Annotated in this window: 51 protein-coding genes (2 of these 51 only partly in view); 28 read left to right on the top strand and 23 right to left on the bottom strand. The window is 62.4% G+C overall.

Going from position 1 to position 57,417, the window contains the following annotated elements; all coding sequences use genetic code 11:
- The 4 genes in view from IEV82_RS01730 to IEV82_RS01715 are tightly spaced (at most 24 nt apart) and all read left to right on the top strand, a layout consistent with a single transcriptional unit that may run on beyond the window.
- A protein-coding gene (locus tag IEV82_RS01730) for a peptidylprolyl isomerase (RefSeq protein WP_188480222.1) crosses the window boundary here: on the top strand, positions 1 to 494 show its 3' portion. Its footprint begins 358 nt before the window's first position; only the last 494 of its 852 coding nucleotides appear in the window; its start codon lies off the left edge, out of view; its stop codon occupies positions 492 to 494.
- A 3-nt stretch (positions 495 to 497) separates the two neighbouring features.
- Entirely contained in the window at positions 498 to 1,727 is a 1,230-nt protein-coding gene (gene argJ / locus IEV82_RS01725) for a bifunctional glutamate N-acetyltransferase/amino-acid acetyltransferase ArgJ (RefSeq protein ID WP_188480221.1), read from the top strand.
- Between the two features lies 1 nt (position 1,728).
- The gene (gene mutT / locus IEV82_RS01720) at positions 1,729 to 2,127 is read left to right on the top strand and encodes an 8-oxo-dGTP diphosphatase MutT (protein WP_188480220.1); all 399 of its coding nucleotides are present in this window, start codon (positions 1,729 to 1,731) and stop codon (positions 2,125 to 2,127) included.
- A 24-nt stretch (positions 2,128 to 2,151) separates the two neighbouring features.
- Positions 2,152 to 2,370, top strand: coding sequence for a hypothetical protein (locus IEV82_RS01715; protein WP_188480818.1), 219 nt, complete (start codon positions 2,152 to 2,154; stop codon positions 2,368 to 2,370).
- Positions 2,371 to 2,442: 72 nt separating this feature from the next.
- Here IEV82_RS01715 and infB read toward each other — a convergent pair whose 3' ends face one another.
- The 7 genes from infB to IEV82_RS01680 all read right to left on the bottom strand — a co-directional run bounded on the left by infB (position 2,443) and on the right by IEV82_RS01680 (position 14,628).
- Positions 2,443 to 4,929, bottom strand: a complete 2,487-nt coding sequence (gene infB, locus IEV82_RS01710; protein WP_188480219.1) for a translation initiation factor IF-2 — start codon at positions 4,927 to 4,929, stop codon at positions 2,443 to 2,445.
- Positions 4,926 to 5,573 (bottom strand): RNA-binding protein, encoded by a 648-nt coding sequence (locus IEV82_RS01705; RefSeq protein WP_188480218.1) that lies wholly within the window; start codon positions 5,571 to 5,573, stop codon positions 4,926 to 4,928. Before IEV82_RS01705 ends, infB begins: the two co-directional genes overlap by 4 nt.
- Positions 5,574 to 5,602: 29 nt before the next feature.
- A complete protein-coding gene (gene nusA, locus IEV82_RS01700; protein WP_188480217.1) occupies positions 5,603 to 7,291 on the bottom strand; it encodes a transcription termination factor NusA in 1,689 nt (562 codons plus the stop codon).
- A 5-nt stretch (positions 7,292 to 7,296) separates the two neighbouring features.
- Positions 7,297 to 7,881 (bottom strand): ribosome maturation factor RimP, encoded by a 585-nt coding sequence (gene rimP, locus IEV82_RS01695; protein ID WP_188480216.1) that lies wholly within the window; start codon positions 7,879 to 7,881, stop codon positions 7,297 to 7,299.
- Between the two features lie 179 nt (positions 7,882 to 8,060).
- Positions 8,061 to 12,143 carry a translocation/assembly module TamB domain-containing protein gene (locus IEV82_RS01690; protein WP_188480215.1) on the bottom strand — a complete coding sequence of 1,361 codons (4,083 nt, stop codon included), beginning with the start codon at positions 12,141 to 12,143 and terminating at the stop codon, positions 8,061 to 8,063.
- Position 12,144: 1 nt separating this feature from the next.
- Positions 12,145 to 13,935, bottom strand: a complete 1,791-nt coding sequence (locus IEV82_RS01685) for an autotransporter assembly complex protein TamA (protein ID WP_188480214.1) — start codon at positions 13,933 to 13,935, stop codon at positions 12,145 to 12,147.
- Between the two features lie 192 nt (positions 13,936 to 14,127).
- A complete protein-coding gene (locus IEV82_RS01680) occupies positions 14,128 to 14,628 on the bottom strand; it encodes a hypothetical protein (RefSeq protein ID WP_188480213.1) in 501 nt (166 codons plus the stop codon).
- A 182-nt stretch (positions 14,629 to 14,810) separates the two neighbouring features.
- Between IEV82_RS01680 and IEV82_RS01675 the strand changes: the two genes are divergently transcribed.
- A complete protein-coding gene (locus tag IEV82_RS01675) occupies positions 14,811 to 15,095 on the top strand; it encodes a hypothetical protein (protein WP_188480212.1) in 285 nt (94 codons plus the stop codon).
- The gene (locus IEV82_RS01670) at positions 15,067 to 15,771 is read left to right on the top strand and encodes a winged helix-turn-helix domain-containing protein (protein WP_188480211.1); all 705 of its coding nucleotides are present in this window, start codon (positions 15,067 to 15,069) and stop codon (positions 15,769 to 15,771) included. The genes IEV82_RS01675 and IEV82_RS01670 overlap by 29 nt, the downstream gene beginning before the upstream one ends.
- Before the next feature lie 214 nt (positions 15,772 to 15,985).
- Here the strand turns inward: IEV82_RS01670 and IEV82_RS01665 are convergent, their stop codons facing one another.
- From IEV82_RS01665 to rbfA, 4 genes are all read right to left on the bottom strand, one after another.
- Positions 15,986 to 16,768 carry a 3'(2'),5'-bisphosphate nucleotidase CysQ gene (locus tag IEV82_RS01665; RefSeq protein ID WP_188480210.1) on the bottom strand — a complete coding sequence of 261 codons (783 nt, stop codon included), beginning with the start codon at positions 16,766 to 16,768 and terminating at the stop codon, positions 15,986 to 15,988.
- On the bottom strand, positions 16,755 to 18,101 hold the full coding sequence (locus tag IEV82_RS01660) for a TldD/PmbA family protein (protein WP_188480209.1): 1,347 nt from the start codon (positions 18,099 to 18,101) through the stop codon (positions 16,755 to 16,757). Before IEV82_RS01660 ends, IEV82_RS01665 begins: the two co-directional genes overlap by 14 nt.
- 66 nt (positions 18,102 to 18,167) lie before the next feature.
- Positions 18,168 to 18,923, bottom strand: a complete 756-nt coding sequence (locus IEV82_RS01655; RefSeq protein WP_373285156.1) for a phosphodiester glycosidase family protein — start codon at positions 18,921 to 18,923, stop codon at positions 18,168 to 18,170.
- Complete coding sequence (gene rbfA / locus IEV82_RS01650; protein WP_188480207.1) at positions 18,907 to 19,302, bottom strand: 30S ribosome-binding factor RbfA; 396 nt, start codon at positions 19,300 to 19,302, stop codon at positions 18,907 to 18,909. The genes IEV82_RS01655 and rbfA overlap by 17 nt, the downstream gene beginning before the upstream one ends.
- Positions 19,303 to 19,387: 85 nt before the next feature.
- Between rbfA and dapB the strand changes: the two genes are divergently transcribed.
- Positions 19,388 to 20,206 (top strand): 4-hydroxy-tetrahydrodipicolinate reductase, encoded by an 819-nt coding sequence (gene dapB, locus IEV82_RS01645; RefSeq protein WP_188480206.1) that lies wholly within the window; start codon positions 19,388 to 19,390, stop codon positions 20,204 to 20,206.
- A gap of 84 nt (positions 20,207 to 20,290) precedes the next feature.
- Positions 20,291 to 20,650, top strand: coding sequence for a dihydrodipicolinate reductase (locus IEV82_RS01640; RefSeq protein ID WP_188480205.1), 360 nt, complete (start codon positions 20,291 to 20,293; stop codon positions 20,648 to 20,650).
- A 3-nt stretch (positions 20,651 to 20,653) separates the two neighbouring features.
- Here the strand turns inward: IEV82_RS01640 and IEV82_RS01635 are convergent, their stop codons facing one another.
- Positions 20,654 to 20,836 carry a DUF1674 domain-containing protein gene (locus tag IEV82_RS01635; protein ID WP_188480204.1) on the bottom strand — a complete coding sequence of 61 codons (183 nt, stop codon included), beginning with the start codon at positions 20,834 to 20,836 and terminating at the stop codon, positions 20,654 to 20,656.
- Between the two features lie 80 nt (positions 20,837 to 20,916).
- On the opposite strand from IEV82_RS01635, the gene IEV82_RS01630 reads away from it, so the two are divergent.
- From IEV82_RS01630 to IEV82_RS01600, 7 genes are all read left to right on the top strand, one after another.
- Positions 20,917 to 22,197, top strand: a complete 1,281-nt coding sequence (locus IEV82_RS01630) for an RsmB/NOP family class I SAM-dependent RNA methyltransferase (RefSeq protein WP_229747631.1) — start codon at positions 20,917 to 20,919, stop codon at positions 22,195 to 22,197.
- An 85-nt stretch (positions 22,198 to 22,282) separates the two neighbouring features.
- On the top strand, positions 22,283 to 24,031 hold the full coding sequence (locus IEV82_RS01625) for a heparinase II/III family protein (RefSeq protein WP_188480202.1): 1,749 nt from the start codon (positions 22,283 to 22,285) through the stop codon (positions 24,029 to 24,031).
- A gap of 21 nt (positions 24,032 to 24,052) precedes the next feature.
- Entirely contained in the window at positions 24,053 to 25,642 is a 1,590-nt protein-coding gene (gene purH, locus IEV82_RS01620; protein WP_188480201.1) for a bifunctional phosphoribosylaminoimidazolecarboxamide formyltransferase/IMP cyclohydrolase, read from the top strand.
- A 45-nt stretch (positions 25,643 to 25,687) separates the two neighbouring features.
- Complete coding sequence (gene lspA, locus IEV82_RS01615) at positions 25,688 to 26,158, top strand: signal peptidase II (RefSeq protein ID WP_188480200.1); 471 nt, start codon at positions 25,688 to 25,690, stop codon at positions 26,156 to 26,158.
- 62 nt (positions 26,159 to 26,220) lie between these two features.
- On the top strand, positions 26,221 to 26,745 hold the full coding sequence (locus IEV82_RS01610; protein WP_188480780.1) for a DUF3035 domain-containing protein: 525 nt from the start codon (positions 26,221 to 26,223) through the stop codon (positions 26,743 to 26,745).
- Between the two features lie 102 nt (positions 26,746 to 26,847).
- Positions 26,848 to 28,191: a M16 family metallopeptidase gene (locus tag IEV82_RS01605; RefSeq protein ID WP_188480199.1), complete on the top strand. Its 1,344-nt coding sequence runs from the start codon at positions 26,848 to 26,850 to the stop codon at positions 28,189 to 28,191.
- Complete coding sequence (locus IEV82_RS01600; RefSeq protein WP_188480198.1) at positions 28,188 to 29,495, top strand: M16 family metallopeptidase; 1,308 nt, start codon at positions 28,188 to 28,190, stop codon at positions 29,493 to 29,495. The genes IEV82_RS01605 and IEV82_RS01600 overlap by 4 nt, the downstream gene beginning before the upstream one ends.
- A gap of 71 nt (positions 29,496 to 29,566) precedes the next feature.
- Here IEV82_RS01600 and dapA read toward each other — a convergent pair whose 3' ends face one another.
- Complete coding sequence (dapA, locus tag IEV82_RS01595) at positions 29,567 to 30,442, bottom strand: 4-hydroxy-tetrahydrodipicolinate synthase (protein WP_188480197.1); 876 nt, start codon at positions 30,440 to 30,442, stop codon at positions 29,567 to 29,569.
- 129 nt (positions 30,443 to 30,571) lie between these two features.
- On the opposite strand from dapA, the gene IEV82_RS01590 reads away from it, so the two are divergent.
- A complete protein-coding gene (locus tag IEV82_RS01590) occupies positions 30,572 to 32,536 on the top strand; it encodes a lytic transglycosylase domain-containing protein (protein WP_188480196.1) in 1,965 nt (654 codons plus the stop codon).
- On the opposite strand, the gene IEV82_RS01585 is transcribed toward IEV82_RS01590, so the two are convergent.
- Entirely contained in the window at positions 32,501 to 33,367 is an 867-nt protein-coding gene (locus IEV82_RS01585) for a DMT family transporter (protein WP_188480195.1), read from the bottom strand. The two genes, IEV82_RS01590 and IEV82_RS01585, sit on opposite strands and share 36 nt — an antisense overlap.
- Positions 33,364 to 34,041: a tRNA (5-methylaminomethyl-2-thiouridine)(34)-methyltransferase MnmC2 gene (gene mnmC2 / locus IEV82_RS01580; protein ID WP_188480194.1), complete on the bottom strand. Its 678-nt coding sequence runs from the start codon at positions 34,039 to 34,041 to the stop codon at positions 33,364 to 33,366. Before mnmC2 ends, IEV82_RS01585 begins: the two co-directional genes overlap by 4 nt.
- Before the next feature lie 47 nt (positions 34,042 to 34,088).
- Here mnmC2 and IEV82_RS01575 point away from each other — a divergent pair, with 47 nt between their 5' ends.
- The gene (locus IEV82_RS01575; protein WP_188480193.1) at positions 34,089 to 35,129 is read left to right on the top strand and encodes an NAD(P)/FAD-dependent oxidoreductase; all 1,041 of its coding nucleotides are present in this window, start codon (positions 34,089 to 34,091) and stop codon (positions 35,127 to 35,129) included.
- On the opposite strand, the gene pdxR is transcribed toward IEV82_RS01575, so the two are convergent.
- From pdxR to IEV82_RS01555, 4 genes are all read right to left on the bottom strand, one after another.
- Positions 35,122 to 36,591 (bottom strand): MocR-like pyridoxine biosynthesis transcription factor PdxR, encoded by a 1,470-nt coding sequence (gene pdxR, locus IEV82_RS01570; protein ID WP_188480192.1) that lies wholly within the window; start codon positions 36,589 to 36,591, stop codon positions 35,122 to 35,124. The two genes, IEV82_RS01575 and pdxR, sit on opposite strands and share 8 nt — an antisense overlap.
- 166 nt (positions 36,592 to 36,757) lie before the next feature.
- A complete protein-coding gene (locus IEV82_RS01565) occupies positions 36,758 to 38,233 on the bottom strand; it encodes an ABC transporter substrate-binding protein (protein WP_188480191.1) in 1,476 nt (491 codons plus the stop codon).
- A gap of 150 nt (positions 38,234 to 38,383) precedes the next feature.
- A complete protein-coding gene (locus IEV82_RS01560) occupies positions 38,384 to 39,658 on the bottom strand; it encodes an acetylornithine deacetylase/succinyl-diaminopimelate desuccinylase family protein (protein ID WP_188480190.1) in 1,275 nt (424 codons plus the stop codon).
- A gap of 57 nt (positions 39,659 to 39,715) precedes the next feature.
- A complete protein-coding gene (locus IEV82_RS01555) occupies positions 39,716 to 40,693 on the bottom strand; it encodes a DUF2125 domain-containing protein (RefSeq protein ID WP_188480189.1) in 978 nt (325 codons plus the stop codon).
- A 67-nt stretch (positions 40,694 to 40,760) separates the two neighbouring features.
- On the opposite strand from IEV82_RS01555, the gene IEV82_RS01550 reads away from it, so the two are divergent.
- The 3 genes from IEV82_RS01550 (at position 40,761) to IEV82_RS01540 (ending at position 44,819) form a co-directional block, all read left to right on the top strand.
- Positions 40,761 to 41,291 carry a gamma-glutamylcyclotransferase gene (locus IEV82_RS01550; protein WP_188480188.1) on the top strand — a complete coding sequence of 177 codons (531 nt, stop codon included), beginning with the start codon at positions 40,761 to 40,763 and terminating at the stop codon, positions 41,289 to 41,291.
- A gap of 72 nt (positions 41,292 to 41,363) precedes the next feature.
- The gene (locus IEV82_RS01545) at positions 41,364 to 42,551 is read left to right on the top strand and encodes a biopolymer transporter ExbB (RefSeq protein ID WP_188480187.1); all 1,188 of its coding nucleotides are present in this window, start codon (positions 41,364 to 41,366) and stop codon (positions 42,549 to 42,551) included.
- A gap of 3 nt (positions 42,552 to 42,554) precedes the next feature.
- A complete protein-coding gene (locus IEV82_RS01540) occupies positions 42,555 to 44,819 on the top strand; it encodes a peptidoglycan -binding protein (RefSeq protein ID WP_188480186.1) in 2,265 nt (754 codons plus the stop codon).
- Positions 44,820 to 44,822: 3 nt separating this feature from the next.
- Here IEV82_RS01540 and IEV82_RS01535 read toward each other — a convergent pair whose 3' ends face one another.
- The 3 genes from IEV82_RS01535 to gloB form a co-directional block, all read right to left on the bottom strand.
- Positions 44,823 to 45,776, bottom strand: a complete 954-nt coding sequence (locus tag IEV82_RS01535) for a M23 family metallopeptidase (RefSeq protein ID WP_229747630.1) — start codon at positions 45,774 to 45,776, stop codon at positions 44,823 to 44,825.
- A complete protein-coding gene (clpA, locus tag IEV82_RS01530) occupies positions 45,773 to 48,097 on the bottom strand; it encodes an ATP-dependent Clp protease ATP-binding subunit ClpA (RefSeq protein ID WP_188480185.1) in 2,325 nt (774 codons plus the stop codon). Before clpA ends, IEV82_RS01535 begins: the two co-directional genes overlap by 4 nt.
- Positions 48,098 to 48,254: 157 nt before the next feature.
- Positions 48,255 to 49,022, bottom strand: coding sequence for a hydroxyacylglutathione hydrolase (gene gloB / locus IEV82_RS01525; RefSeq protein WP_188480184.1), 768 nt, complete (start codon positions 49,020 to 49,022; stop codon positions 48,255 to 48,257).
- Positions 49,023 to 49,084: 62 nt separating this feature from the next.
- Between gloB and IEV82_RS01520 the strand changes: the two genes are divergently transcribed.
- The 7 genes from IEV82_RS01520 to IEV82_RS01490 all read left to right on the top strand — a co-directional run bounded on the left by IEV82_RS01520 (position 49,085) and on the right by IEV82_RS01490 (position 55,626).
- Positions 49,085 to 49,873, top strand: coding sequence for a methyltransferase domain-containing protein (locus IEV82_RS01520; RefSeq protein WP_188480183.1), 789 nt, complete (start codon positions 49,085 to 49,087; stop codon positions 49,871 to 49,873).
- Between the two features lie 335 nt (positions 49,874 to 50,208).
- Positions 50,209 to 50,775 carry a F0F1 ATP synthase subunit delta gene (locus IEV82_RS01515; protein ID WP_188480182.1) on the top strand — a complete coding sequence of 189 codons (567 nt, stop codon included), beginning with the start codon at positions 50,209 to 50,211 and terminating at the stop codon, positions 50,773 to 50,775.
- Positions 50,776 to 52,314 carry a F0F1 ATP synthase subunit alpha gene (gene atpA, locus IEV82_RS01510; protein WP_188480181.1) on the top strand — a complete coding sequence of 513 codons (1,539 nt, stop codon included), beginning with the start codon at positions 50,776 to 50,778 and terminating at the stop codon, positions 52,312 to 52,314.
- A gap of 12 nt (positions 52,315 to 52,326) precedes the next feature.
- Positions 52,327 to 53,208: a F0F1 ATP synthase subunit gamma gene (locus tag IEV82_RS01505; RefSeq protein ID WP_188480180.1), complete on the top strand. Its 882-nt coding sequence runs from the start codon at positions 52,327 to 52,329 to the stop codon at positions 53,206 to 53,208.
- 16 nt (positions 53,209 to 53,224) lie between these two features.
- Entirely contained in the window at positions 53,225 to 54,649 is a 1,425-nt protein-coding gene (gene atpD, locus IEV82_RS01500; protein WP_188480179.1) for a F0F1 ATP synthase subunit beta, read from the top strand.
- Between the two features lie 85 nt (positions 54,650 to 54,734).
- Complete coding sequence (locus IEV82_RS01495) at positions 54,735 to 55,169, top strand: F0F1 ATP synthase subunit epsilon (protein ID WP_188480178.1); 435 nt, start codon at positions 54,735 to 54,737, stop codon at positions 55,167 to 55,169.
- Positions 55,170 to 55,275: 106 nt separating this feature from the next.
- Positions 55,276 to 55,626 (top strand): H-type lectin domain-containing protein, encoded by a 351-nt coding sequence (locus tag IEV82_RS01490; protein WP_188480177.1) that lies wholly within the window; start codon positions 55,276 to 55,278, stop codon positions 55,624 to 55,626.
- A 76-nt stretch (positions 55,627 to 55,702) separates the two neighbouring features.
- On the opposite strand, the gene IEV82_RS01485 is transcribed toward IEV82_RS01490, so the two are convergent.
- Complete coding sequence (locus IEV82_RS01485; protein ID WP_188480176.1) at positions 55,703 to 56,713, bottom strand: ribose-phosphate pyrophosphokinase; 1,011 nt, start codon at positions 56,711 to 56,713, stop codon at positions 55,703 to 55,705.
- A 106-nt stretch (positions 56,714 to 56,819) separates the two neighbouring features.
- On the opposite strand from IEV82_RS01485, the gene IEV82_RS01480 reads away from it, so the two are divergent.
- Positions 56,820 to 57,417: the 5' portion of a 2-hydroxychromene-2-carboxylate isomerase gene (locus IEV82_RS01480; RefSeq protein ID WP_188480175.1), read on the top strand. Its footprint extends 2 nt past the window's final position; only the first 598 of its 600 coding nucleotides appear in the window; its start codon is at positions 56,820 to 56,822; the stop codon is cut by the window's right edge — 1 of its three bases falls inside, at position 57,417.

Raw genomic sequence — 57,417 nt, 5'->3', positions numbered from 1 at the left:
CGGTGCAGGCGCTCTACGAAGAAACATATCTGCAAGGCGAACCGACCGAGGAATTCAACGCCTCGCATATCCTCGTCGCGACTCAGGAAGAAGCGGCTGCCATCGCCGAAGAGGTGCGCGGCGGTGCCGATTTCGCCACTGTCGCTCAAGAGAAATCGACCGGTCCGTCCGGTCCGAACGGTGGACAGCTTGGCTGGTTCGGTCCCGGCATGATGGTGCCCGAGTTCCAGACAGCCGTCGAAGGCATGGAGATCGGCGCGATTTCCGATCCGGTGCAAACCCAGTTCGGCTGGCATGTGATCAAGCTCAACGAAAAGCGCGTGCAGGCCGCACCTGAACTCGCCTCCGTCCGGGAAGAGCTGGAAGCCACATTGAGCCAGGATGCTGTCAGCCAGAGGATCGACGAACTGACCGCGTCCGCTGACGTCACCCGCACAGCCAAGGAAGAGGTCGATACCTCTGTCCTGAGCAATCTCGGTCTCCTGGAGGAATAAGAATTGGCCAAGATCACATCGGTTTCGCCCCTCGCGCCGGCCAGCTTTCCAACGCTGCCGGTGATCCGGGGCGCGCGCTTTTCCACGGCGGCAGCGGGCGTGAAATATGCCGGTCGAACCGACGTGATGCTGGCCGTTCTCGATCCAGGGAGCTGCGTGGCGGGTGCCTTCACCAAATCCGCCACGCGATCCGCCAACGTGCTGGATTGCCAGTCCAAAATCCGTCTCGAAGACGACGCAGGTGCTGCGATCATTGTCAATTCCGGCAATTCCAACGCCTTCACGGGCCGGGCCGGGGACGAATCGGTACAGGCGATCTGCGCCGAGGTCGCCCGCGTCACCGGCCTTCCTGCGACCCGCGTCTTTACCAGTTCGACCGGCGTGATCGGTGAACGCCTGCCGCATGACCGGATCAAGGCGAAGGTTCAGGAACTCTACGACGGTCTGGACGAGGCAGGTCTGCCCAACGCCGCCAAGGCTATCATGACCACCGACACTTTCCCGAAAGGATCGACCACAACGGTCGATCTGCCGGGCGGCACTGTCACCATCGCAGGCATCGCCAAAGGCTCCGGCATGATCGCGCCCGACATGGCAACCATGCTGGTCTACATCTTCACCGATGCCAAGATCGGGCAATCCGACCTGCAAACGCTGGTCTCCGCGCTCAACGAAAAGACCTTCAACAGCATCACTGTCGACAGCGACACGTCCACGTCCGACACGCTTCTGGTCGCCGCAACAGGCGCATCCGACGTGTCCGTGACCGCAGATGACACCGCCTTCCGCGATGCTCTGCATCACGTCATGCAGGACCTCGCGCATCAGGTGGTGCGCGACGGCGAGGGTGCGACCAAGTTCGTCGAAATCACAGTCACTGGCGCGTTGAACGATGCCGATGCCAAGACCCACGCCATGTCCATCGCCAATTCTCCGCTGGTGAAAACCGCCATCGCGGGCGAGGATCCCAACTGGGGCCGGGTCGTCATGGCCATCGGCAAAAGCGGCGCGCCTGCCGACCGCGATACGCTCAGCATTTCCTTCGGGGATGTCAAAGTCGCCTCGAACGGCTGGGTCGATCCCGGCTACCGGGAAGAGCAGGGTGCGGCGATCATGCAGCAGGAAAACATCTCCATGACCGTCGATCTGGGCATGGGCAGCGGCACGGCCACCGTCTGGACCTGCGATCTGACCCACGGCTACATCTCGATCAACGCCGACTACCGGTCCTGACATGAAGGTGGTTCTGGTCTCGGCCGTAGCGCTCATCGACCCCGATGGGCGCATCCTTCTGGCCCAACGGCCCGAAGGCAAATCCATGGCGGGCCTCTGGGAATTTCCCGGCGGCAAGGTCGAACCGAACGAGACCCCGGAACAGGCGCTGATCCGCGAATTGCAGGAAGAACTGGGCATCGACACATGGCAAAGCTGCCTTGCCCCGCTCACCTTCGCCTCGCACACCTACGAGACGTTCCATCTCCTGATGCCGCTCTTTGCCTGCCGGAAATGGAACGGCACCCCCGAATCGAAAGAGGATCAGGCGCTGAAATGGGTCCGTGCGAATCAGCTCAAGGACTACCCGATGCCTCCGGCAGACGTCCCCCTGATCCCGATTTTGCGCGATTGGCTCTGAAACTGCGCGACTTTGGCGTCAAGGATGCGTGATGCGCATTCTTTTTTCTGGCAAATTTTTTTCAACCAATTATTAATTACCCAGTCAGAACTTGGGGGAGTATTTGACATGCTGAAAACCATCATCATCGGCAGTTGCATGTCTGTGCAGGGAATTCTGGAAAAGACCCTGCCCGACGGGCGTATCTGCGTCCGTGTCGGAAGCCGCATATTCACCGGTTTGCCCGTCTCTTCGACAGCCTGAGTTCTTCCAAAGCGACACAAGAAAAAGGGCAGCGGTGACGCTGCCCTTTTCTGTTTTGGGGGTGACGCGCGCTTAGGCCAGCGCACGTACCACTTCGGTCCGCTCGAAAATCTCGATCACATCGCCTGCGCGAACGTCATCGTAATTCTCGAACGCCATACCGCATTCCTGACCCGACTGAACCTCGGACACTTCGTCCTTGAAGCGCTTGAGCGTCTTGAGCGTGCCTTCGTGGATCACCACGTTGTCGCGTAGCAAACGAACACCGGCGCTGCGACGCGCAATGCCTTCGGTGACCAGACAGCCCGCAACCTTGCCGACGTTGGAGACCTTGAAGACATCCTTGATCGCGGCATACCCGATGAAGGTTTCCTTGATCTCGTTGCTCAGCAGACCCGAGGCCGCCGCTTTCACGTCATCCACAAGATCGTAGATTACGCTGTAATAGCGAATCTCGACGCCCTTCTGGTTGGCGGTGTTCCGCGCCGATGCGTTTGCACGCACGTTGAACCCGAACACCGGTGCACCCGACGCTTCGGCAAGGCCGATATCGGTTTCGGTGATCGCACCCACACCGGAATGCAGAACCCGCACGCGCACTTCGTCGTTGCCGATCTTCTCCATCGCCTGAACGATGGCTTCGGCAGAACCCTGCACATCCGCTTTGACAATGATCGGAAGTTCCGAGACGTTCTCGTCTTGCTTGGCCTTCATCATCAGCTGTTCCAGGGTCGTCGCCGCACCCAGTGCCGCACGCTTTTCCTTGGACACATTGGCACGGTATTCCGCGATCTCGCGCGCCTGCGCTTCGGTCTCGGTCACGTTCAGCACGTCACCCGCTTCGGGTGTGCCGTTCAGGCCCAGAACCTCGACAGGAACCGACGGTCCCGCTTCCTTGATGCGTTCGCCCTTGTCGTTGATCAGCGCACGGACCTTGCCGTACTGCTCGCCCACGACAAAGATATCACCCTGACGCAACGTGCCGTTCTGAACAAGAACCGTCGCCACCGGGCCACGACCCACATCCAGCTGGGCTTCGATCACCGCACCCTGCGCCGCCCGATCCGGGTTCGCCTTGAGTTCGAGGATTTCCGCCTGCAGTGCAATCGCTTCGAGCAGTTCGGGAAGACCCTGACGGGTCACCGCCGACACTTCCACGTCCTGCACGTCACCGGACATCTGCTCCACGACAATCTCGTGCTGCAGCAGGTCGGTGCGTACCTTTGTCGGGTTCGCACTCGGCTTGTCGATCTTGTTGATCGCCACGATTATCGGCACCTTGGCCGCTTTCGCATGCGCAATGGCTTCGATGGTCTGCGGCATCACCGCGTCATCCGCAGCGACCACGAGAACCACGATATCCGTCACCTGGGCACCGCGCGAGCGCATCGACGTGAACGCCGCGTGGCCCGGAGTGTCGAGGAACGACAGAACCGCCCCGTCCTTTGTGATCACCTGGTAGGCACCGATATGCTGTGTGATCCCGCCAGCTTCACCAGAGGTGACGTTGGTTTCGCGGATCGCATCCAGCAGCGATGTTTTGCCGTGGTCGACATGGCCCATGATCGTGATGACCGGCGGACGCGGCTTGAGGTCTTCGGGCTTGTCGCCGATTTCCTTGATGACGTCTTCCACATCGGAATCGGACACGCGTGTGACGCGGTGGCCGAATTCCTCGATGATGAGCTCCGCCGTATCCGCATCGATCGACTGGTTCTGTGTCGCCATGATGCCGCTGTTCATCAACGACTTGACGACATCACCCACGCGCTCTGCCATCCGGTTGGCCAGTTCGGCCACCGTGATCGCTTCGGGAAGCTGCACATCGCGCACAACCTTCTCGCGCGGCTGGTTGCCGCCCATGGCCTTCTGACGCGCACGCTCCTGCTTGCGCTTCATCGCGGCCATGGATTTCTGACGACCGCCTTCGCCACCCAGCGCCTGGTTCAGCGTGAGCTTGCCCGCGCGGCGCTCGGAATCGTCCGCCTTGCGGCGACCGCGGTCTTCGCGTTCGCGGTCCACCTTGCGCGGTGCAGCGGCGGGTGCCGTCTTTGGTCCGGGCGCGGTCTGACGGGCCACCGGCGGTTCCGCGGGACCGGCAGCAGCCTGCTTTGCGGCTTCTGCGGCTTCGCGCGCCTTGCGCTCTTCGTCTTCTGCTTTCTGTCGTGCCTTTTCCTCGGCCTCGCGCTGATCGCGCTCCTTGGCCTCTTTTTCGGCGCGCATCCGGTCGCGCTCTTCGGTGCGGGCTTTCTCCTCGGCCTCGCGCTGCGCCGCCTCTGTGGACTCGCGCGCCTTGGCCGCTTGCAATGCCTTCAGCCGGCGCTCCATCTCGGCGTCGGAAATGCCAGCTGGTCGCTTGGTTCCGGCCATGCTCATTGCCGTCGTTGCTGCACTGCCAGCGGCGGTCTGGGCTGCACCGGGTTTCGGCACCACAACGCGCTTGCGCTTGGTCTCCACCACGACGTTCTTCGTCCGTCCGTGGCTAAAGCTCTGCTTTACGTTCCCTGACCGGGGACCGCCGCGCAAACCCAAAGTCTTTTTGCCGTCGTTATCGCTCATTTAGCTCTTTTTTCCTTCCCAACGGCCCCTGCCGTTGTCTTTGCATCAGACGTTCCGATGCGAAAGCCCTTCAATCTTTGGGCTTCCTCTACAACACGTTGCGTGAGTCCGCCAGCGCCAAGCGCGGCATGTATCACAGTTTGTCGCCCGAAGGCCATTCCAAGCTCATCTGCCGTAAGCCAGCCGATGTAGTGGCCATAATGCGGCGTACTGAGTTTTGATTTACCACGGCTCGAACCGTCTTCCGCCTGCAACAACACTTCGGCGGTTTCCTTGGACAGAGCGTCCTTGACCTTTTCATAGCCGGAAACGGCCGCACCGGATCTGCGGCTCAGACTTACCAGATCGATCACCCGGCGCGCAAGCTGTTGCTCGAGGTCATGAACAAGGGTGTCGGACAGACGCAACTGCGTCTTTGCTGCCCGATGAAACATGTTCTTCTTGATGGCGGTTTCAAGGGCCGCGCGCGTTGCGGTCACCCAGATTCCCCGACCCGGCAGCTTTTCCACCAGGTCGGGCACCAGTTGGTCTTCAGGTCCGACGACGAAACGGATCAGTTCGGCTTTCGGGCGCACCTCTCCGGTCGCAATGCATTTGCGTTCCGGTCCGCTGTCCCGATCCTTGTCTTGGCCACCACGTGTCACGTCTGTCGTTATCCCTTGGTCAATGCAGGTCAGGCCTGCGCGTCCTCGACGGTGTCGATCTCGTCGCCGTCGTCTTCCTCGTCTTCATCAAGCTCGGTCGGATCGACCCAGCCCAGAAGAACCCGTGCAGTCATCACAAGGGTCTGTGCCTCTTCGAGCGACATGTCGAACGGCTCGAGCAGACCTTCATCCTTGTGCCGCTCGCCGTTCTGGGTCGTCCAGCCACCGGCCAGTTCCCAATCCGCGCATGTGGCAAAATCCTCAAGCGTCTTGATGCCGTCCTTGGCCAGCACCTCGATCATCTGCGGCGTCAGGCCTTCGAAGTTGATCAGGCTATCCTCGGCCCCCAGGTCGCGGGCAGTCTCAAGCGCCTTCTTGGCCTGCGCCTCGAGGTTCTCGCGGGCACGGGTCTGAAGCTCCTCGGCAGTGCCCTCATCCACACCGTCGATCACCAGAAGCTCGTCCAATTCGACATAAGCGACCTCTTCCAGCGTGGTGAACCCTTCGGACACCAGAAGCTGTGCAAAGAACTCGTCCAGATCCAGCGTATCCATGAACAGCTGCGTCCGCTCTTCGAATTCCTTCTGACGCCGCCGCGATTCCTCTTCCTCGGTCATGATGTCGATATCAAGCCCGGTGAGCTGCGACGCCAGACGCACGTTCTGGCCGCGACGACCGATCGCCAGCGACAGCTGCTCGTCCGGCACCACAACCTCGATCCGCTCTGCGTCTTCGTCCAGAACCACCTTGCTCACTTCGGCAGGCTGCAACGCGTTCACAAGGAAGGTCGGCACGTCCTCGTTCCACGGGATGATGTCGATCTTCTCGCCCTGAAGCTCGTTCACCACGGCCTGAACCCGGCTGCCGCGCATACCGACGCAGGCACCGACGGGGTCGATGGAACTGTCATAGGAAATCACCGCGATCTTGGCGCGCGACCCCGGATCACGGGCAACCGCCTTGATCTCGATGATGCCGTCATAGATCTCCGGCACTTCCATCTTGAACAGCTCGGCCATGAATTCGGGCGCGGTACGGCTCAGGAAGATCTGCGGACCACGCGTCTCGCGGCGCACATCCTTGATGTAGCAGCGGATACGGTCGCCATTGCGATAGCTCTCGCGCCCGATCTTCTCGTTGCGGCGCAGGATGCCCTCGCCCCGGCCCACATCGACGATGACGTTGCCGTATTCCTCGCGCTTGACGACACCGTTGATGATGGTGCCCGCACGATCCTTGAATTCCTCGAACTGACGGTCGCGCTCGGCTTCGCGCACCTTCTGCAGGATCACCTGCTTGGCAGATTGCGCCGCGATCCGGCCCATTTCCACCGGCGGCACTTCTTCGACGAACGTGTCACCGACCTGTGCCGCGCCTGCGAATTCGGTGAGCGGCTGGCCATCGCGCATCCAGACCGCGTTCTGCGCGGGCTTGGGGGCCATGAAATAGGGCTTCGCGCTCTCGGGTGTGAACTCCGACTGGTAGTTCTCCAGGTCTTCATCCTCGACCACGGTGCGGACGCGGGTGAATCGCGCGCGGCCGGTCTTGCGGTCAATCGACACGCGAATGTCCATCTCGCTGCCATACCGGCTCTTGGCGGCCCGGGCGAGACTCTCTTCCATCGCTTCGACAACCAGACCGGGGTCGATCATCTTTTCGCGCGCCACCGCTTCGGCGGTCTGCAACAGTTCCAACTGGTTGGCGGAGGTGATTGCCATTCGGTTTACTCCTCTTCGGGCCCTTCGGCCTCAATCACGTCGTCAAAGGGTGTCTCGTCAAAGCCTTGGGCCTTTCGCGCCTTCAGCATTTCTCGGATCAGCTCGTCGGTCAGGATAAGCTTGGCATCGGTCAGCCACTCGAACTTGAGCCCTATCGTGGTGACGTCCTCCCCACCTTCCTCGATATTGATCAGAACTTCGTCCCCCTCGACCCCGGCCAGCACGCCCTTGAAGCGCTTGCGCCCGTCGATCAGTTCGGAGGTTTCGATTTTCGCCTCGTAGCCTTCGAAGGTTTCGAAATCCTTGAGCCGCGTCAGCGGCCGGTCGATCCCCGGCGACGACACTTCCAGCGTATAGGTATCGAGGATCGGGTCCTCGACATCCAGCGTCGCACTCACGGCGGTGCTGATTGCCGCACATTCATCAACCTCGATCCCGCCTTCGGGACGTTCGGCCATGATCTGCAACGTGGCCAGCTTGCCGCTCATCAAACGAATGCGCACCAACTCGAACCCCATGTCCTCGATGACAGGGGTAACGATCTCGGCCAAACGTCGGTCCATCGCGGCTTTTGCGATCAGGTCAGACATTGTCGTGTAGATCTCCAGACACAAAAAAACGGGCGCGCGGCCCGTTGAAGAATTCGGTGGGTGCCGACCGTAGCCAACACGCCGCTGTTGACGTGCATATAGGCAGCGCGTCCCGAGTCTGCAAGGACTTTCGTAAACCGCCCTTGGACCGAGGCAAAGCCCGCCGCAGCGACCCCGCCTCAGTAATCCCGTTCAAAGAAAATCCCGAGCGACGAATTGCCGGTATTGTCGACGCTGCCCCTCGCGGTGATGTCCGATGTCACGTCAAGGTTCAGGTTGATCTCGGCCCGTCCACCGCTTTCGACCACCACGTCGGAATAGACATTCTCCGAGATGTACTTGCCCGCCCGCACCGCAGTGCCGCCGTCTTCGGTCTGGGAAACGTCCAGATCGTCCAGCCCGAAGCTGTCCCGGAGATTGGACAAAAGCCCGATTCCGCTGCGTCCCGCCAATGCCGCCACTGCGCTTGCCAGTTCCAGCGCCTGCAGCGCGGACAGGCTCGACAGGTCGCGCCCGAACAACAGCTGCGCCAGAACCTCGTCTTCCGGCAGCTGCGGGCTTGATGAGAAAGAAATCTCTGGGGACGACGCCGGCCCTTCCAGGATGACCCGCACTGTAAGCGCGTTCGCCTCGGTCACCGCCACGAAGCGCAGCACCGGAGTGAAACTCCCGCTCAACTGGATGCGCCCCTCGCTCAACCTGAACCGCTGGTTCAGGACATCCAGCCGCCCGCGCACCAGTTCGAACCCGCCCTGCGGAATGATGTCCGAAGTCGGCCCGGTCAGCCGCAATTGCCCCGCCAGTTCCGCATCAAGCCCGCGACCACGCACGAACACCTGTCCCGGCGCGGTCAGTGTCAGGTCGAGCCGCGTGCTCGACGGCCCGCGCGCCTCCTCGACGGTGGTATCCTGCGGGTCTTTGATCCCCGCACGGTCCAGCGTCCGCATCACCGGACGCGTTGCCCCGAGGTGCTCGATCGGCGGAATGGTCCCCAGCGCGGTCACGCCCGTGGACGGCACCTGAATCTCGGTCTCGTTCAACCGCAGATCACCGCTCACCAGCAGGTCGCGCCCGATCGGCCCGTTCAGGGCCACGGTGCCATCGACACTCGCGTCATACAGGTCGGGGTCACGCACACCGAACCGGTTCAACGTCGCGGTCAGCGCGGCATCGAAGGTGCTCAGACCCAACCGCCCGTTCACATCCACCGATCCGCCGTGATTGCCCTGCGCCGACAGCCCAAGCTGCGCGGCGCCGTTCACCAGCTGGATCTGCCCGGTGATCGGCGACAGAACGATCCCAAGCGTCGGCGCGCTGAACTCCGCACCCTGCGGCGTGATCGTCCCCGACACACTCGACAGCGCCAGCGGACCCGACACCCGCAGATCCAAAGCGGCTTGCCCGTTCAACCGACGCGGCGCGATGAACACGTTGGCCAGCCCCAGGGGCGCGGCCCCGTCGATGCTCAGATTGGCGGTGCCGCCATTGGCGACCCGTCCGTCCACGGCAAGCGTCGTGCCGCCCGGTCCCTGCACATCGACATCCACGGCATAGCCATCCGCCTGTTGTCCCACGGTGCCATCCACCACAAGCGCGCCCTGGAAATCCGGCGCGATCAGCCCGACATTCGCCAGCCGGGCGTCGATCTGAAGATTGCTCAGCGGCCCAGTGACCTGCGCGCTGATCTCGGGATTCTGCACATCCGCCGACACCCGCGCCAGCGCACCATCCTGCCCGGACGCACCGACCTCGAACCGCGTCACCCCGGCCAGAAGCCGGTCCACCGTCGCGTTGCCGATTCCCAGACCGGCTCCCTGGCCACGCGCGGTCACGTCGAAGTCGCCACCGTCCTCGTAGGTGCCGGTCACATCGATCGTCGCCCGCCCGCGCAGGGTCTGCCCGGCCAGTCCCGACAGCGGCGCAAGGCTCTCGGCCACCAGCGACAGCGCGAACCGCGCATCCGGTGCGCTCAGCGTTTCGGTCACCATCGCGGATCCGGTCACGTCGATCGCCCCGGTCTCGAGCCGCAGCGACTGCACCGTCAGCCGTTCATTCTCCTGCACCCAGTCGAAAGAGGCCGTCGCAGTCGGGTTGGTGCCCACCGCCTGCGTCACCCGCGCATCGCTCAGCCGCAGCGCCGATGCCGCCACGCGCAGATCGCCGCCCACCGACACAAGCCCACCGCTGTCAGATTGCGCGATGTCACCATTGCCCGACAAGGCCAGCGTCGTGGCCGATCCCTGCGGCGCATCAAGCTCGCGCACCGTTACATCCGCCTGCCACGCGCCGCTCGGCCCACCGGTCGCCGTCACCTCCACCGTCCCGGTGTCCAGCGTCATCCCACCACCGAAAGGCAGGCGCACGGGCTCATCGCCGTTCGATACATCCGCCGTCAGGTCGAGAGTGCGCAGCGTCGTGCCCGACAGCGCCACCGACCCGTTCAGCCTTGCCGCGCCCTCGGCTTCACCGGGATAGACCCGCTCCAACTCGCTCAGAACACCCTCGAACTGCAGTGACGTATCCTCGCTCGTGATCGTCCCCGACGCTTCCATATTTGCAGCCGGGGTCACCACCCGCGCCGACCGGAGCGTCGTTCCCGTCTCGTCGCGCCGCACATCGATCCGTGCCGACCCGACGCCCGCCAAGAGCCGGTCCGCCACGTCCTGTTCCACCGCCAGATCAAGCGTCGTACCATCGACAACAAGGTCGATCATGCCCGAAACCGGGGCCACCATGCCGTCGACCTGCACGTCAACGCGACCGTCCAGCGGGCGCCCCGCCAGCGCCGAAAACCGCGTGATGTCCTCGGCCAAAAACCGCAGGTTCACCGCCAGAGGCATGGTGTCCTCGGCGGTCCATGTCGCGTCGCCGCTCAGCCCGTAATCCGCGCCATTCGCCTCAAGCCCGGTCACCCGGATCGGCTGCCCGCTCCGGTAATCGACCCGCGCCGCGCCCGACAACGCGGTGCCCACCGCCTCGGCCAAGGCCGGATCGGTCAACGCCAGCGCGTCGGCCGCCCATGTCAGGTCCAGTTCGAACTGCCCGTCCTGCTGCGCAAAACTTTGCTGGTCGATCTGCCCGCGTCCGGTGATCGTCACGGTCTCGAGCGTGGCCGCGGGGCTGTCCAGCCCTTGAAGCCGGGCATCGAATGTCAGATCCCCGTTCAGCGCCGCATCGAAGGTAAGAGTATCGACCCGCGTGTCACCGCCCCCGAAAGGCAGCACGACCGGACCGCCCTCGGGGTTCACGATCTCCCCCTCGGCGTTCAAGGCCTCCAGCCAGCCGGTCTCGGACACCACCGCACTCCCGCTCAGCGACAGGGTGTTCGCGGTCAACGAAAATTGCGGCAGTTCCGTCCGGCCGTTTGCATCGCGCACAACCCGCGCCTGCAAGCCAATATCGGTGCCGAAAAACTCCCGCGCCTCGGATGTCAAAAGCGGCGACGGATCGCCCGCGATATCAACCCGCACGTCGAAACCGCTGGTTCCTTCGGGGGCAAGGATGTCCACCGTCCCGGTGATGCGCGGCGTGCCATCTGTCGCCAGCGCGATCTCTGCGGTGAAATCATCCACCGGGCCTTCGCCCTGAACGGTCAACGCCACCGATGGCGCGCCGGGAATGCCCAGCAGTCTCGCCGCCAGCCCGCCCTCGGCCTCCTGCGCGTCCAGATCGACCGCCAATTGACGCGAGGACGGGTCATAGCTGGCCGCCAGCGCAATTTGCGCCTCCTGACCGTCGATGCGCTCAAGATTGAACTGGATATCCGCGCCGCCGCTCTCCAGCGATGCAGCCCCGGTGACGGAAAACTCGGCCTCTTCGCCCAGCAACGGCGCGCCGAGCTGCACCGATTGCACCGCGATCTCATCGATCCGGATCGACACCGGCAGCTCGGGAATGGTGAACGGCGTCGCCTCCGCGCTCGGCACCTCCGGCCCCGCATCGGGAGCGCGCGCCACGACAACCCGCTCTGCTGTGAACGCGGTCACATCGACCACGCCACGCAACAGCGCCGCGCGGTTCCAGTCCAGCACCACGTTTTCCGCCCGGAACCATTCGCCCGCATCGTCCGAAATCGCGATCAGCTCGATCGACGCCTGGCTCGACAACGCGCCTTGAAATCCCCGGATCCGCACATCGCGGCCCGCGCCGGACAGGGCATCCTGCAACAGCCCGGCCAGATAGCCGGGGTCTTCGTCGCGGTCCTGTGCAAAGCCGACCAGCGGCCAGAACAGAAAGACAAGAAGGGTCGCGATAAAGCGCATATCAGAAAGCCTGGCCAATGCCGATGTAGATTTCATAATTCCGGCCGGCATCATCGCCGGTCACCGGGGTGGCGATATCGACCCGAATGGGTCCGATCCCGGTATTGTAGCGCAGCCCGAAGCCCGCGCCCGCGTGCCAGTCGCGGTCACCGCCAAAGCCGCTGTCCTCGGTGATCATGCCCGCATCGTAGAACCCGACCAGCCCGATATTGTCCCGCACCGTGGCGCGCAATTCGGCAGACACCCCGGCAAAACTCTGCCCGCCGGTAAAGTCGCCATTGGGCAGCGTCACGCCCAGCGATTGATAGGGCACACCGCGCACCGATCCGCCACCGCCGGAATAGAACAGGTAATCGGGCACCGTCTCGCCAAGGCTCGGCCCCCAGACCGACCCGATCTGCGCACGCCCCGCGAGCACGAACCTGTCCTCTGCGCCAAGCCCGACATAGCCCCGCGCATCCGACGTGAACCGCAGCCCGCTTTCGGTGTCGTCAAGACCAAGGAACGGCGTGCCCGTCGCGGACAGGTAATAGCCGCCCGTGGGGTTCAGCGTGTTGTTGCGCGTGTCATAAATTGCGCCAAATTCCGCGGTGAGCAGTTGGAACTCGCGCGCGCCAAACGCGTCTTCGGTGTCGATATACCGGTATCCCAGCCCGAAACTCCCGGTCAGCTGATCGGAAAACCGCTGTGTCAGCCCTGCGGCGATATTCGCCTGATTGCTGGTGAACCCCGGCTCGTTCAGCCGCTCGATCCCGGCGGTCAGGAAAAAATCCGTATCCGGTGTAAAGGTCGCAGGCCTTCCGTAGGTCAGCCGCAGCGCATAATCCATCTCGTCGGAATCGGTGCCGATCCCGGACACCTCGCCCTCGACCCGCAACCGCTCCGCACCCTGGAACAGGTTGCGATGTAGCCAGAACGCGCTCAGCTTGCCGCCCTCCTGCGTCGAGACTTCCGCGCCAAAGCCAAAGCGGCGCGGCTTCTGCTCTGCCACCTGCACATCGAGGTCCAGCGTTCCATCGGCATTGGGCGTCTCGGCCTCCGACACCGCAACCGACCCGAACACGCCGGTCTGGCGCAACCGCCGTTCGGCATCCGCGATCTCCTGCGGATCGAACACCTCGCCCTGTGGCAGCCCGGCAATCTCGCGAATGCGCGTCCGGCGCACGCGATCATTGCCTGAAACGCCAATCTCGCCAAACCGCAACCGCGGCCCCGGCTCAAGGCGCAACCGGACGTTCAGCGCACGCTCGGGGTGATCCGCGATGATCTCCTGTTCGGCCAGCCGTGCCTTGGCATTGCCGACATTGCGCCACCCCGTGACCCCGGCCGTCACCGCGTTTCGGATCGGGGCCGTGCCTGCGCGTTCACCGGTCTGGAACTCTGGCGGGATCTCGGTTCCTTCGGCCAGCGGCGCGATCTCGGCGCGACCGAACTGGAACCTCGGGCCGGGATCGACCTCGATCAGGATCGTGTTGATCGACGCGGGCGCCTCGAACGGCGAAATCTCCGCCGCCTCGCGCCCATCGACCTTGATCGACACCACCGGAGAAAACCGCCCGCCGCCATAAAGTGCGGCCACGATACGCTCGTAATCGGCCTGCGCCGCGGCGATCAGCGCCTGCGGCGTCGTCTCCTCGGCATCGGCCAGCGCATAGAGCGACATCGCGTCTTTCAACTCGCTCCGCAAGTCGTCGCTGCCGCCTGACACGTTGAGGTCCAGGTTTTGAGCCGCTCCGATCCCTGGAACGCCCATCAAGGCCGCGCACAAGATCGTGCGTGTCAGACGGTTCATATACTCTAAACCTCGTGTTTTTGCCGATTCCAGCCTAACAGCGCAATGACTCTCGGTGCAAACGGGTTCCGCCGTGTCTGCATCACTTTTCAAATAAGATAGCCGTGAATCTCAAAAAGCACGCATGGCGTGGGGTCACCATGCGTGCCAGGTGCAGGGACAAAGGACCAAAGCCCCCGCAAGTCCGGCGCGTCAGTGGCGCGCCAGTGTATATCCGCGATGCCGCAGGCAGGGCAGGGCATAGGCTTTCGCTTCCCCGCGCCGGGTCTGCACGATCATGCGGCAGGCCTTGGGCAATGACCGCGTGCTGATATTGCTGCGCTCGAGACAGCGGCTCATGACAACCCGCTCCACCCGGCCGCCCTCGATCCGACGCACGCAGTCGGCGGGCAGAACGTCACCGTGGCGTGGCCGTCCCTCGCGCGGCACCACCTTGGGGATTGGCCGTTCATAGGTCGGAACCGGCTTCGTGACATACCCGAACCTGTCGTCGGGCGTGTAATGCCGCACCTCCTTGTCCGGGCGATCCCTGTCGCGGGAATTCTGGATCGCCTTGCCGATGATGAAGACCGTCGCGGCCCCCGCCAGAAGCTTTGCGATGTCTTCTTCAGACGCCGCGCGGGCGGGCATGGCCGAAAAGGCGGCAATGGTGGTGGATACGGCCAGAACGGCTGCGATGAATGTGCGTGACATGGTTCGGGTTCCTTTCCCTTTCGGTTAAGCCTTGTGGCGCAGTCGGGGGCAGGGCGGTCTGGCCAGCTGCCTGTGACACCATCTCGAACCGGGCTGCGGGGTCAGGCAATATCGCCGCTGCGCTATCGGATAACCGCATCGCCGATATTGAATTTCGCGGGGCTTGGCCGCAGGGTGGCTACATGAAACACGCGCTTCCCTTTCTGCTCCTCGCCGCGCTCTGCCTACCCGCCGCCGCACAGGCCGCGTGTTATGCGGATTACAAGGCGAAACAGGATGCACCGCTCCGTCTGCACTATGGTGTGGCCGAGATTTCAGACCCCTGCACACCTGCCTCGGCGCAACAGCAGCTGCAAAGCCGGCTTGCACAGTCGGGCTGGACATTGCTCAATGTGGTTTCGGTCTTCGACGAAACAGGGCTAGCCGAAAGGAAAGACAGTGCCGGACCCAACTTCCTCCGTTACTGACACGCGCCGGTCCGCAACCCGCCTCGTGGTCCTCGGCATCAGCGGGATCGTCGCGTTGCTGGTTCTGGCGGGCGTGTTCCTTGTCCTGACCCTGCCCGATGCCAACGCGTTCAACGCGCGGGTCGAAAGGATCTTCATGGAGAACGACAACCTGACCTCGCAGGCCGAGGTCAAGCTGCTCGAGATCCTCGCGCAATCGGGCACCGCCTTTTCCGACACGCTCGCCGGGTACCGGACCACCATCTTCGTGCTGCTGGTCTTCGCCACCGCGATGCTGATCGCGGCGCTGGTGTTCCTCGTGATGCTGGTCCTTCTGAACCGCCGCATGGCGCAGATCGAACGCTCGGGCATCCAGGTCAATTCCCTGATCGTCAGCCGCGAGGAAAACACCGTCTACCTCAACACGATGGGATTCAAGCTGACCGAAGCGATGATCGAAACCATCTCGATCCTCGCCGAGGCGCGTCTCGACGACGAATTGCTGTCCGGTGCCCAGATCGAAGCGATCATCTCGGGCCGCTCGGAATCCGATTGCGACGAGGCCGCCGGTGCCACCCGCATCAAGCGTCTGCGCGACGGCTTGGGCAACCAGTTGGTCAGCGAACTGCTGATCAAGAACATCGCCCGCCGCGGCTACATGCTGGCCATCGACAAATCGGTGATCGAGGTGCTTTGACGCCTCGTGTCCGGTGGGGTGAAGTTACCCCGGCTGACGTTCCATCCCGAATGCGTTTCCGTACGATAGCGCCGTACGAACCGGACGGTTGATCTAGTCCGCACGCACGCGCACCCGGCGAGAGGGTCAGAACCACTGCATGTTGCGGTTCCACCGGATTTTACCCATACTGAACCGTACAAGACACTCCCGCCAACCGTACAAAACGCGGATTTCAGCCCGTGTAAACCAGCCGATCCGTGATTTCGCCGTGCAATCCTGCGCCCGCACCGACAACACCTGCCGTCTGCGGCAGTTGATTGTTGAACCGCAGCGGATCGCCATGCCGGTCCGTCACCGTCGCACCTGCTTCGGACAGGATCAGCGCACCCGCCGCGATGTCCCATTCCCAGCTTGGCCGGAACGTCAACATCGCATCATAGCGCCCTTGTGCCACCAGGCACAGGCGATAGGCCAGCGAGGGACGATGCGACCGGGCGAATTGCGGCACGTCATCGCGCCAGTGGATCTGGTCCATGTTCGGCTTGGTGGCCAGAACGCGGGCAGCATGAATATCACTGATATCAGAAACACTTAGCCGTTCTCCGTTGCAGAACGCACCCTGCGTCCTGTCAGCGGAATAGAGCAAATCCATTTCCGGAAGGTAAACGACGCCCTGCACGACAACCCCGTTTTCGGCAATCGACAGCGAATGCGCCCAGGTCGTTTCCCCGGCAATGAAACTGCGGGTCCCGTCGATCGGATCAATGATGAACACCCGATCGCGGTCGAGCCGATCCGGCGTGTCGCGGGTCTCTTCGCTGAGCCAGCCATAATCCGGGCGCGCCGCCCTCAAGGTCTCGTGCAAGGCCCGGTCCACCGCCAAATCGGCTTGCGTCACCGGTCCGGCATCATCGGGTTTATGCTGAATTTCCAATCCCTTGGCCTTGTGAAACCGGGCAATCTCGCCCGCGTTTCGTGCCGCGTCGATCAGAAGGTCAAGATCACTCTCCGGCAAGCGTCAGCCCTTCCACCAGCAGCGACGGCACCACCCGGCTCAGCCACGGGCGCGCATCATTGGCTGGCGTGATTTTCTTGAGCATTTCAATGAGGTTACCCGCAATCGTCACGCCACTGACCGGGTAGGCCACCTGGCCGTTCTCAACCCAGAACCCCGCAGCGCCCCGCGAATAATCGCCATTGTTCGGGTTGATGGTCGATCCGATCATCGAGGTCACGACCAGACCCGTTCCCATGTCAGCGATCAGTCCTGCGCGGTCTGTAGCCCCTTGAGAAAGGGCAACATTTGACACGCTGGGCGACGGCCCGCCGGTTGTCCCCCGCGATGCACCGCCGGTTGGATCAAGCCCCAGCTTGCGCGCGGTGGCCAGATCCAGCGTCCAGCCCGTCAGCACGCCATCTCTGACGATGTCCCGTTTCTGCGTCGCCAACCCTTCGGCATCAAAGGGGCGCGAGCCGCCAACGCGCGGGCGGTGTGGGTCTTCGGTCAGGCTAAGCCCTTGAGGCAGAACCTGTTTTCCCAGAAGGTCCAATGCCCAGGATGACCGCCGCGCAATCGCGGCGCCATTGATCGCCATCAGCAAATGCCCGATCAGCGACGAAGAAATCCGCTCATCGAACAGCACCGGATAGGCACCCGTCTTGGGCTTGCGCGGGTTCATCCGCTCCAGCGTGCGTTCCCCGGCAGTGCGCCCGATGTCCTGAGCCGTGCGCAGATCCGCTTGGAAAATCCGTTGGTCGCCATCGTAATCGCGCTCCATCCCGGTGCCTGTTCCGGCAATCGCCACGCAGGACACGGACCGTGAAGAGCGTTGATATCCCCCGGAAAATCCATTGCTTGCAGCAAGATGGATCTCTTGCGACCCATACCCGGCCGAGGAGGCCGAGACCTGGGTGATCCCCGCAACCTCCAAGGCCGCGCTTTCAGCGTCACGCGCATCCTGCTCCAGTTCCGCAGGCGTCGGCTCTGGCGTCGGGTCGTAAAGCTCGAGCCAGTCCGACGCCCGGTTCTCGGTCAGCTGATCCGGATCGGCCAATCCCACGTAAGGGTCTTCCGGTGCCTCGCGCGCCATCGCGACCGCACGCTCTGCCATGATCGCAAGGCTGTCTGCCCGCACATCCGAGGACGATACGTTCGCGACCCGTTGCCCGACAAAGACGCGCAAGCCGATGTCCGTGGCTTCGGACCGTTCGGCCTGTTCCAGAGTGCCATTGCGCACGTCGATCGAGATCGAATTGCCCCGCACCGCCAGCACATCCGCAGCATCGGCCCCGGCGTCCCTGGCACGCTGCAAAAGGCGGTGCGTCAGGTCATCAAGCGTGTCTGTCATGGGGCCTCCGGTGCCAGGATACGTGCCGCTGACAGGTAGAGCGGTGCGTGCACCACCGCAACCCTGCTAGCGATCAAGCGGTTCGACCACACCCACGATCGGCCCCATCCACCGCCCGAAATCCGAGCGGCCCAGCTGCGGCACATGCAGGCGCGACACGCTGCCATCAAAGAACAACGCCTGTGGCAGCCCCAGATCATCGCGAAAGATGCGCCCGAATTCGTGGAACGTAACCGCTTGATCGGAAATGACAAACACCACGCGCGAACCGTCTTCTGACGTGCCGACCCCGTTGCGGACATAGCGCGACGTGCTGTCGGCAAGGAACCTTGGGTGCAAATCACCGTCGATCACCAGCATTGGCCCGGATTGAGTCGCATGGCGGCACTCGGGCGGCGTGGCGGCATAGGTCAGCGTTTCGATCACATCGGCGCGGTTTTCACGGATGCAGAAGACGCCATTGGGCAGCAGTCCGAAATTGCCCGGCCCGGCATTGGGGATCACACGCATGATCTCTTGGCCGTCTTCTATGTAGAGGCCCACCGGTGCGCGGTCGTCGTGATACATGCCCGCGTTCATTGCGAAGGCCAGAACTTTGTTTTCGTCTTGCAAGGTGTTGTCTATCGAGGAGAACTGTCCGAATTTCTCGCCCGAGGGCGCATCAAGGAACAATCGCAGCACATCGGTGCGCGGATCGACCTCGCAGGCGGTATAGGCCAGCCCGTCGAAACTGCGTTCGGTGCAGGTCACTTCTGACTGTGCCGCGGTGCCGGAGATAACCAGCCCCAACGCGGTCAGCGCGGTTCTAGTCTTCGATATCACGGCGCACATCGTCCTGCTCGAACATGCGGCGGGTGTCGTCCATGCGGTCGAACGTGTCGTCCAGCTTGAACCGCAGGTCCGGCGAGAACTTCAGGGTCATGTTCTTGGCAACGAGGCGGCGCAGTTCGCCCCGATTGCGGTTGAGCAAATCGAGGACATCCTCCTGCCCCTTGCCGCCCAGCGGCACGACGAAGGCGGTGGCCATCCGCAGATCGGGTGACACGCGCACTTCGCCCACGGTGATGGAGTAGCGGTTCAGGTCAGGATCGTGAACATCTCCACGCGCCAGCACATCGGACAGCGTCCGGCGGACCAATTCACCCACGCGCAGCTGTCGCTGGCTGGGTCCGTCAAAGCTTTGGGATCGGTTTTTTGCCATATCCGGCACATAAGCGGTCTGGCGGGCTTTGCCAAGCCAGTGGCCAGCCGCTATGCAGGCGAAAATCCACGGGTGGAGTAAAGTCATGAGCGAAGAGATCGGGGTCGTCGTCACCGGAGTGTCCGGGCGGATGGGGCAGATGCTGGTGACCGAGATTGCCAAACACCCAAGGATGTATCTTGCCGGTGCGGTCGAGCGCGACGGCCATGACTGGGTGGGCAAGGATGTCGGCACCGCGATGGGTGGCGCGTCCAACGGTGTGATCGTGGCCGATGATCCGCTGGATTGCTTTGCCCGCGCGCAGGCGGTGATAGACTTTACCGCTCCTGCTGCGACCGTGGCCTTTGCCGAATTGGCGGCACAGGCGCGCGCCGTACATGTGATCGGCACCACCGGACTGTCTGACGATGACCTGACCAAGATCAAGGCTGCGGCCCGCCATGCCGTTGTGGTGCGTGCAGGCAACATGAGTCTCGGGGTCAACCTGCTGACCGTGCTGACCCGCAAGGTCGCGGCGGCGCTGGATGCCGATTACGACATCGAGGTGATCGAATATCACCACAACAAGAAGGTGGACGCGCCCTCTGGCACTGCCCTGATGCTGGGCGAAGCGGCTGCCGAAGGGCGCGGCGTCGATCTGCGCGACGTTTCGGACCGGGGGCGTGATGGCCTGACCGGTGCCCGCACACGGGGCGACATCGGCTTCAGCGCCATTCGCGGTGGCGATATCGTCGGTGAACATGACGTGCTGTTCGCCGCTGAAGGCGAACGCATCATCCTGCGCCATATCGCCAGCGACCGTGCGCTTTTTGCCCGAGGTGCACTCAAGGCTGCACTTTGGGGACAGGACAAGGCACCGGGCGAATATGACATGCTGGATGTTCTGGGCCTATCCGACGGCTGATCGCATCGCATTGCCCGGGAACAACTTGATCCGATCCAGCATTCCAAACGTATGCCAAATAAAGCCATTTGTTCGGAGGTTCCCATGTTCAAGCGCATTTCAGCACTTTTTGCCACCGCTACCCTGCTTTTGCCGCATGTTGCTGCGGCAGAGTTGAAGCGGGTCGAGAACAAATCCGAATTCGTATCGCTGGTTCAGGGCAAGACCTTGTCTCGCCCTCTGGTGCGGTTGAACGTCACTGTCGATGGCAAGATCACCGGGCGCGGAGCGACGTGGGACATCACCGGGTCATGGGATTGGCAAAACGGTTATTTCTGCCGTGACCTGAACTGGGGCGGCGACGATCTTGGGTACAATTGCCAAGCCGTTCTGGCCGATGGTGCCGATGTTCGCTTCATCGCAGATCAGGGCGCAGGGGACGTGGCCGATTTCCGGTTGCGCTGACGCTCAGAAGTCGATCGCCAGACCGCCCTTTTCCCAATCGCCGTAGCGGACGGGCTCAGGCCCGTCGCGTCCGCCCAGTTCTTTCGGAAGCGGCTTTTCGGCTGCAGCCTTCTTGCGGCGTTCCTCGGCTTCGGCCAGGGCACGTAGGGCGGCGGGTGGCAGGTCTTTTGATGTCTCGGAACTCATCGCGGTCTTCCATATCGTTCCCTTCTGATATACGTGCCTGCCGGTCCGGGACAACCCCGGCCCGCAATCAGGAGTGCCTTTTGCCCGCACCCGCATCACCCCGACTTGTCGCGCTGGACGGTCTCAGCCAGATCATCGGCGAAGGCCGCATGCTGTCGGAGATCACCAGCGATCCCGTCTGGCAGGACCTGACACCCGCCGAACGCGCCACGGCGCAACGGCTCATCACCGAAACCCTGCGGTATCTTGGTCGCGCCGATCATTTGCTGACGCCGCATCTGCAACGCCAACCGCCCTTGCGCGTGATGAACCTGCTTCGCATGGCGACGGTCGAGTTGAACACGGGTGGTGCTGCGCATGGCGTGGTGAACGAGGCGGTGAAACTTGCGGGCCGGAACAAGAAGACCGCACCGATGAAGGGTCTGGTCAACGCCGTGCTGCGCCGTGTGACCGAGCAGGAACCCGAGGCATGGGCCGACGCGCCCGACACCCTTTTGCCGAAATGGCTGCGTCCCAAGCTTGCAAAGGCCTGGAGCAAACCTGTCGTGGCGCAGATCGAACGCGCTCATGCCGTTCCGCCACCGGTTGATCTTTCGGTCAAATCCGATGCCGCAGGCTGGGCGGAAAAGCTGGAGGGCACGCTTCTGCCGACCGGTTCCGTGCGTCTGTCCGCGCGCGGGCAGCTTTCGGCGCTGCCGGGGTTCGAGACCGGCGATTGGTGGGTACAGGACGCCGCAGCAGCGCTGCCGGTGCAGCTTTTGGGCGATGTGGCGGGCAAGCGCGTGCTCGACATCTGCGCTGCCCCCGGCGGCAAGACGATGCAGCTTGCGGCAAAGGGTGCGGATGTCACCGCGCTCGATATCTCAGAGGCGCGCATGGTGCGCCTGACGGAGAACCTGACCCGCACCGGGCTGCCAGCGGCAACCGTGGTGGCGGATGCGCTGACCTATGATGACGGTCTCTTCGATGCCGTCCTGCTGGATGCGCCCTGTTCGGCTACGGGCACGATCCGGCGGCATCCCGATCTGCCTTACATCAAGTCACAGACCGGAATTGACGACCTTGTGAACCTTCAGCGCGCGATGCTGACCCGTGCGGTTCAGCACCTCAAACCGCACGGAACCCTGGTCTATTGCACCTGCAGCCTGCTGCGCGAGGAAGGTGAGGACCAGATCAAGTGGCTGCTGTCGCAGACCGACGCTGTTGAAGTGCAAAAGCCAGTTGCGCCGGGCCTTGATCCCGACTGGATCAGCCCCGAAGGCGGCGTGCGGCTGCGGCCAGACTACTGGGCCGACAGCGGCGGGATGGACGGGTTTTATATGGCCGTGTTGCAGCGCAAGGCCGATCCGGCGCCGGAATGACATTTGAACCGTGACTTGGCGCTCTCTGAAGGTTATAACGGCACGATAAGAATGCTTGCGAAAACGCAAGATAGAGGCCGAGCTGATGTTCCGACTGGACGCCGCAAAGCGGGCGCAGACCCGGATTTTGAACCGTGTTCACGCACGACTGTCAGCGCGTGCCAAGCCCGCAACCGCCTTTGTTGGACAGCCTGAACCGAGAACCGTCGGATCCTATGCGCGCGGGCGTCAATTGACGGCAGGCAATCTGCTGTTCGCCGGGCACCTGGTCGAAGCGCCTGACGCGATCTTGTGGGACATCACGCCACCGGACGACGTGTTTCTTGATGAAATCCACGGGTTTGTCTGGCTGGACGACATGGCCAGTGTCGGTGATGCGGCCACCCGCAAGACCGCGCAGCGCTGGCTGTTCGCATGGATCAAACGCTACGGCAACGGATCTGGTCCTGGCTGGACGCCTGAACTGGCAGGACGGCGGGTCATCCGGTGGCTGCATCACGCGTTTTTCCTGCTGGGGGGCTGTTCGTCGGAAGACTCGCGCGCCTTTTTTCGCTCGATTGCCCAGCAGACGATTTTCCTGAACCGCCGCTGGCACAGTTCACCCCCCGGTCTGCCCCGCTTCGAGGCGCTGACCGGGCTCATCTCGGCGGGGTTGTCGCTGCAGGGAATGGAGTCGCAGGCCGATCCCGCGATCAGGGCACTTGGGCAGGAATGCGCGCGTCAGATCAACGAGGCAGGCGGCATCCCGACGCGCAACCCCGAGGAATTGCTCGAGGTGTGCACGCTTTTGATCTGGGCGCGCGATGCGCTCGAGGAAACCGCGCGGACGCCTGATCCGGCGCATCTTCAGGCGATTGCACGGATCGTGCCGACCTTGCGGGCGCTGCGTCATGCCGATGGTGGGCTGGCGCGGTTTCACGGGGGCGGGCGCGGCGTGGAAGGGCGGTTGGACACGGTGCTGGCGTCTGCGAACACCAAGGTGCAGCCGGCCAAGGGGCTGGCCATGGGATATGCCCGGCTGTCTGCCGGACGTACCACAATGGTGATCGACGCGGCCGCACCGCCGGGCGGGCCGGCGAGTTTCAATGCCCATGCCTCGACGCTGGCGCTTGAGCTGACCTCGGGGCGGCGTCCGCTGATCGTCAATTGCGGATCGGGCGCGACCTTTGGCGAGGACTGGCGCCGCGCCGGGCGGGCGACGCCGTCACATTCGACGCTGTGCCTTGACGGGTTTTCCAGTTCACGGCTTGGAAAAACATCCCAGATGGGTCCGATCAAACGCGAATTGCTGGATGACATTCCCAGGAACGTCCCCGTCGAAATGTCCCGCGCCATGGACGGCGTGCGGTTTGAAGGCGGGCATGACGGCTATGTCGGAACACATGGCCTAACCCATGCCCGCATTCTGGAAATGACCTTTGACGGGCGTGGTGTGGTCGGAGAGGACCTTCTGATCGCTTTGAATGCTCCTGCCAAGGCGCGGTTTGATCAGAAAATCGAGGACAGCCGACTTGCCGGCGTCCCGTTCGAAATCCGCTTTCACCTGCACCCGGAGGTCGACACCGCCATCGACATGAACGGCACGGCTGTCAGCATGGCGTTGCGGAGCGGAGAAATCTGGGTCTTCCGCTTTGATGGTCCGTGTGACCTTGCGCTGGAGCCGTCGGTTTACCTTGAAAAAGGCCGGCTTCGGCCACGCGCGACGAAACAGATCGTTTTATCTGCCCGCGCAATGGAGTATGCGACCCGCGTTCGCTGGTCGTTGGCCAAGGCGCAGGAAACCGCAATCGCGGTGCGCGATCTTGTTCAGGACGATGCGACGTTGCTGAACTGAATATCGGGATCCCCAGTTGCCATGACCCATCTTGCCCCTCTCCGCCGTGCGCTTTTGTCCGTTTCCGACAAGACCGGACTTGTCGATCTTGCCAAGGCGCTGGATGCGCGGGGTGTGGAACTGCTGTCCACCGGAGGATCGGCCAAAACGCTGCGCGACGCGGGCGTGCCGGTCAAGGACGTGTCCGAAGTAACCGGCTTTCCGGAAATGATGGATGGCCGGGTGAAGACCCTGCACCCGATGGTGCATGGCGGATTGCTGGCCCTGCGGGACAATGACGATCACGTCGCGGCGATGTTCGAGCACGACATCAAGGCAATCGACCTCTTGGTGGTCAACCTCTACCCGTTCGAGGAAACCGTCGCCAAGGGTGCCGATTATGACACCTGCATCGAGAATATCGACATCGGCGGCCCCGCGATGATCCGCGCTGCGGCCAAGAACCATGCCTTTGTGAGCACGGTTGTGGATGTCGAGGATTACGACGTGCTGCTGGCGGAACTCGAGGCCAATGACGGCCATACCACTCTGGCCTTCCGCCAGCGTCTGGCCCAGATCGCCTATGCGCGCACTGGTGCGTATGACGCTGCCGTCAGCACGTGGATGGCGGAAGCCATCAACGCAAAGACCCCGCGCCGCCGCGTCTTTGCCGGGACTCTGGCGCAACCGCTGCGTTACGGCGAAAACCCGCATCAGGGGGCTGCGTTCTATCATGACGGCTCCAACCGTCCGGGTGTCGCGATGGCGGAACAGCTTCAGGGCAAGGAGCTGAGCTACAACAACATCAACGACACCGATGCCGCGTTTGAACTGGTGTCGGAATTCCTGCCGCGCAACGGCTATGCCTGCGCGATCATCAAGCACGCCAACCCCTGTGGCGTTGCGACGGGCCGGACGTTGAAAGAGGCCTACCAAAAGGCGTTCGACTGTGACCGCACCTCGGCTTTTGGGGGCATTGTTGCGCTGAATTCGACGCTGGATGGTGAAACTGCCGAAGCGATTGCCGAGATCTTCACCGAGGTGGTGATTGCCCCTGGTGTCGATCAGGATGCCAAGGACGTGTTCGCGGCCAAGAAGAACCTCCGCCTCTTGATGGCGCCGGGTCTGGCCAACACCGCCGCGCCGGGTCTCGCTTGGAAACAGGTGTCCGGCGGCATTCTTGTGCAAGACCGCGACAACGGGCGGCTCGAAATGAATGACCTCAAGGTGGTCACCAGGATCGCACCGACCGATGACCAGATGCGGGATCTGCTGTTCGCCTGGACGGTGGCAAAACACGTCAAATCCAACGCGATCGTCTACGTCAAGGACGGCGCAACCGTGGGCGTTGGTGCTGGTCAGATGAGCCGTCTGGACAGCGCCCTCATTGCCGCCAAGAAGGCCGAGCGCATGGCCGAGGCGCTGGGCCTTCCGGAACCGCTGACCAAAGGCAGCGCCGTGGCCTCGGATGCGTTCTTCCCCTTTGCGGACGGCCTGATGGAAGCCGCTGCCGCAGGCGCGTCCTGCGTTATTCAGCCGGGTGGGTCGATGCGCGATGACGAAGTGATCAAGGCGGCGGATGAGGCCGGTCTGGCGATGGTCCTGACGGGAATGCGCCACTTCCGGCACTGAATTTGACCATCCGGTAAAATTCCGGAGCAGGGCAAAGGAGACAACATGCGTCTGGTGGCCATCGTCGCGGCGGCGGTGTTTGTGATCGACCAACTCACCAAGTGGTGGGTTGTGCACGTGATGGAGCTTGCCCGCGTCGGCGCGATCGACGTTTTCCCGCCCTACCTGAACTTTCGCATGGCGTGGAACACCGGTATCAATTTCGGGCTGCTGTCGGGGCAGGCCGATTGGACGCGCTGGATTCTGATCGCGGTCGCGCTGGGGATCGTGCTTTTTGTCGTGGTCTGGATGCGCCGTGACCCGCCGGGCCGCACCGGGCTGATCTTTGCGGGTCTGCTGATCGGCGGCGCGCTGGGAAACGTGGTGGACCGCCTGCTTTATGGCGCTGTGGCAGATTTTCTGAACATGTCCTGTTGCGGTTTCACCAATCCCTATGCTTTCAATGTTGCTGACATTTCGGTGTTTGTGGGCGCAATCGGGCTGGCACTGTTCTCGGGCGGGAAAAACGCCTCGTGACGGGCGCGGCAGGATGGGTTAAAGCGGAACTGAGGCGAATACGGAGGCGGGCAGACAACATGATGCCGCGCGCATTGATCATAGTGGCACTGGTGGCATTGACCGCCTGCGGATCCCGTCAGGACACGGCGGATCGGGACACCAACCTGCGCCAATTGCGCAATTCTTCAGGCTCGCCCGAGGAATTCTCGATCGTGCCCAACAAGCCGTTGCAAGCGCCCGAAACCCTTGCCGAACTGCCGCCGCCCACACCGGGCGGCACGAACCGGACGGATCAGACCCCGCTTCAGGATGCGGTTGCAGTGCTGGGTGGAAACCCGTCCCGTCTAGATCCGCAGGCCGGGATCGGCGCGGGTGATCAGGCGCTGGTGACACGGGCCTCGCGCTTTGGCCGGGAATCCGACATCCGTGCAGAGCTTGCCGTGGCGGATCAGGCCTTCCGCGAACGCCGGAGGCTGTTCAACTGGCGGATTGTGCCCGAGGATACCTATAATCGTGCGTATCGCGATCAGGCGCTTGATCCGTACGCTTCGCTCGAAGCGGCGCGTCGTGCCGGCGCGTTGACTCCCTCGGCCCCGCCAGAGTGACAGAGTGCGCCTTCGGGCGCCGCAAATGCTCACGAAACCGTTGGGATGCTTGAAGTTGGCTGCGCACGTCGTACCTTACTTCAAAACCAAGGAGATTTGCCGATGCGCCGCCTGATTGCCCTCGCCGGGGCGTTCATTCTTGCTGCAGCGCCGTTGCGCGCGCAAACCATCGAGGACCAGGTCACCACCTTCCAGCTTGAGAACGGTATGGATGTCGTGGTGATCGAAGACCACCGTGCCCCTGCCGTTGTTCACATGCTCTGGTATCGCGCCGGTTCGGCGGACGAACAGCCGGGCGTGTCGGGTGTGGCGCACTTCCTCGAGCACCTGCTGTTCAAGGGAACCGAAAAGCTGGAGCCGGGTGAATTCAGCGAGATCGTCAAGGCCAATGGCGGCACCGACAACGCGTTCACCAGCTACGACTATACCGGCTATTTCCAGCGCATCGCAACGGACCGTCTGGGACTCATGATGGAAATGGAAGCGGACAGGATGAAAAACATCCAGCTTGACCGCGAAGACATCCTCACCGAACGCGACGTGATCATCGAGGAACGCAACCAGCGGGTCGAGAACGATCCGGCAGCGCTGTTCCGCGAGCAGACCATGGCCGCGCAATACCTCAACCATCCCTACGGCACGCCGATCATCGGCTGGCGGCACGAGATGGTGAACCTCGATCTGGACGATGCGCTGGCCTATTACCAACAGTTCTATTCGCCCAACAACGCGGTTCTCGTGGTGGCCGGTGACGTGATGCCCGACGAAGTACTGGCGCTGGCGCAGCAGCACTACGGCCCGATCCCGCGCAATGAGGCTTTGCCTGAACGCGCGCGTCCGGCAGAGCCGCCGCAGATGGCCGAACGGCGCCTGTCTTTCAGCGATCCGCGCGTGGCGCAACCCTATGTAATGCGCAGCTATCTTGCTCCGGAACGTGATCCGGGCGACCAGCGCACCGCAGCGGCCTTGACCTTGCTGGCCGAAGTTCTGGGCGGCTCGCAAACCTCGGTTCTGCCGCAGAAACTGCAATTCGACGAAAAGCGTGCCGTCTATGCCGGGGCGTTCTACAGTGGGCTGTCGCTCGACGATACGACATTCGGAGTTGTGAATGTTCCGGTGCCCGGAGTCACCCTTGAGGAGGCCGAGGCAGATATGGACCGCGTGATAGCGGACTTCATCGAGACAGGTGTCGATCCCGTTCAGTTGGACCGCATCAAGTTCCAGCTGCGCGCGTCGCAGGTCTATGAACTGGACAGCTCCAATTCGCTGGCCCGCCGCTATGGCGCGGCGCTGACCTCGGGTTTGACGGTCGAGGATGTGCACGCATGGCCGGGCATCCTGCAATCCATAACGCCGGAAGAAATCATTGCCGCCGCGCAGGCGGTGTTTGACCGCGACAATGCCGTAACCGGGTTTCTTCGGACGGCCGAGGAGGTGACACAATGAAGGCCTTTGGTTCCCTGATCGCGGCCCTGCTGATTGCAGCGGCACCTCTGCGGGCGGAAATCGACATCACGGAAGTGACCAGCCCCGGCGGTGTGAACGCATGGCTGGTGCAGGAAGAGACGATCCCCTTCGTGGCGTTGGAGCTGCGGTTCAAGGGCGGCGGGTCACTCGATCTGCCGGGCAAGCGTGGCGCGACGAACCTGATGGTCGGTCTGCTCGAAGAAGGGGCCGGAGACCTCGATGCCCGTGAATTTGCCGAACGTGCCGAATCGCTGGCGGCGAGTTTCGACTTTGACATCAGCGACGACGCGGTCTCGATCTCGGCGCGGTTCCTGACCGAAAACCAGGACGAGGCGCTGGCCCTGTTGCGCGACGCGATCACGCAGCCGCGGTTCGACCAGGCGGCGATTGACCGGGTCAAGGCCCAGATCGTGTCGGGCATTCGGTCGGATGCGCAGGACCCCGACGATCTGGTAGGCGCTGCATTCGACAGCATGGTGTTCGGAGACCATCCCTACGGATCCTCCATCGAGGGTACCGAGGAGAGCGTGGCGGCCCTGACCCGTGACGATCTGCTGTCGGCCTACAAGGGCGCGCTTGCACGGGACCGGGTTTACGTGGGTGCGGCCGGTGACATTTCCGCCGAAGGTCTGGCCGCGCTGATGGACAAGCTGCTGGAGGACTTGCCCGAGACCGGTCTTCCGCAAGCGCCGGATATAGACGTGTCGACCGAAGCGGGTGTGACCGTTGTGCCTTTTGACGTTCCGCAATCGGTGGCGATCTTTGGGCACGAAGGCATTGCGCGGGACGATCCCGATTTCTTCGCCGCCTTCGTGCTGAACGAGATCTTGGGCGGTGGCGGGTTCGAGGCGCGGCTGATGGAAGAGGTGCGCGAGAAACGCGGGCTGACCTATGGCGTGTACAGCTACCTTGTTCCCAAGGATCATGCCGCGCTTTACCTTGGCCGCGTATCAAGCGCCAATGACCGCATCGCGGAGGCCATCGCGGTGATCCGTGACGAGTGGTCCAAGATGGCTGAAAACGGTGTCACTCAAGAGGAACTGGACGGTGCCAAGACCTATCTGACCGGAGCCTATCCGCTGCGGTTCGACGGCAATGGTCCGATCGCGAATATCCTTGTCGGAATGCAGATGGACGGTCTTCCGGTTGACTATGTGAACACCCGCAATGCGCAGGTGGAGGCAATCACGCTCGAGGATATCAAGCGGGTCGCGGCGCGTATCCTCAAGCCCGAAGCGCTGCGATTTGTGGTGGTCGGTCAACCCGAGGGGCTCGATTCCTGAATTTTACCGGTTGGTAAAAGAAAGGCCGCGCTGCAAGGGCGCGACCTTTTTCGTTGTCGATCTGCCTCGGGTCAGTTCAACAGACCCGCATGACGCAGGCCGTTGTCGATCAGGTCGCGCGTCGGCTGCGACACCGGGAAAAGCGGCGGGCGCATTTCTTCGTCACAGAGCCCCAGACGGCTCATCGCGTATTTCGCACCGCACAGGCCCGGTTCCACGAAGATGCTGTGGTGCAACGGCATCAGGCGATCCTGAAGCTCCAGAGCGGTGATGTAGTCGCCCGCAAGCGTCGCCTCCTGCATCTGTGAACACAGCGCCGGAGCCACATTGGCCGTGACCGAGATCATGCCCATGCCGCCTTGCGCGTTGAAGCCGTGCGCGGTGGCGTCCTCGCCCGAAAGCTGGACGAAATCCGGACCGCAGGTGATGCGCTGGGCGCAGACGCGGGCCAGATCGCCGGTTGCATCCTTGACGCCGATGATGCGCGACAGTTTCGCCAGTTCGCCCATCGTCCTGGGCAGCATGTCGACGACCGACCGGCCGGGGATGTTGTAGATGATGATCGGCAGGTCACAGCTGTCGTGCAGCATGGTGAAATGCCGGATCAGCCCGTCCTGCGTCGGCTTGTTGTAGTAGGGCGTCACCACCAGACCCGCCTGCGCGCCCGCCTTTTCCGCATGCTGCAGAAAACGGATCGCTTCGTCGGTGTTGTTCGAACCGGCACCGGCGATGACTGGGATGCGCCCGGCGGCGGCCTCGATCACGAAGGTCACGACCTCTTCGTGTTCGGTATGGCTCAGCGTCGGGCTTTCGCCGGTGGTGCCGACCGGCACAAGGCCGTGGCTGCCCTGATCGACATGCCAGTCCACAAGCTGTTTGAGCGTGTCAAAATCCACTGCACCGTTCTTGAACGGTGTGACCAGTGCAGGCATCGACCCTTTGAACATCGTCACGCTCCTTTTCGTGTGTGGCTTTGCGCCGTTGCGCCCGTCCCGCGAATGTGAGTTGAAGGTCGCGGTATGCGGGTTATCCTTTAGCGAGCCGTCTATCCTGTTTCATCGGAGAAAATGCAAGCCATGTTTCGGCGTATCGCGATCCTGACGGTGGTTCTTCTGGCTATGCCCTTCAGCGTTCTGGCGCAGGGCAATGGCCGCCCGCTGGAACGCGCGATGGACCTCATGCGCGGCGGCAATTGGGCCGCCGCCCAGATCGAGGCGCGCGGTGATGGGCAGGCGGCGCTGGACGTGATCCTGTGGCATTATCTGCGCGCCGGTCTGGGATCGCCCCGCGAGGTGCAGGATTTTCTGTCGCGCAATCCCGATTGGCCGGGGCTGCCGTTTCTCAAGGAAAAGAGCGAAGGCGCGATGACCGCCGCCTCAGCCGAAGCAATCCGGGCCTTTTTTGCCGATCATGTGCCGGAAACCGGGGCGGGGGCGTTGTCCTTGGCGCGTGCGCTGTTGACGGCGGATGACCGCGCAGCAGCAGATGCCGTGATCCTGCGGGCGTGGACAACGCTCACCCTCACATCGCAAGAGCAGGACACATTTGCAGCCCAGCATAGTGACCTGCTCAGGCCGCATCACGCCGCGCGGCTGGACGCGATGCTGTGGCGTGGAAGTACCAGCAATGCCCGCGCCATGCTGCCGCTGGTCAGCGAGGATTGGCGCGCGCTGGCCGAGGCGCGAATTGCACTGCGCGAGGATGCGCCCGGGGTCGACACACTTATCGAGGCCGTGCCTGCCGCGCTGAGTTCGGATGCCGGGCTGGCCTATGAAAGGTTCGCGTGGCGCGTGCGCAAGGGGCGCACCGATGACGCGGTTTCACTTTTGCAGGAGCGGTCCGCCTCGACCGAAGCGTTGGGGCGTCCGGATATCTGGGCGCGGCAGCGCAACGACCTCGTTCGGCGTCTGATGTGGGACGGGCAGTACAGGACCGCCTATGACCTGGCTGCCAATCATCACCTGACGGAAGGATCGTCCTTTGCCGATCTCGAATGGCTGGCGGGCTACCTGTCCCTGCGGTTTCTGGATGCGCCCGAGCGTGCCGTGACGCATTTCCGCGCGCTGCGCGGTGGTGTCGAATCGCCGATCTCGCTGGGCCGGGCCGGGTACTGGCTGGGCCGGGCGCTCGAGGCTTCGGATGATGCGGCGGGTGCGGCGGATGCCTATGCGTTTGGCGCGCAATACCAGACGTCGTTCTACGGGCTGTTGGCGGCCGAGGCGGGCGGTCTGCCGCCCGATCCGCTCTTGGCCGGAACAGAGATGTTTCCCGACTGGCGTGATGCGGCGTTCACGCAGTCCTCGGTCTTTACCGCTGCGATCCTCTTGCTCGATGCCGAGGAAAATGTGCTGGCGGAGAGGTTTCTGACCCATCTCGCGGAATCGCTGGACCGCGGGCAGATCGGCCAGATGGGCCAGATGCTTGGTGATCTGGGGCTGCCGCATGTGCAGGTGATGCTTGGCAAGCGGGCGGCGCAATTCGGGCATGAACTGCACGGTCCCTACTATGCGCTGCATCCGCTGGCCGAGGTGGATCATCCGGTGCCGACCGAACTGGTGCTCGCGATTGCACGGCGGGAATCCGAATTCGATCCCCGGGTGGTGTCTCCTGTCGGCGCGCGCGGGTTGATGCAGGTGATGCCACGCACCGCCGAGGAAGTGTCGGACTGGCTCGGTGTGGACTATTCCGAAAGCCGGCTGTTGTCCGATCCCGTCTACAACGCCGTGTTGGGTGCAGCCTATCTCGAGCGGCTGGCGCGGCAGTTCGACGGCAACGCGGTGATGATGGCCGCTGGGTACAACGCAGGGCCCAGCCGGCCGGTTCGCTGGATGGAGGAACGTGGAGATCCAAGGCGCGGCGAGATGGATATCATCGACTGGATCGAGCATATCCCGTTCACCGAAACCCGGAACTACGTGATGCGGGTCACAGAAAGCTTGCCGATCTACCGTGCGCGTCTTGGGCGCGATCCGCACCCGGTGCCGTTTTTGGAAGAGCTGAAAGGCTCAACGCTTCTGCCGCTGACGCCACAGGGTGAATAGACCGGCACCCACGATCAGGCTTGCGCCGAAGACCACATTGGGGCGGATCGCCTCTCCGAACACCAGGATGCCGAGGCTCGCCGCAAAGGGCAGTTGCAGGTAGGCAAAGGGCTGCACCGCGCTGGCTTCGGCCACGTCGTAGCATTGGATCAGCAGGTAATGCCCGGTGGCGCCCGTGACGCACAAGAGCGCCATCATGGCCCAGTCGATGGGCACCATGGGTTCCCAGAACCAGATGCCTATGGCGGTCATGAACACGGCTCCCACCGTGCCGGTCCAGAAAAAGCTGGTCGCGGCGCTGTCCTTGCGGGCGGCATATCGGGTGAGCAGGCCGTAAAGCGCGAACATGAAGGCGGCGATAGTTGGTATGATGGCAAGCGGCGTAAACACGCCGAAGCCGGGTTGCAGGATGAACAGGATACCGACAAAGCCGACGCCGATAGCCGCCCATCGCCGCCAGCCCACCTGTTCGCCCAGGATCGGGCCGGAGAGGGCCGCAATGAGCAGGGGATAGCAGGCAAAGATCGCGTGGCTTTCGACAAGGCCCAGATAGGTGAAGCCAAGTACCATCACGCAGATCTCGGCCGCCAGCAGCAGCCCGCGAAAGCCTTGCAGCCACGGTTGCGTGGTGGCGGCGGCGGCCCGCAGGCCTCCGGCGCGGCGGCTGGCGACGAACATCACGAAGGCCGCGAAGAACCAGTAACGGATCATTACGACCATCAGCACGTTGTATTCGCTGGCCAGATGCTGCGACAGGCCGTCCTGCATGGCAAAGACAAAGGTGGTCGCCACCATGAGCCAGACGCCGAGGCGGTTGTTGGTCTCGGTCATGTGTCGGCTTTCCGCGCGATGGTCATGTGGCGTTTGCGGCCGAAGCCGGGGATGCGCGTGGTGATCAGACCCGCTGCGTCCAGCGCACGTCGGACATGACCCGCAGCAGTATAGGTGGCCGCAGTGCCGTTCGGGGCAGTATTCTGCGCCACGAGACTCAGCAGATCGGGTTGCCAAAGCTCAGGGTTCTTTGCAGGGGAAAACCCGTCGAGGAACCACGCGTCTGCGGGTCGGGTCATGCTGTGCAGGGTGTCGCGGGCATCCCCCTTGACCAGTGTGAACTTAAGGTCGGGCAGGGTGATTTTGCGCGCATGGTCAGCCCAGAACGGAGCAAGCTCGTCGGCGATGGGTTTGATCTCTGGGAAGGCCTGCTGCGCGCGGATCATGTCGTTGGCATTCATCGGGAACGCTTCGAAACTGGTGAAATGCAGCGTGCCTGTCTGCCCGCTGGACCGCCAGAGGTCGAGTGTCGCCAAAAGGTTCAGGCCCGTGCCGAATCCGAGTTCGGCGACATGGAACCCGTCACTGAACCGCGCAGGCAGGTCGTTGCCCGTCAGGAACACGTGCCGTGTCTCGGCCAGCCCGTTGTCGAGCGAAAAATAGGGGTCGTCGAACCGGCGAGAGACAGGGACATCCCCATCGCGCCAGTCGAGCGGTTCCGTCTGGAGTTTCATGATGACATACCTTAGCGACGGCGCGACCTTGGCGAGGAGTAGACGGAATGGCAATGCCTGAAATCACAGTGCGCGGGGCCGGGATCTTCGGCCTGAGCATCGCATGGGTTCTGACCCGACGCGGTGCATCGGTGCGGGTGGTCGACCTCTATGGCCCAGGGTCGGGATCGAGCGGCGGATTGGTCGGTGCACTGGCTCCGCATGTGCCGGAAAACTGGAACGACAAGAAGGCATTTCAGTTGGACAGCCTGCTGATGGCCGAAGCCTTCTGGGCCGAAGTGCAGGTGGCAGGCGGCGTCGATCCGGGCTACGCCCGCACGGGGCGGGTGCAGCCGATCGGTGACGATCAGGCGCTTGGACTGGCGCGGGCACGGACCCACGGCGCGCGCGACCTGTGGCAAGGGCGAGCCGTGTGGGAGGTGATCCGCGTCGAAGACGCCGGGGATTTCGCGCCGCTCTCGCCAAGCGGTTACCTGATCCGCGATACGTTGACCGGCCGCATGCATCCGCGTCAGGCCTGTGCCGCGCTGGTCGCTGCCTTGCGGGCAAAGGGTGTTGACGTGGTGCCCGAGGCTCCAGACCGGGGCGCGGTGATCTGGGCGACAGGCTGGCGCGGGTTGCTGGACCTGTCTGAGGCCTTCGCCAAACCCGTGGGCGCCGGGATCAAGGGGCAGTCGGCAGCCTTGGCCCATGATGCCGGTTCGGTGCCGCAGGTGTTTGTCGACGGCTTGCACATCATCCCCCATGCCAACGGAACCGTTGCCATCGGATCGACCAGCGAACGGGACTTTGACACGCCGGACGGTCTGGACGCGCAATGCGAGGACCTGATCGCCCGCGCCGTTGCGGCCATGCCCATGCTTGCAGATGCGCCGGTCGTGGACCGCTGGGCAGGGGTGCGGCCACGGGCGCGCTCCCGAGCGCCGATGCTGGGCGCGTGGCCGGGCCGCGACGGGCATTTCATCGCCAATGGCGGGTTCAAGATCGGGTTCGGCATGGCACCCAAGGTCGCCGAGGTGATGGCCGATCTGGTGCTCGAGGGCCGCGACAGCATCCCCGACGGGTTTCGTGTCGAGGCGTCTATGTGACCGGTGTTGCTTCGATGGCACGCGCTATTTCGGCCACACCAGGGTCGATGCGCGCTTGTGCGATGGAGCTGTAAGCCAACCGGTAATAGTTGCGCGGCGGGTCCTCGCCCGCGAAAAACGCGGTGCCCGGTTCGATCAGCACGCTGACGCTGCTCAGGCGTTTGGCCAAGTCCTCGCAGTCGACATGATCCGGCGCGCGCATCCAGAAGCTCGATCCGCCATGGGTGCCTTTGCCGGCGATGGTCAGCCCGTGTTTTCGGATCGCGTGTTCCATGATCACCCGACGGTCGTTGAGCGCCTTTCCAGTGCGGCGGATCAGGCTGTCGTAATGGCCAAGGCTGAGGAAATAGGCGGTGGTGCGCTGGGTCAGGCCCGGCGGGTGCCGCAGGACGGACGCCCGAAGCGCGCGGGCCTCGCGGATAAAGGGAGCCGATCCGACAAGGTAGCCGAGGCGCAGACCGGGAAAGAGCGATTTGGAAAAGCTGCCGACATAGATCACCCGCCCATCCGCATCGAGGCTTTTGAGGGCAGGCATGGGCGGCTTGAGATAGGCCATCTCGAATTCGTAATCATCCTCGACGATCAGCGCATCAAGAGCGCGGGCGCGTGCCAGCAGCGCCTGCCGCCGCGCCAGCGGCATCGTGTAGGAGGTGGGGCATTGATGGCTGGGCGTGGTGAAGATCACGTCGGTTTGTTCGGGGATGTGTTGAGGGGGCAAGCCGTCCTGATCGACATCGACGGCGCTGAGATGGCAGCGGGACTGGGTCAGGACCCCGCGCAGGGACGGGTAGCAGGGATTCTCGATCACCGCGCGTCGCCGCTGCGTGAGCAGGACCTGGCTGGTCATCCAGAGCGCGTTCTGCGCGCCCATGGTGATCAGCACCTCGTCGGGGTTGGCGGTGATCCCGCGCCGGGGAAGGGTGTGGCGAAGGATGAATTCGACCAGTTGCGGGTCGTCCTGATCGAAATAGTCGCGGGTCAGCGCTCCGAAATCCTTTGCGCCCAAAGCCTGCAGCGCGCAGAGCCGCCAGTTGGCGTGGTCGAAAAGCTGCGGATCGGTCTGACCATAGAGGAAGGGATAGCGATATTGCGCCCAGTCCTGCGGTTTGACCAGCGTCGCGGTGCCGGTGAACCTCTGGCCCAGAGCGCGCGACCAGTCCACTGCGTCTTCCTTGCGGGGCGTGTCTTCGAAATGTGGCGGTTCCGGTGCGTCGTCGGACACGTAATACCCGGAGCGACCCCGCGAGGTCAGGTAGTCATTTGCGAGCAGTTCGGTATAGGCCAGCGTCACGGTGATGCGGCTGACCCCCAGATGCTGCGCGAGTTTGCGGCTGGAGGGGAGTTTTTCGCCACGGCGGAAGCGGCCCGACAGGATGCCTTCGGCCACCATCTGTTGAATGCGGGCCTGCAGCGTGCCCTTGGTGTCGGGCTTGAGAAAAAAGTTTTCGACCGGGATCGCCATGAGGGGAGTCTAGATTGGACTTATCGGCTTGGCAATCTGGTCTTACGCCGGGAAATAGCGGGACGCGATGTTTCACGCGCGCAGTTCTTGAGATTTCGTTAAGGTGGTACGGAAGACACGGATGAGATGGAATGCCCCCCATCCGAGTCATTGGTGTCAAAGCGCCTTATTCGGACCAGCTCACGCCGGTCAGGTCCGTGGCCTGCGTCGGCGCGTTCAGCCAGAGCCCTTTGATCCGTGCGTCTGCCACGGTCGGAAAGGCCAGTTGGAACAGGTAGCCGTTGACGTAATCATCCGCGATCATCGTTTGCGCCTGTGCGACAAGCTCGGATCGCAGAGCCGGATCGCTTGTCGTGCCCAGCGTCTTCATCAGGTCCTGGAAGGCCGGATTGTCATACTGGAAATAGTAGTCGGGCCGCGCATAGATCCCGATGTCGAAGGGTTCGGTGTGGCTGACGATGGTCAGGCCGAAATCCTTGCCACGGAACACCTCTTCGAGCCATTGCGCCCATTCGAGATTGGTGATCTCGGTCTCGATCCCCACCGCACGCAGCTGTGCCGCGATGATCTCACCACCGCGCCGCGCATAGGAGGGGGGTGGCAGTTTCAGCGTCGTGGTAAAGCCGTCGGCAAACCCTGCCTCGGCCAGAAGCGCCTTGGCCTTTTCCGGGTCGTGGTTCGATTGCGCGGTCAGGTCTACATAGTCGGGATTGTGCGGCGCGAAATGTGTGCCGATGGGCGTGCCAAGCCCGAACATCGCACCGTCTATGACCATTTGGCGGTCGATGGCATGGGACACGGCCTGACGCACTTTCACGTTGTCAAAGGGCGGCAGCTTGTTGTTCATCGCAAGGATTGTTTCGCCCTCGGTCGATCCGACAAGCACCTGAAAACGCGGATCGGCTTCGAATTGCGGCAGGTTTTCCGGCGCAGGGAAGCCCGCGAAGGCGTCGATATCCTGTGCCATCATCGCGGCAAAGGCGGCGGTTGGATCGGAGATGAACTTGAACGTGGCTGCTTCGAGCGCAGGCGCGTCGCCCCAATAATCGGGATTGCGGGCAAGCTCGATGCAGTCGCCCTGCACCCATTGCTGGAACGTGAACGGACCGGTGCCAATTGGCGTCTGCTTGATGTCTTCGATGCTTTCCGGCGCCACGATCACGGCATCGCCCCAGGCCATGTTGAACAGGAAATTGCCATCGGGTGCAGAGAGTTTCACCTCGACCGTTGTGGGGTCGATGACCGCCACCTCTTCGATGCCTTCGAACAGCGGTTTCTGCGCATTGGCGCTGTCTTCGGCGCGGGCGCGGTCGAGGGTGAACTTGACATCCTCGGCATCCATGGTGGTGCCGTCGTGGAAGGTGACGCCGTCGCGCAGGGTGAAGGTGTAGGAGGTGCCGTCCGCGTTGATCTCCCAGCTTTCCGCCAGTCCGGCCACGACCGAGCCATCGGACATGAACCGCGTCAGCCCTTCGAACACGTTGGAATAAAGCACCGAGTCGATGGCCCCGGCAGCAGCGCTGGTCGGGTCGAGATGCGGTGGTTCGAGCTGCAGCGCGATGGTGAGGTCGGTTTGCTGCGCCAGAGCAGGAGTTGTCAGCAGCGCGGCCAAGGCGGCCCCGCGAAGGAAATGAGCGGTCATGGTGTCCCTCCAGTTGTTGCGGTGAGTGTCACGTCAAATCACGCCGCGATCAAGCCTCTGCTTTTTCGTGTGGGGTCGGCTTGTGGTCTTGCGGCGGAGCGAGGGGCTCTGCCCCTCGCGCTCCCCGAGGTATTTATCAACCAGAGAAGCCTAGGGGAGCAGCAGGGTCTCCAACGCACGACCCATGACCTTGGCGCTGTCGAGCATGTCGGTGATGCCGATCCATTCATCCGGTTTGTGCGCTAGTTCCAGCACGCCGGGACCGTAGGCGATGCAGTTCTTCAGCTTGCCGATCCGGTCGATATGTTTCTGGTCGTAGCTGCCGGGCGAGGCGACGTAGGTCGGGTCCTGGCCCAGCACATCGCGGATCGCGTCATGCACGGTGGTGACGATGGGCGCGGACTTGTCGGTCATTGACGGGATCACGCGGTTGATCTCCCGAATCTCGTAGTTGAAATTTGCGCGCCGCGCCTTCAGGTCATCGAGCAGGTCGATCACCTCTTGCCGGACCGCGTCGATGGGTTCTTCCATCAGGAAACGGCGGTCGATGACGATGCGGCAGCTGTCGGGCACGCAGTGCGCGGGCAAGCCAGTGTAGTCGCTGGGCTGTTCTGGCTGACCGCCATGGATCGAATTGATGTTCATGGTCGATTGCCGCGCGCCTTCGGGGACCACTGGCATGTCGGTCCAGCGCGACGCCATCGCTGAGTAAAGCGTTTCCTCGAACGCGTGCAGCACAGCGCCCATATGCCGGACTGCGCAATCGCCGAGGAAGGGCATGGAGCCGTGGGCAATCTCGCCCTTGGTTTCGATCTCGGCCCACCAGCCGCCGCGATGACCCAGGCAGATGCGATCCTTGTTGAGCGGTTCGGGGATGATCACGTGCTGCACGCGCTCAGGCGCGAACCAGCCCTGTTCGGCCAGGTAGGCGACACCACCATAGCCGCCGGATTCCTCGTCTGCTGTGCCGCTGATTTCGATGGAACCGGCATAGTCCGGATGATGGGCGATGAACGCCTCGGCGGCAATGATCGACGCGGCAAGACCGCCCTTCATGTCGCAGGCGCCGCGACCGTAGATCCTGTCATCCTCGACCGCGCCGCCGAACGGATCGCGGGTCCAGCCGTGACCGATTTCGACCACATCGGTGTGGGAATTGAAATGCACGCAGGGGCCGGGAAGGGTGCCTTCATGGCGGGCCACAAGGTTCCAGCGCGGATAGCGGTCGCTGTCGCCGGGGGCACCTTCGGCCCGGATCCATGTGGTCTCGAAACCTGAACGGGAAAGCCGACTGTCCAGCAGATCGCAGATCGCTGCATAGTTTTCGCCCGGCGGGTTCAGGGTTGGAATGCGGATCAGCTCTTGCGTCAGCGCGATCAGGTCATCGCGCGCATCATCGATCCGGTTAAAAAGCCCGTCGCCCATCTGCTACTACCTCGCTTTCGCGGCCAGTGTCGCGGTGGTTGGCGGGCTTGGCAAGGCTCAGCGCCACTGGAGGGGTGGCAGTGTTCCGATCGGGATCGGCCCCAGCAGGACGGTCCCTCGGTTCAACCCGAGGGTCACGTCCAGCGCATCGCGCGCGCCGTTGAAGGTCGACAGCATCGACAGCAGGTCGATCAGCCCATCGCTGAGCGCAGGTGGAAGAGCGCTGCTGTCGCGGGCGGCGGCGATGGCCTCACGCCAGTTTTCGGCACTTAGGGTGATTTCACCACTGGCACGCCCGTCGCTGTCCAGTGTGGCGTCGCCGGTCACCTTGAAGGTGACCGAACCATAGGTGATCTCGGAGCGGTGCAGGGTGATGTCGGTGATCTGTGCCGGCCCACCTGTCAACGCGTCGAAGGACAGGGGCTGGTCAAGGCCAAGGTCGACTTCAGCCCGAAGCGAGGCAAGAGAGTCCGGTCCGATCTGCGGAACGGACTGCGGCGAGGTTGCGGCCATGCTGCCGATGGACAGTGCAATCCGGTAGGTCGAGGGCGTTGTTTCGATCTTTTGAAGGGCTGCGTTGACGTCGGCCATGGCGAGCGCCTGATCCTGACCCGTCAGATTGAGAACCGTCGCCTCGAGATTGGTGCGGATCAGCATGCCGTCCTCGTGTACCACGCTGGCGCGCAGTCCATCCGATGTGATGGCGATGTCGCCTTGAGGTGTGGTCAGGGTTTGCGCATCGGGCCATGCTACGATCACGTGACCTTGTTTATAGCTGAGGGCGAGGATTTGCAGGAACTGGGCCTGCCAGCCCATGCCGCCATCCCCGGCGGCAAGCTGAGGGTCGGTGATGGTGAGGTCGGTACGGTTCGGAAAACCGCGCACGGTCAGGTCGGCATACTCCGCCTGAAGACCGGCGGCGCGTTGACCCGCGAACCAGTCCGCAACGCTGCTGCGCAGATCATGGGCCGCGTAGAACCACCAGCCGCTATAGGCCAATGTGGCCAAAATGATCGCCACCAGAAGACGTTTCACCCGCGCACCCCCTTTTTTCCGCCGCGCCTTTGGTGTTTACCGCGCCGAGAAAGGCAGGACCAGCATCATGACGCTTTGGGTATTCGGGTACGGATCGCTTTTGTGGAACCCCGGCTTCACTCCGGTCGAAACAGCACATGCCACGCTGAAAGGCTATGCGCGCAGTTTTTGCATGCGGTCGATCCACCATCGCGGCACAGAGCAAGACCCCGGCCTTGTGTTGGCGCTGGATGCGCAGCCGGACGCGGCCTGTGACGGGCTTGCGATGCAGATGCACGAGGCGGAATACGAGGCCACGATGGCCTATCTGCGCGACCGGGAACTGGTGTCGTCGGCCTATCTGGAAAAGATCCTGCCGCTGACATTCAAGGACGGGCGTGAGGTCATGGCGGTCACCTACGTGATCGATCCGGATCACGTGCAGTATTGCGGTGCGCTTGATCTCGAAGAGCAGGCGCAGATCATCGCGTCGGCGGTCGGCGGACGCGGGCCGAACAGCGAATACCTGTTCAATACGGCGTCACATTTGTCCGAGTTGGGCATTCCTGATGCAGAACTCGACTGGCTTTGCACGCGCGTGAGGGCCTTGGTCGCTTAACGGCTTGGCGATTGGCGGCGAACCGCCTAGTGTGCCTAGCGAAGAACAAGAAACGCGTCAGGAACTGTCCGAATGGATCAGCCGGACATCGAGGCCGAGCCACAATTCTCCCAGCCTGTGCGACAGGTGCTGATGATGCTCCTTGTTCTGGGGCTCACAGGCTTTGGCGGCTTTCTGGCCTTGCCACGGGTCTTGCCCGTGTTCGAGGCGAACCCCTATCTGAACGGGTTCATCCTGTTCGTCTTTGCCATCGGTGTCGTTGCCTGTTTCTGGCAGGTCTGGCAGTTGATCCAGTCGGTGCGCTGGATCGAGCATTTCGCGCAGGAGCGCGAGCGCGGGTTCCAGAGCAAGGCACCTCTTTTGCTTGCGCCCTTGGCGACACTTCTGCGGTCGCGCAACAAGCGGATGCAGATCAACACTGCGTCGACACGGTCGATTCTCGATTCCGTGGCGACCCGGATCGACGAGGCGCGCGAGATCACGCGCTACATCGTCAACCTGCTGATCTTCCTTGGCCTTTTGGGCACATTCTACGGGCTTGCCACAACGGTGCCCGCGCTTGTCGATACGATCCGGGGGCTTGCGCCCGAAGACGGCGAAAGCGGGGTCGAGGTGTTCGCGCGTCTGATGGACGGGATGGACCAGCAGCTTTCGGGAATGGGCGTTGCCTTTGCGTCGTCCTTGCTCGGGCTCGCCGGGTCGCTCGTTGTCGGATTGCTGGAACTCTTCGCCGGGCATGGCCAGAACCGGTTTTACCGCGAACTGGAAGAATGGCTCAGCACGATCACCAAGCTGGGCTTTTCCAGTGGCGATGCCGAAGGCGGCGACATGGGCACCACCGGCGTCATCCTTGACCAGATGGTCGAGCAGATGGAGGCGATGCAGCTTTTGTTCGCCCGGTCCGAAGAGGGCCGGTCCGAGGTTGAATACCGTCTGGGGCAGCTGAGCGATACGCTGGAACGCATGACCGAACGGATGGAAGCGACCGCACCCAGTGCCACCGCCTTTGCGCGCATTGCCGACAGTCAGGATCGTCTGATCGACGTGCTGACCCACAAGACCGAGAACGAAGGGCTGGATGCAGAAAGCCGCATGCGGCTGCGGTCGATCGATGTGCAGATGTTGCGCATCCTCGAAGAGGTGGCCGCCGGGCGTCAGGAAACCATGGCGGAACTGCGCACCGACCTGAACGCCATTGCCCGTGCGCTCGACCGCATGGCCCGCAACGCAGGGCGCAAGACCGACAAAGGCGAGGGCTGAGACATGGCCCTGTCACGTCGCACCGGAGCCCGGTTTCAGGCCTCGATCTGGCCCGGCTTCGTGGATGCGATGACCGGGCTTTTGCTGGTGCTGATGTTCGTGTTGACCATCTTCATGGTGGTGCAGGCGGTGCTGCGCGACACGATCACCGGGCAGGAGAACGAACTGAACACGCTGTCCTCGGATATTGCCGAATTGGCCCTCGCGCTGGGCGTGGAACAACAGCGCACGGCATCGCTGACCAACCAGTTGGGCGCGTTGAACGCCACGCTGGATGACACGCAGGCGCGGTTGACCGAGCAGGACGCGATCATTGCCTCCCTGTCGGCCACGCGGGATCGGCAGGCGGCAGCGCTTGAGGCGGCGGATGCGCGGATCGCGTCGTTCGAGGAACAGGTGGCCGGGTTGTTGTCTGACCGGGATACCGCGCGGGAGCAGGTGGCCGATCTGACGGAGACGCGGAACCAGTTGCTCTCGGAACAAGAGGCGCTGAACCTTGCGCTGGCCACTGCGCGTGGCGAGATCGACGAACAGGTCGAGGCGGCGCGTCTGGCGGCGGCCCGGCGTGAGGCGCTTGAAGCATTGCTGGCGGATCTGCGCGCCGAGAATGCGGAAACGACGGAACAGGTCGGAACGCTTGCCGCGCAGGTTGCCGATCTTGAAGCCGCGCTGACCGAGGAAGAGGCAGCGAAGCTGGCAGAGGCCGCTGCTGCGGAGGCATTGCGCGCCCGGTTGGAAAGCGCGGATGCCGAACTGACCGCGATGACCATGGCTCTCGAGGAGCAGCGGGCGCGGGCCGAGGAGACGCTGACACTTCTGGCTGCGGCGCGCGAGGCCGAGGATGATCTGAACGCGCGATTGGCCGCAGCACTTCTGGAAGGGCGCGAGTCGACTGCCGCGGTGCAGGCGCGGCTTGATGCGGCACTGGCAGATAGTGAGCAGAGACTCGCCGCGTTGCAGGCGCAATTGGAGGCAACGGTCGAGCAAGGCGATGAAACCGAAGCCGACCTGCGGGCGCAATTGGCGGAGCAGGCCAACCGGATCGCGACTCTGGAACGGGACATAGAAACGTCACAGGGCGATCGCACGACGCTGTCCTCGCTCGAGGCGCGGCTGTCCGAGGCCTTGGTCCGCGTGTCAGAGGCAAACGCGCTCGAGGCGCGGCTGGATCAGTTGCGCGCCGAGAATGCGGCCTTGACGACCGACCTGACGGATCAGGAACAAACCACCGCCGAAATGCAGGCGACGCTGGATGCCCTGCGACAGGCGCTGGCAGAGGCACAGGCGGATGCCGCACAGCGGATCGAGAGCGCACAGACACTGGAGCAAAGCCTTGCCGCCGCGCTTGCCCAGCAAAGCGCGACCGAGACCACGCTGGCAGAAACACGCGATCAGTTGGCTGCGGCGCTGGCTGCCCAGATTGCCGCGGAAACCGCGTTGGAGGACCGACTGTCCGAAACCGAGCAGCGCCAGCTTTTGCTGGAACAGGCGCGGGACCGTTTGGATGCCGAAACCCAGCGCGCGACCGAGGCGCAGCGGCAGACAGAATTGCTCAACCAACAGGTTGGCGCGTTGCGCCGCCAGTTGGCGAGTTTGCAAAGTCTTCTGGACGATTCCAAGGCGCGCGATACCGCGGCGCAGGTCCAGTTGGAAAGTCTTGGCACCGAGCTGAACACCGCCCTAGCGCGTGTCGCGTCCGAAGAACGGCGGCGGCGGCAGCTTGAAGAGGCGGAGCGCCAGCGGCTGGAGGAAGAACGGCAGAGGCTCGAAGCGGAAAAGCTGCGGCTGGCAGGGCAGAACCAGGATCTGGAACGGTACAGGTCCGAGTTCTTTGGTCGTCTCCGCGAGGTTCTGGGCGACCGCGAGGGCGTGCGGATCGAAGGGGACCGCTTCGTGTTTTCCTCCGAAGTGCTGTTTCCGCCGGGTGGTGCCGGTTTGTCCGAGGGCGGACGCGCTCAGATCGCGAATGTGGCCGCCATTCTGCGCGATGTCGCACAGGAGATCCCAGAGGGCATCAACTGGATCATCCGGGTGGACGGGCACACGGACAACCTGCCGCTTTCGGGGCAGGGGCTTTACGCAGATAACTGGGAATTGTCTCAGGCGCGGGCGCTGTCGGTCGTGCGCTACATGATCGAAAATCTGGGTATTCCGCCCCGACGTTTGTCTGCCAACGGGTTTGGGGAATACCAGCCTGTCAACACCGACAGCACAGCAGAGGCGCGGGCGCAGAATCGGCGGATCGAACTGAAACTGACCGAGCAGTAAGCGCTATTCGACCGTCACGTCGGCATGGCGCACGGCAATGATCTCGTTGCCCCGGATCATCCGAACGTAGCCCCGATAGTCGCCCTTGGCCCATCCGGTCACTGGCGCGCGCAGACCGTAAGCACGCATCGCCTGCGCCTGATCCGTGTCAATCCGTGCGGTATGCTCAAAAACCGAACCATCCGGGCCAGTCAGGGTCATTTCGATCCTGTCATAGCGATTGCCATGAAAGGCGTGGGCATAAAGCACCATCGAGTCTTGTGGGGACAAAGTGGTCCGACGTGCAGCGCCGGATTGCACCGCGCTCAGTTCGGGAACCGCATCCGACATGCCAACGGTGAACAATCCGGCGTCTGTGTATTTTGGCGTGTCGAGCCAGAGCGTGTCGACCGGGATGCTGCACGCGTTGTCCTGTTCGGGGGCAAACGGGTCTATGACCTCGACCCCGCGGGTGATCGTCAGGTGCAGATGCGGATAATTGGTCAGGCCGCTAAGCCCGACCTCGCCCAGAATTTGACCTCTGAGAACGCGCTGACCGGGGGTGACGCGCACCGATCCGAGCTTCATGTGGCAATAAACGGACTGGTAGCCGTTGCCGTGGTCGATCCTGACCGCGTTGCCGCATTCCTGGCCGTTCAGATCGGTTCCGAGGATGTATGGCTGGTCCGGGCGGGTGTTGCGGATCGCCTCGACCCGGCCATCGGCTGCGGCGATCACGCGCACGCCGGTGTCCATCTGGTCAAAGCTGAGCAAGGCAAAATCGGTGCCGCTGTGCCCATCCCTTGTCTTGAGGCCGCAATGGAAATCGGACGCTCCCCCGGTCGGGTCAACATCCGGGTAATCCTCGATCACGCAGGTTTCGCCCAACACGCAGTCCAGCGGCATGCTCAAAAAGGAAACGTCCGCCACAGCAGGTGTGGCGGACGTGATGATCAGTGCGATGACGCTGCGGATCACTCCGCCGTCAAAAGCGGGGGTTTCTTGCTCGACAGGCGCGGATTGTCCGGCCCGGCCGTTTCCAGGAGCAGCTTGCCGTCCTCGACCGAAACACGGACGACGCCACCCTTTGCCAGTTTGCCGAAAAGCAGTTCTTCCGCGAGCGGCTTCTTGATGTGCTCCTGGATCACGCGACCCAAGGGGCGCGCGCCCATCTTGTCGTCGTAACCCTTGTCGGCGAGCCATTCGGCCGCAGGCTTGGTCAGTTCGATGGTCACGTTGCGATCCATCAGCTGTGCTTCGAGCTGAAGCACGAACTTTTCGACCACTTGCAGGATCGTGGACTTCGGCAGCGGCGCAAAGGAAATCACCGCATCCAGACGGTTGCGGAATTCCGGCGTGAACGTGCGTTCGATCGCCGCCGTATCCTCGCCCTCGCGACGGTCGCGGCCAAAGCCGATGGCCGCCTTCGCCTGTTCCGAGGCACCCGCGTTGGACGTCATGATCAGGATCACGTTACGGAAGTTGACAGTGCGACCGTTGTGATCGGTCAGCGACCCGTGATCCATGACCTGCAACAGGATGTTGTAGACATCCGGGTGCGCCTTTTCCATCTCGTCAAGCAGCAACACGCAATGCGGATGCTGGTCCACACCATCGGTCAGCTGACCACCCTGGTCGAACCCGACATACCCCGGAGGCGCACCGATCAGACGGCTGACCGCGTGCTTCTCCATGTATTCGGACATGTCGAAGCGCAGCAGTTCCACACCCAGAGTATCCGCCAGCTGTTTCGCCACTTCGGTTTTACCCACACCGGTCGGTCCGGCGAAAAGGTAGTTGCCGATGGGCTTTTCCGGTTCCCGCAGACCGGCGCGTGCCAGCTTGATCGCCGATGACAGCGCCTCGATGGCGGCATCCTGACCGAACACCACGCGCTTGAGGCTGGCCTCGAGATCCTTGAGCAGTTCGGTGTCGTCCTTGGACACGTTCTTTGGCGGAATGCGGGCGATCTTGGCGACAACGGCCTCGATCTCCTTGGCACCCAGCGACTTGCGCCGCTTCGATTCCGCGAGCAAGTGCTGTGCCGCGCCGGCCTCATCGATCACATCGATGGCCTTGTCGGGCAGCTTGCGATCGTTGATGTAGCGTGCCGACAGTTCCACAGCGGTCTTGATCGCTTCGGCCGTGTATTTCACGCCATGATGTTCCTCGAAATAGGGCTTGAGGCCCTTGAGGATCTTGATCGTGTCTTCGACCGAAGGTTCGTTCACGTCAATCTTCTGGAACCTGCGGCTGAGTGCGCGATCCTTTTCGAAGTGCTGACGGAATTCCTTGTAGGTGGTGGAGCCCATGCAGCGCAGTTTGCCGCCCTGAAGCGCGGGCTTCAGCAGGTTGGAGGCATCCATGGCGCCGCCAGATGTGGCACCCGCACCGATCACAGTGTGGATTTCGTCGATGAACAAGACGGCATCGTCGTGGTCTTCGAGTTCCGTCATGACGGCCTTGAGACGCTCTTCGAAGTCGCCACGATAGCGGGTGCCTGCCAGCAGAGCACCCATGTCGAGCGAGTAGATCGTGGTCTTGGACAGAACCTCTGGCGTTTCGCCCGACACGATCTTGCGGGCCAGACCTTCGGCGATCGCCGTCTTGCCAACACCGGGATCCCCCACAAGAAGCGGGTTGTTCTTGCGGCGGCGGCAGAGCACCTGGATGCAGCGTTCGACTTCGGAGTCGCGGCCGATCAGGGGGTCGATATCGCCCTTGCGCGACTTCTTGTTCAGGTCGACGCAATACTTGGCGAGCGCCGATTCCTTCTGTTCGCCCTGCGGTTCCTGCGTCTGCGGTTCTTCCTCGTTTTCCGAGGCACCAGTGACCGGGCGGCTTTCGCCATAAGCCGGGTTCTTGGCAACGCCATGTGCGATGAAGTTGACCGCATCGTAACGGGTCATGTCCTGATCCTGCAGGAAATAGGCGGCGTTCGATTCGCGTTCGGCAAAGATGGCGACCAGCACATTGGCGCCGGTCACTTCGCTGCGGCCCGAGCTTTGGACGTGGATCGCGGCGCGCTGGATGACGCGCTGGAACGCGGCGGTCGGAACCGCCTCGGAGCCTTCGATGTCGGTCACGAGGTTGGACAGATCGTCATCGATGTAATCGACAAGCGTCGTGCGCAGTTCCTCTGTGTCGACCGAGCACGCTTTCATCACGCGAACCGCGTCGGGTTCGTCGATCAGCGCCAGCAGCAGATGCTCCAGCGTTGCGAACTCATGTGACCTCGAATTGGCCAGCGCCAAAGCCGAGTGGATTGCCTGCTCAAGGGTATTCGAAAATGAAGGCACGGTTGAGTGCTCCTTCTTTTGTGTGTTGTATCGCGGGGTACGACACAACTGTCATCTTAGTCTTAAACTGTGGTCGTTACTTGCAAACCTTCAAGTTTTTTCTTCGTCTTGACAGGGTACACATGCGCGATTGCCCACAAGTTCTTGTGAATTTGCCTCAGAAGCGATCCTTGCGGGCTCGAATTTCGGCGAATACGTCGACCGGATCTTCACCGATCATGTCCAGATGGGCTTGGATCGCGGGATCAGCGGCGCGCAAGAACGGATTGGTTGCCACTTCTTCGGAGAGTTTGCTCGGAACTGTTGGTTCGTTGCTTTCACGCAATGAACTTATACTCTCTATCCGCGCTTTCAAGTCGGGATTGTCGGGGTCGATGCTGATTGCGAAGCGGGCGTTGGCCTGGGTGTATTCGTGGCCCGAACAAATCAGGGTTTCGGGATCGAGCGCGGCCAGCTTTTGCAAGCTGTTCCACATCTGCGCCGCCGTGCCTTCGAACAGACGTCCGCACCCAAGCGCCATGAGGCTGTCGGCAGTAAAGGCATAGCCTGAGGCCGGAACGACGAATGCGATATGCCCGATGGTGTGGCCGGACACATCCAGAACATCCACTGTCTCGCCACCGAATTCGAACGCGTCACCCTCGGCCACCTCGCGGTTGAGGGGGGGCAGACGGTGCCTGTCCGCAGCCGCACCGGTGATCTTTGCATCGTGTTTCTTGAGCAGATCCTCGACCCCGCCGATATGGTCATGGTGATGATGGGTCAGCCAGATCTCGGTCAACGCCCAGCCGCGCCTGTCGAGTTCGGCCAGAATGGGTGCCGCGTCGGGCACATCGATACACGCCGTTGCGCCGCTGTCACTGTCATGAAGAAGAAAGGTGTAATTGTCCGACAGCGCGGGCAAGGTGACAAGTTCAAGGGGCATGGCGTTTCTTTCCGTGGTGGTTACACTTGGGTCAATCTAGGCCAAAAGTTTCGGAGGCCCAAATGCATCTCGACGTTCATCGACTGCACAGCTTCTACTATCGCAGTGCGATCGGTCGGGTGGCGCAGCGCGTGGTGCGGGACCAGGTGACGACCTTCTGGCCCGAGGCCAAGCAGCAATCGGTCGGCGGTTTCGGGTTCGCCGCACCCTTGCTGCGGCCCTATCTGGCAGATGCGCGACGCGTCATCGGCTTGATGCCCGCGCAGCAGGGCGTGATGCCTTGGCCCGCAGGTCTGCCAAATGTGTCCGTGCTTTGCGAAGAAACGCTTTGGCCGATCGAGAATGGCCGTTTTGACAAGCTGATCCTGATGCACGGTCTGGAAACCTCTGAACGGCCATCGGCGCTTTTGGAAGAATGTTGGCGGGTTCTTGGTCCGGGGGGCAAGGCGCTCTTCATCGTGCCCAACCGTTCGGGGCTTTGGGCGCGCTCCGATGCGACACCGTTCGGCTTTGGGCGACCCTATTCGATGGGCCAGCTCGAGGCGCAGCTGAAGGCGCACAACTTTGCACCGCAGCGGCATACGGCGGTGCTGTATCAGCCGCCCTCGACCCGACGGTTCTGGATGAAGACAGGACCATTCTGGGAAAAGATGGGGCGCAGCGTGTCGGCGCTGATCGCAGGCGGGGTGCTGATGGTCGAGGTGACCAAGACCAACCCGACGCCAAGAGGCACGCGGGCGGAAAGCCGCATCCTCAAACCTCTGGGCAGCCTCGTTCCGACGCCATCGGCAAAACCGGCGAGAGCGCGGGTTCAGGGCAAGACGACGGCATTTGACTCCCGAAAATCCTGAGAGTGTTTTCACACTGCCCGCTTTTTGTGCAGATGCAGCACCTGCTCGGAGATGCAAAAACAGGCAGAACCGGGTGCTTTGTGCGCACAGGAATCGCCAAACATGACCAATCCTCTCGGAAAAGATGCAACTTTCTTGCGCGCATTAGGTCGCACTAACGGTTAAGCTACTGTAAACAATAAGGATGTGGCGGATTTCAAAATCACCATACCGTGTTGCCGGTTGAGGAAGCCTCTGCTACATCCGCGCTGATTTCTATGCCTTGCGGCATTTGCCAAACTGAAAACGTCTCTGACCACCGGCATTCGGGGGATCGGAGACAGAATAGCGGAAGGGTGGACGTGTCTGAAACAGCATCCATTTCCTCTGGCATCGCGGATCGCTATGCCATGGCGGTCTTCGACCTCGCCAAAGAGGGTAAAGAGCTCGACAAGCTCGAAGAGAATCTCGACGATCTGTCGGCCGCACTTGCCAGCAGCCCGGACCTGACCGACTTGATCCACTCGCCTGTATACAGCCGTGATGCGCAATCGAATGCGATCACAGCGGTTGCCGCCAAGATGGGTTTGACAAAGACGATGCAGAACGTCCTCGCGCTGATGGCGTCCAAGCGGCGTCTGTTCGTCCTGCCGCAGATGATCAACCGTCTGCGCGACCTGATCGCGGAAGAAAAAGGCGAAGTGACTGCGGATGTCGTGTCCGCTGTCAAATTGACCGCCGCACAATCCAAAGAGCTTGCCAGCACGCTGACGGCGAAGGTTGGCAAGGCCGTCAAGATCAATGCGACCGTTGATGAATCCCTCATCGGCGGTCTTGTCGTTAAGGTGGGCTCGAAGATGATCGACACGTCGATCCGCTCCAAGCTCAACTCCCTTCAAAATGCTATGAAAGAGGTCGGATAAATGGGTATCCAAGCAGCCGAGATTTCTGCGATCCTAAAGGAGCAGATCAAGAACTTCGGGCAGGACGCCGAAGTCACCGAGGTGGGCCGCGTCCTTTCCGTTGGTGACGGTATCGCGCGCGTTTACGGCCTCGACAACATTCAGGCGGGTGAAATGGTCGAATTCCCCGGTGGTATCCGGGGCATGGCGCTGAACCTCGAAGCCGACAACGTCGGTATCGTGATCTTCGGCTCCGACCGCGACATCAAGGAAGGCGACACCGTCAAGCGCACCAAGGCCATCGTGGACGTGCCCGTGGGCGACGAACTGCTGGGTCGCGTTGTTGACGGTCTTGGCAACCCGATCGATGGCAAGGGTCCGATCAAGACCACCAAACGTTCCATTGCAGACGTCAAGGCGCCGGGCATCATCCCGCGTAAATCGGTTCACGAACCCATGGCGACCGGCCTCAAGGCCGTTGACTCGATGATCCCGATTGGCCGTGGCCAGCGCGAGCTCATCATCGGTGACCGTCAGACCGGCAAGACCGCCGTTGCTCTGGACGCGATCCTGAACCAGAAATCCTATAATGACGCTGCTGGCGACGACGAGTACAAGAAGCTGTACTGCATCTACGTTGCCATCGGTCAGAAGCGCTCCACCGTGGCGCAGCTGGTCAAGAAGCTCGAAGAGAGCGGCGCAATCGAATATTCGATCGTGGTTGCGGCCACAGCGTCCGACCCTGCTCCGATGCAGTTTCTCGCACCTTATGCGGCCACCTCGATGGCCGAGCACTTCCGCGACAACGGCCGTCACGCGCTGATCATCTATGATGACCTCTCCAAGCAGGCCGTGGCCTACCGCCAGATGTCCCTGCTGCTGCGTCGTCCGCCGGGCCGCGAAGCCTATCCGGGTGACGTGTTCTATCTCCACTCGCGCCTGCTCGAGCGGTCTGCAAAGCTGAACGAAGACAACGGCTCCGGGTCGCTGACGGCTCTGCCGATCATCGAAACCCAGGGTGGTGACGTTTCGGCATTCATTCCGACCAACGTGATCTCGATCACCGACGGCCAGATCTTCCTTGAAACGGAACTCTTCTACCAGGGTGTCCGTCCTGCCGTGAACACCGGTCTTTCGGTGTCTCGTGTGGGGTCGTCGGCCCAGACCAAGGCGATGTCGTCGGTTGCCGGTCCGGTGAAGCTCTCGCTCGCGCAGTACCGTGAAATGGCGGCCTTCGCCCAGTTCGGCTCCGACCTCGACGCCTCGACACAGCAGTTGCTGAACCGGGGTGCGCGTCTGACCGAGCTGATGAAGCAGCCGCAGTATTCGCCGCTGACCAACGCCGAAATCGTCTGCGTGATTTTCGCGGGCACCAACGGCTATCTCGACAAGGTCCCGCTCAACCGGGTCAAGGATTTCGAGGCTGGTCTGCTGGGTCACATGCGCGGCAAGCGTCAGGACATCCTCGAGTGGATCACCAATGAAGATCCGAAGATCAAGGGTGATGCCGCCGACAAGCTCAAGGCCGCGATTGACGAATACGCCGCCGACTTCTCGTAAGGAGACGAGGCAATGCCAAATCTCAAGGATTTGAAAAACCGGATCGCGTCGGTCAAATCGACCCGCAAGATCACCAAGGCCATGCAGATGGTGGCCGCCGCAAAATTGCGGCGGGCACAGGATGCTGCCGAAATGGCACGTCCCTACACCGAGCGGTTCAATGCCGTGATGGGGGCGCTTGCCGCCAGCGTCGGCGACAGTGACACCGCGCCCCGACTGCTGAGCGGGACGGGCAAGGACGACGTGCATCTGCTTGTCGTACTCACGGCCGAGCGTGGTCTGTGCGGGGGCTTCAACGCGAATATCGCGAAGCTGGCCAAGCAGAAGGCGACCGAGCTCAAGGGCAAGGGGAAGACGGTCAAGATACTGACCGTCGGCAAGAAAGGCCGCGAGGCCATGAAGCGGGACTTCGGCAACCTGTCCGTCGGCCATATCGACCTGAGCGATGTGAAGCGGATCGGGTATGCGGATGCGCAGGGCATCGCCAAGGATATCCTTGGTCGCTTTGATGCAGACGAATTCGACGTGGCCACGATCTTCTACGCGAAGTTCGTCAATGTCGTCAGCCAGACCCCGACGGCGCAGCAGATCATTCCGGCGACGTTCGATGCGCCCGAAGAAGGCGATGCGACGGCCAACATGCTCTACGATTACGAGCCGGACGAAGAGGCGATCCTCGCCGATCTTCTGCCGCGCGGTGTGGCGACGCAGATTTTCGCGGCGCTGCTGGAAAACGGAGCCTCCGAACAGGGGGCCCGGATGAGCGCGATGGACAACGCCACGCGCAACGCGGGCGAAATGATCGACAAGCTCACCATCGAATACAACCGTTCGCGTCAGGCCGTGATTACCAACGAACTGATCGAAATTATCTCGGGCGCCGAGGCGCTCTAAGAACCGGAGACGAAACATGGCAAACGCAAAAGGCAAAATCACGCAGGTGATCGGCGCCGTCGTGGACGTTCAGTTCGGCGACCACTTGCCGGCTATTTTGAACGCGCTGAACACCGACAACAACGGCAAGAAGCTTGTTCTGGAAGTGGCACAGCACCTTGGCGAAAACACCGTGCGCACCATCGCGATGGACGCAACCGAAGGCCTTGTTCGGGGTCAGGAAGTTGTCGACACCGACGGTCCAATCTCGGTTCCGGTGGGCGCTGCAACGCTTGGCCGTATTCTGAACGTCGTCGGCGAGCCGGTTGACGAAGGGGGCCCGATCGAGGCGGACGAGTATCGCCCGATTCACGCATCCGCGCCGGAATTCTCGGAACAGTCGACCGAGTCCGAGATCCTCGTGACCGGCATCAAGGTGATCGACCTGCTGGCACCCTATTCCAAGGGCGGCAAGATTGGTCTCTTCGGCGGTGCCGGTGTGGGCAAGACGGTTCTCATCATGGAACTGATCAACAACATCGCCAAAGTGCACTCGGGCTACTCGGTGTTCGCGGGTGTTGGTGAACGGACCCGTGAAGGCAACGACCTCTATCACGAGATGATCGAATCCAACGTCATCAAGCCGGACAACCTCCGGGAAAGCCAGGTGGCGCTTGTCTATGGTCAGATGAACGAGCCTCCGGGAGCGCGTGCGCGTGTCGCCCTGACCGGTCTGACACTGGCCGAGCAGTTCCGCGACCAGTCCGGAACCGACGTTCTGTTCTTCGTGGACAACATCTTCCGCTTCACACAGGCCGGTTCCGAAGTGTCCGCCCTGCTGGGTCGTATCCCGTCCGCTGTGGGCTACCAGCCGACACTGGCGACCGACATGGGCCAGATGCAGGAGCGCATCACCTCGACGAAGGCAGGCTCGATCACCTCGATCCAGGCCGTTTACGTCCCTGCGGACGACCTGACCGACCCGGCGCCTGCAACCACCTTTGCGCACCTCGACGCGACAACGGTTCTCAACCGCGCCATTTCCGAACTTGGCATCTATCCGGCGGTCGACCCGCTCGACTCCAACTCGCGCCTGATGGACCCGACGATCGTCGGAGAAGAGCATTACCAGGTGGCGCGTGACGTGCAGGGTATCCTGCAGCGCTACAAGTCGCTTCAGGACATCATCGCAATTCTCGGCATGGACGAACTGTCGGAAGAGGACAAGCTGACCGTGGCCCGTGCCCGGAAAATCCAGCGTTTCCTGTCCCAGCCGTTCGACGTGGCAAAGGTCTTTACCGGCTCCGACGGCATCCAGGTGCCGCTGGAAGACACGATCTCGTCCTTCAAGGCGGTTGTGGCCGGTGAATATGACCACCTGCCCGAGGGTGCCTTCTACATGGTGGGCGGCATCGAGGACGTGAAAGCCAAAGCTGAAAAGATGGCTGCCGACGCTGCATAATCCGGGCGCTCTTCAGCCCTCGCGGGCTTCCTCGCGAGGGTGCCCGTAGGGGCAGACGAGCGCACCACCCAAAAGGAGATCACACATGGCAGAGACCATGCAATTCGATCTGGTCAGCCCCGAGCGCAGCCTGATGTCGGCGCAGGTCAAATCTGTGCAGATCCCGGGTGCCGATGGCGACATGACCGCCATGCCGAACCATGCGCCGCTCATCACGACGCTGCGTCCCGGTGTTCTCAAGGTCGAAACGGACAAGGGCATAGAGGAATTCGTCGTGACAGGCGGCTTTGCCGAACTCGGTGAAAGCCTGTCGGTTCTTGCCGAACGCGCAGTTCCCAGGGCCGATGTCGACCAGGCCACCTATGAGGCGATGGTGGACGAGGCGCAGGCCGCGTACAACAAGACCAAGGAAACCTTCAAGAACGACACGGGTCCCGTCGATGACGCGGCCAAGCTGCTGGCTGACATGGTCGCCGTGGGCACGCATATCGGCCTGTCACCGAAACAACCGTCGCTCTGAGAGCGCGTCCGTTTCCAGAATGAAAGCCCCGCGAGGATGCGGGGCTTTTTTCGTTTTTCCCGCCTTCGCCTTGCGGTAGAACGGCCAGACGCAATGGGGCTTTCCTATGCAGATCTTCAACAGCTCCCGCATTGGGGTCGCACAAGGTTCGGTTGACCTGTTCTCGGATTTCGAGGAAGGCGGCGACATGTGGACCGGCGAAGGCTCGCGGGCGCGCAGTCAGTGGATCGCGTTTGATCGGCCCTTTGCCGTGCCGCCCATGGTTCACGTGTCTCTGACGCTTTGGGATATGGACAGCGCCCGCAATGTCCGTGCAGATCTGGCCGCTGAGAACGTGACGGAAACCGGATTCGACGCGGTGTTCCGCACCTGGCTGGACACCCGCGTCGCACGGGTTCGGATTTCGTGGATGGCGATGGGCGCGGTGATCCATGACGACGATTGGGACGTCATCTGAAGCCCGGATCCTAAGCTTGAACCCGACATGCAACAGGTGGGCGCAGGCCCACCCGATCTCGCGTGTTGGTTTGGACTTACAGGATACCCTCGTAGATCGGGCCCAGCGTTTCGGTCTCGAAGAGCGACGATACCGATGTGCCGTTCCAGATGTTCAGGATCGCCTGCGCGAACATCGGTGCCGTTGGAACGATCCGGATATTCGTGGCGCCAGACACCGCTCCAGTGGCCTGAATGGAGTCGGTGATCACCAGCGATTTCATCACCGATTTGGTGATCCGCTCCACCGCCGGTCCCGACAGAACGCCATGCGTGATGTAGGAATGCACCTCGGTCGCACCATGCTCCATCAGGACTTCGGCGGCTTTGCACAGCGTTCCGGCCGTGTCGCAGATGTCATCCACGATGATGCATGTCTTTCCGGCCACCTCACCGATCACGGTCATCTCGGCAATCTCGCCAGGTTTCTCGCGGCGCTTGTCCACGATCGACAGCGGCGCGTTGATCCGCTTGGCGAGTTCACGCGCACGGGCCACGCCGCCGACATCCGGCGACACCACCATGATATCCGACGTGTTGCCCTTGAACTGCTCGAGGATATCGAGCGCGAAGATCGGCGAGGCATAGAGGTTGTCGACCGGGATGTCGAAGAACCCCTGAATCTGCGCCGCGTGCAGGTCCATCGTCAGAACGCGCTCAATCCCGGCTTCGGCGATCATGTTGGCGACCAGTTTGGCGGTGATCGGCGTACGGGCCTTTGACCGGCGGTCCTGACGGGCATAGCCGAAATAGGGGATTACGGCGGTGATGCGTGCAGCAGACGACCGGCGCAGCGCGTCCGACATGATGAGCAACTCCATCAGGTTGTCGTTGGCCGGGTTCGATGTGGGCTGGATGATGAACATGTCCTCGCCGCGCACGTTCTCGTAGACCTCGACAAAGATTTCCTGGTCGTTGAAGCGTTCGACGCGGGCATCGACCAGCCCGACGCTCATGCCGCGATACATGGTCATGCGACGCGCGATGGCCTTGGCAAGTGGCATGTTCGCATTGCCGGAAATCAGTTTGGGTTCAACAATGCTGGGCATGGCGGCAGGCTCCATTGGGCGGTCGGTTATGACAGATTCGTGACGTTGCGCTCGCCTTAGCATGGGCCTACGGTCGCGCAAAGCAACAGAGGCACGGAGCACCCGAATGGCCCATATTGATTACTTTTTCTCCACACTCTCTCCTTACGCGTATCTTGCGGGCACACGACTGGAAGAGGCGGCTGCCAAACACGGTGCCAGCATCACCTACAAGCCCCTCGATGTGGTCGCGCTGTTCGCCCGCACAGGCGGCACACCCCCAAAGGACCGGCATCCCAGCCGCATGGAATTGCGCGCGCAGGAACTGACGCGGCAGTCGAAGAAACTGGGAATGCCGTTCAACCTGAAACCGGCCTTCTGGCCCACCAACGGGGCTCCGGCATCGTATGCGATCATTGCAGCGCAAAACGCGGGCGGCGGCGATCTCGGCATCCTTGCTCATGCAATCCTGCGCGCAGTCTGGGCCGAGGAAAAGGACATCGCCCAGGACGAGGTGGTGCGCGCGGCGCTGACAGAGGCGGGGTTTGATCCGTCGCTGGCCGACAGCGGATTGCTCAGCGGTGCCGAAACCTATGCCGCCAACCTCGAAGAAGCGGCTTCGCGCGGCGTGTTCGGCGCACCGTTCTATGTCACCGACACGGATGAGCGGTTCTGGGGGCAGGACCGGATCGAGGACCTGGAGCTGCATCTCGCCGGCAAGATTT

The organism is Marivita lacus (assembly GCF_014637725.1).
In the GTDB taxonomy this organism is placed as follows: domain Bacteria; phylum Pseudomonadota; class Alphaproteobacteria; order Rhodobacterales; family Rhodobacteraceae; genus Marivita; species Marivita lacus.
The sequence above is the reverse complement of the archived record's forward strand: the minus strand, read 5'-3'. Positions and strand labels throughout refer to the sequence as shown.

What these genes read in the sequence shown, in the direction of transcription:
- IEV82_RS01485 (WP_188480176.1), bottom strand. Translation starts at nt 56,713, where the DNA reads ATGCCCAGCATTGTTGAACCCAAACTGATTTCCGGCAATGCGAACATG.
- IEV82_RS01540 (WP_188480186.1), top strand. Translation starts at nt 42,555, where the DNA reads ATGGCCCTGTCACGTCGCACCGGAGCCCGGTTTCAGGCCTCGATCTGG.
- lspA (WP_188480200.1), top strand. Translation starts at nt 25,688, where the DNA reads ATGCGTCTGGTGGCCATCGTCGCGGCGGCGGTGTTTGTGATCGACCAA.
- IEV82_RS01545 (WP_188480187.1), top strand. Translation starts at nt 41,364, where the DNA reads ATGGATCAGCCGGACATCGAGGCCGAGCCACAATTCTCCCAGCCTGTG.
- IEV82_RS01560 (WP_188480190.1), bottom strand. Translation starts at nt 39,658, where the DNA reads ATGGGCGACGGGCTTTTTAACCGGATCGATGATGCGCGCGATGACCTG.
- IEV82_RS01610 (WP_188480780.1), top strand. Translation starts at nt 26,221, where the DNA reads ATGCCGCGCGCATTGATCATAGTGGCACTGGTGGCATTGACCGCCTGC.
- gloB (WP_188480184.1), bottom strand. Translation starts at nt 49,022, where the DNA reads ATGCCCCTTGAACTTGTCACCTTGCCCGCGCTGTCGGACAATTACACC.
- IEV82_RS01520 (WP_188480183.1), top strand. Translation starts at nt 49,085, where the DNA reads ATGCATCTCGACGTTCATCGACTGCACAGCTTCTACTATCGCAGTGCG.
- IEV82_RS01625 (WP_188480202.1), top strand. Translation starts at nt 22,283, where the DNA reads ATGTTCCGACTGGACGCCGCAAAGCGGGCGCAGACCCGGATTTTGAAC.
- mnmC2 (WP_188480194.1), bottom strand. Translation starts at nt 34,041, where the DNA reads ATGAAACTCCAGACGGAACCGCTCGACTGGCGCGATGGGGATGTCCCT.
- IEV82_RS01690 (WP_188480215.1), bottom strand. Translation starts at nt 12,143, where the DNA reads ATGCGCTTTATCGCGACCCTTCTTGTCTTTCTGTTCTGGCCGCTGGTC.
- nusA (WP_188480217.1), bottom strand. Translation starts at nt 7,291, where the DNA reads ATGGCAATCACCTCCGCCAACCAGTTGGAACTGTTGCAGACCGCCGAA.
- IEV82_RS01685 (WP_188480214.1), bottom strand. Translation starts at nt 13,935, where the DNA reads ATGAACCGTCTGACACGCACGATCTTGTGCGCGGCCTTGATGGGCGTT.
- atpD (WP_188480179.1), top strand. Translation starts at nt 53,225, where the DNA reads ATGGCAAACGCAAAAGGCAAAATCACGCAGGTGATCGGCGCCGTCGTG.
- IEV82_RS01590 (WP_188480196.1), top strand. Translation starts at nt 30,572, where the DNA reads ATGTTTCGGCGTATCGCGATCCTGACGGTGGTTCTTCTGGCTATGCCC.
- IEV82_RS01640 (WP_188480205.1), top strand. Translation starts at nt 20,291, where the DNA reads ATGTTCAAGCGCATTTCAGCACTTTTTGCCACCGCTACCCTGCTTTTG.
- IEV82_RS01505 (WP_188480180.1), top strand. Translation starts at nt 52,327, where the DNA reads ATGCCAAATCTCAAGGATTTGAAAAACCGGATCGCGTCGGTCAAATCG.
- IEV82_RS01585 (WP_188480195.1), bottom strand. Translation starts at nt 33,367, where the DNA reads ATGACCGAGACCAACAACCGCCTCGGCGTCTGGCTCATGGTGGCGACC.
- IEV82_RS01605 (WP_188480199.1), top strand. Translation starts at nt 26,848, where the DNA reads ATGCGCCGCCTGATTGCCCTCGCCGGGGCGTTCATTCTTGCTGCAGCG.
- IEV82_RS01715 (WP_188480818.1), top strand. Translation starts at nt 2,152, where the DNA reads ATGCGTGATGCGCATTCTTTTTTCTGGCAAATTTTTTTCAACCAATTA.
- IEV82_RS01675 (WP_188480212.1), top strand. Translation starts at nt 14,811, where the DNA reads ATGAAACACGCGCTTCCCTTTCTGCTCCTCGCCGCGCTCTGCCTACCC.
- rimP (WP_188480216.1), bottom strand. Translation starts at nt 7,881, where the DNA reads ATGTCTGACCTGATCGCAAAAGCCGCGATGGACCGACGTTTGGCCGAG.
- dapB (WP_188480206.1), top strand. Translation starts at nt 19,388, where the DNA reads ATGAGCGAAGAGATCGGGGTCGTCGTCACCGGAGTGTCCGGGCGGATG.
- IEV82_RS01575 (WP_188480193.1), top strand. Translation starts at nt 34,089, where the DNA reads ATGGCAATGCCTGAAATCACAGTGCGCGGGGCCGGGATCTTCGGCCTG.
- dapA (WP_188480197.1), bottom strand. Translation starts at nt 30,442, where the DNA reads ATGTTCAAAGGGTCGATGCCTGCACTGGTCACACCGTTCAAGAACGGT.
- IEV82_RS01565 (WP_188480191.1), bottom strand. Translation starts at nt 38,233, where the DNA reads ATGACCGCTCATTTCCTTCGCGGGGCCGCCTTGGCCGCGCTGCTGACA.
- pdxR (WP_188480192.1), bottom strand. Translation starts at nt 36,591, where the DNA reads ATGGCGATCCCGGTCGAAAACTTTTTTCTCAAGCCCGACACCAAGGGC.
- IEV82_RS01660 (WP_188480209.1), bottom strand. Translation starts at nt 18,101, where the DNA reads ATGACAGACACGCTTGATGACCTGACGCACCGCCTTTTGCAGCGTGCC.
- atpA (WP_188480181.1), top strand. Translation starts at nt 50,776, where the DNA reads ATGGGTATCCAAGCAGCCGAGATTTCTGCGATCCTAAAGGAGCAGATC.
- IEV82_RS01600 (WP_188480198.1), top strand. Translation starts at nt 28,188, where the DNA reads ATGAAGGCCTTTGGTTCCCTGATCGCGGCCCTGCTGATTGCAGCGGCA.
- mutT (WP_188480220.1), top strand. Translation starts at nt 1,729, where the DNA reads ATGAAGGTGGTTCTGGTCTCGGCCGTAGCGCTCATCGACCCCGATGGG.
- IEV82_RS01490 (WP_188480177.1), top strand. Translation starts at nt 55,276, where the DNA reads ATGCAGATCTTCAACAGCTCCCGCATTGGGGTCGCACAAGGTTCGGTT.
- IEV82_RS01635 (WP_188480204.1), bottom strand. Translation starts at nt 20,836, where the DNA reads ATGAGTTCCGAGACATCAAAAGACCTGCCACCCGCCGCCCTACGTGCC.
- purH (WP_188480201.1), top strand. Translation starts at nt 24,053, where the DNA reads ATGACCCATCTTGCCCCTCTCCGCCGTGCGCTTTTGTCCGTTTCCGAC.
- IEV82_RS01550 (WP_188480188.1), top strand. Translation starts at nt 40,761, where the DNA reads ATGACGCTTTGGGTATTCGGGTACGGATCGCTTTTGTGGAACCCCGGC.
- rbfA (WP_188480207.1), bottom strand. Translation starts at nt 19,302, where the DNA reads ATGGCAAAAAACCGATCCCAAAGCTTTGACGGACCCAGCCAGCGACAG.
- IEV82_RS01495 (WP_188480178.1), top strand. Translation starts at nt 54,735, where the DNA reads ATGGCAGAGACCATGCAATTCGATCTGGTCAGCCCCGAGCGCAGCCTG.
- IEV82_RS01680 (WP_188480213.1), bottom strand. Translation starts at nt 14,628, where the DNA reads ATGTCACGCACATTCATCGCAGCCGTTCTGGCCGTATCCACCACCATT.
- infB (WP_188480219.1), bottom strand. Translation starts at nt 4,929, where the DNA reads ATGAGCGATAACGACGGCAAAAAGACTTTGGGTTTGCGCGGCGGTCCC.